Genomic DNA, 54,973 nt, shown 5'->3' with positions numbered 1-54,973 from the left:
CCGTCGCGGGCCGGGGTCGCGGCCTGCTGCCCGTTCGTGCCGTCGGCGGCGTAGCCGGGCTCGGTCACGGTTCCCTCCTCGTTCACGTTCGCGTCCTCCTGCGACCGTATCGGTAGTCAACCTCAAGCCCGGTGTGAGGGCTGTGAGCTGCCCCCGTGCCTGCCGAGATCCTCGGGGGTGTCGATGTCCTCGCTCTCCCCCGGTTCCGCCGCGACCGTCGTGTAGCGCAGGGCACGGAACACTTGGCGCAGCGGGAAATTCGCTGTCAGCTCCGGCATCGCGGCGCGCAGTGGCGCGACCTGCCAGACACCGATCAGCCACTGTTCGCGCCCGTCCGGATCGACCAGCAGCGCCCCGTCGGCGCCTTCGGCCGCGGCGGCGAGGCGGTCCACTGTGGAGGGGCCTACCGCGGCAAGATCCCCCGCCAGGACGGCCACCTTCGCCGCACCCGGTGGCAGGGCGGCGAGCCCCGCGGCGAGTGCCGCCACGGGGCCGCCACCCGGCGGATCCTCACGGGCCCACCGCACCTGCGTGATCGCGGGCCGCCGCGGACCGACGACGATCACCGGCTCGGCGGCGGCGAGGGCGTCGATCACCGTGCGCAGCAACGGTTTCCCACCGATCTCGAGCATCGGTTTGTCCACTCCGGACAACCGGCGGGCGGCGCCGCCGGCCAGCACGATCCCGGCGAGTTCGGTCATCGGCCCAGGCTAGCGGCTCCGCCGCCGCGACCGGCGGCTACAGGTACGGCCGGGTGATCATCTCCAGCCCATGCCCTGCCGGGTCGAGGAAGTAGACCCCGCGCCCGCCGTGCTCCGTATTCGTCTCACCGGCTCGTCTGCGCTGCGGGTCGGCCCAGTGCTCGGCCCCGCCGGCGCACAGCCGCGCGTACGCGCGGTCGAACAGCTCGTCGTCGACCAGGAAGGCGTAGTGCTGCATCTGGATCTCCACCGGTGGTTCGGCGAACTGCAGCAGCACGCCGTCGGCGAGCTGGATGTTGACGAACGGGCCCCACGAAGGCGCTTCCGGCAGCTCGAACAGCTCGCGGTAGAACTTCGCGGACGCGTGCTTGTCCTTGGCGGCGATGATGGTGTGGTCGAACGTGACTGACATGAAAAGGGACTCCTCGGCTGATGTCGGTGGACCGGGCTGGTGTGCGCACACCGCCGTGGGGGCCCACGAGGCCGGGGCGTCAGTCGTGCACCGGGTCGCCTTTCCGTGCAAGGCTCGGCGCCGTCCCGGTGATCATGGCCCCGACCCTAGGCCACGGATCACAACGGCCGCAACGCATTTACCGGGGCCGCAGAATCCGCGCGGTCGCCGTCGCCGTGGCCAGTGCGACCCCGGCCTGATCGGTCAGCTCGCCCGCGAGGAGACCGATGGAACCGGTGCGGTGCACCACGCGGCGCAGGTAGTTCACCTTCAGTTCCAGTGTCGGCGCGGACTCCTCCGGCCCGAGCGTGGCCACCAGCGCCGGGCCGAGCGTGTCGTCGAGCATCGCGGCGAGGAACCCGCCCTGCACGTTTCCCCACGGGTTGAGGAAATCCTCGCCAGCGGTGAAACGCACCTTGATCCGCCCCGCGCCGGGATCGACCGAGACCAGCTCCCAGCCCAGAGTGCGCGCGGCGGGCGGCGCCGCGCTCCGGCCCGCGACGAAATCCCAGAAGGGGCCGGACCGGCCTGGAAAGTCCTGCCGCACACCCGGGACCTTAAGGCGCCCCACCGACAATTCGGCGCGGTGCGGTCAGCGGCAGCAGCACCTCGTCGACGATCTCGGCCACGTCGTGTTCGCTCGCGGCGCCTTTCTCCAGCGACTCGGCGATGATCAAGCGCGGCCCCACCGAAGCGACGCGGGGGGTCACGCAATCCGGCGTGGCCTCACCGCGTTCCGCCGCGGCACGCAGGATGCCCAGCAGGATCCGCTGGTGTGGCAGGACAACCAGGCGCCGGACCTCGTCGAAGAGCGCGGGATGGCGGGCGCGCTGGGTGACCAGTGGACGCAGCGCCTGGCCGCGTGGTTCGTCCAGCACCCTGGCGAAAGCGCCGAGAATCGTGAGCAGGTCACCGCGCAGCGAACCCGTGGCCGGCGCCAGCGGCGCGCCGAAGCCCGTCGACGGGTCGGTCAGCGCGGCCAGCACCAGCTCCTCCGGGGTGGCCCAGCGCCGGTAGAGCGCCGATTTGCCGGTACCCGCCAGCGGTGCGAGTTTGTCGAACGTGAGTTCCTCGAAGCTCGTGCGGGCCAGTTCCTCCAGCGTGGCCTGGTAGATGGCACGCGTCAGCGTTTCGCCGCGGCGCCGGGTCGCGCGCGGCGCGGAATCGGGCGAGCGCACGGTCCCTCCTCGAAGAGAGTACGGTCGAGTTAGTGGACAGATCTGTACCTTATCGGAGGTCCGACGTGACGACCAGAACCACCCTCACCGGTGTCCGGGTGTTCGACGGAGAGCAGCTCACCCCGCCCCGCACGGTCGTCATCGACGGTGACGTGATCGGCACCGACGCCACCGGCGCGCGGGAGATCGACGCCTCCGGTGCCGTGCTGCTGCCCGGCCTGATCGACGCGCACGTCCATCTGCACGGCCCGGAAACCTTGCGGGACTTGGCTTCCTGGGGAGTCACCACCGGGCTCGACATGGCCTGCTGGCCCCGGGAACGGGTCGCCTCGCTGCGCGGCGAGGTCACCGGCGCAGCCGACTTCCGCACGCCGGGCATGCCCGCGATCGGGCCGGGTGGCAGGCACGCGGACATGCCCGGGATGCCGGCCGAAGCCATCGTCACGACACCGGCCGAAGCCCGTGCGCACGTCGAGGCGCGGGCCGCCGAGGGGGACGACTACATCAAGGGCGTCGCCGAAGCCCCCGGCGATGGCGGGCCCTCCGCGGAAACCTTGCAGGCCCTGGTCGTCGCCGCCCGGGAACACGGGCTCAAGACCGTCATCCACGCCGCCACCGCCGGCGCCTACGTCCTGGCCGTGGACACCGGCGCGGAGTTCATCACCCACATCCCGGTCAACGGGCCGCTCCCGGCGGAGACCATCGACAAGATGCGGGCAGCGGGCCAGATCGCGGTGCCCACGCTGACGATGATGGAAAGCGTGCTCGCCGGGCGCGCGCCGGTCACCGGCCCGCTGAACAACGTCACCGCCCTGCATCGCGCCGGCATCGAGATCCTGGCCGGCACCGACGCCAACGCCCAGCCCGGTGCGCCGGGCCTTGTGCCCCACGGGGAAAGCCTCCACCGCGAGTTCGAGTTGCTGGCGCGCGCCGGGCTCAGCCCGGTGGAGATCCTGCGCGCGGCGACAGTGCTGCCCGCACGGGCTTTCGGCCTCCCCGACCGGGGCGCGGTCGAGCCAGGCCTGCGTGCCGACCTCGTCCTCGTCGACGGTGACCCCACCGCCGACCTCACCGCCACCCGCGCGATCAGGGCGATCTGGTGCGCGGGCCACTCGGTGACTCCCGTGCCACACAGGGAGGACGCATGAGCGACGCTTGCGAGCGAATCAAGGACATCATGCTTGCCGACGTGATGTCGCTGCCGCGGCCTGCCGCGTCCGTTGAGGAGGACGCATGAGCGAGACCACCGAAATCACCCAGCTCGTGCTGCGCGAGCGGCAGGGCCGCGATCGCGGCTGGTGGGATCAGATGCGGTCGAGCTTCGCCGAAGACTCCACCGTGCGGCTGAGCTGGTTCCGTGGCAGCGGCCCGGGTTTCGTTGCGGCGTCGGAGAAAATGGCCGCGGGCGGAGATGCCGCGCTCCACCGGCTCGCGCCGCCCGTGGTGCATCGCCGGGGCGAGCGGGCTCTGGTGGAACTGCCGGCGGTGATCGAGATGCGCACCTCCCTCGACGGCGTCGAGGTGGATCTCGCGTCGGCGGCGCGGCTGAACTACCGCGTCGAACGGCGCGGCGGGCGCTGGCTGGTGGTCGCGCTCGACCCGGTGTACGAACGGGACACCCTGGCCGCCGCGCATCCCGGTGTCGCACTCGCCATCGGCCCGGCCGATGTCGCCGGGTACCGGCCTTCCTACCGCTTCCTGTCCTATGTGCTCTCCCGCCGCGGCTACCCCATCGGCGAAGACCTCTACGGAGACGACCGCCCGGACGAAGCCGCCCGCTTCTACGAAGAAGCCCGCACCTGGCTCGGGATCTGAACACGCTTGCCTCTCCCCCGAGGGGAGATGCCAGGGTGACCGCATGGACGGCGAACACCTGTACTCGATCGGTGAACTGGCCCGGCGGACCGGGCTGACGGTCAAGGCCGTCCGCTTCTACTCCGACCGCGGCATCGTGACCCCGTCCGGCCGCACCGCCGCCGGCCACCGCCGCTACGGGACCGGCGCGCTCGCGCGCCTCGACCTCGTCCGCACCCTGCGCGAACTGGGCATCGACCTGGCCACGATCCGGCGCGTGATCGACAGCGACGCCGCCCTCGCCGACGTCGCGACCGCGCATGCCCAGGCGCTGGAAGTGCACATCCGCGTACTCCGGCTGCGTCAAGCGGTGCTCACCGCGGTCGCCGGACGCCGCTCCACTCCCGAGGAGATGACCGCCTTGCACAAACTGGCCCAGCTGACCGAGGACGAACGCCGCCGCCTGATCGACGACTTCCTCACGACCACCTTCGGCGGGCTCGAACACCCTGGATTCCCCGGGATCGCCCGCTCGCTGACTCCGGAACTGCCCGCGCGACCCGGGCCCGGACAGGTCGAAGCCTGGGTGGAGCTGGCCGAACTGTCCCAGGATCCCGGTTTCCGCGGGCTCATGCGGCGCATCGCCGAACAGCACGACCGCACCACCGGCCTGCGCCGCGACCTGACCGCCGACATCCGCGACGCCGTCGCCCCGGCGCTGGACTCGGGCGTCGCCCCGGACTCACCCGAGGCCGCCCGGATCGTCACGGCTTTCACGTCCCGGCACAGCACGGACCAGCTGCAGGCCTGGCGGGACACCGTCGGAGATGCCCGCCGGGAACGGTATTTCGAGCTGCTCGCCGTGATCAACGGCTGGGCCGCCCCGGAAAGTCTCGCCCCGGCGGCACAGTGGTTTTCCCGGGCGCTGCAAGCAGCCGGCTAACCGACCAGGCGCGTGGCGTACGGCAGGATGTCGCCGTATCGGACCGCGGTGACCCGCACGACCATGCCCGATTCCGGGGCCTCGATCATCATCCCGTTGCCGAGGTACATCGTCACGTGGTGGATCCCGGCGCGGCCGTAGAACAGCAGATCCCCCCGCCGCATCTGGGAAAGCGGCACCTGGCGCCCGGCGGTGTACTGGTAGCCGCTGTAGTGCGGCAGCGACACCGCGCCGCCGTAGGCGTAGACCATGAGGCCCGAGCAGTCGAACCCGATCTTGCGGTAGTCGCCGTACGCGTCGGCCACACCACCGTCGCGGATACCGCGTGTCGGCCCGCTCGCGTTGCCGCCGCCCCAGGCGTACGGCATGCCCAGCTGTGCCATCGCCCGCGCGATGGCCCGTTCGATGATCGACCCGGAGGAGCCCGTCGCCGGCTTGACCGTGCCGCCGCCGCTACCGCCGCTACTGCTGCCCTTGCTCGCGGCGAGCGCGGCCTGCTGGGCGCGCGCGTCGTCTTCGCGCTGCTTCTGCGCGAGCCAGTCCTGGTAACGCTGACGCTGCCCCTGCAGCCCCGAAACCCGTTGCTGCGCCTCGTAAAGCGCCTGCTCGACGCTGTTCTTGTTCGCTTCCAGCTCGGCGGTGCGGGCGGCCTGGCCCTGTTGCGCCTGCTCCGCGGCCGCCTGCGCCGAGTCCGCGTCGAGCTTGGCCTGTTCGGCCGCCGCTTGCTTCTGCTGCGCGAGTTCGAGCGCGGCCCTGGCGGCGGCGTCCTTGTTGGACTTGTCCGTCTGGGCCTGCTGCATCATCTCCAGCGCGTTGAGCTGGCTGCCGCTGACCGAGGACAGCAGCTGCGCGCGGGCGAGCATGTCCTTGGGACTGGTCGAGCTGATGTAGGCCGAGATCGAGCCCATCGTGCTGCCCTGCTGGAAGCTGCCCGCGATGAACGCGTCGAGCTGCTGCTGGGCGACCTCGATCTGGTTGGCCGCGGCGTCGGACTCCTTGCGCGCGGCGTCGGCGTCCGCCTGGGCCTGGGTGGCGGCGTCCTGCGCGGTCTGCTGGTCGACGAGGGCCTTGTTGGCCTGCTCCATTTTCAGCTCGACGTCGCTCTGCAGGTCCGACAGCCGGGACTCGGCCTCGGCGAGCTGGTTGGTGAGCTGGCCGACCTGGCCCGCCTTGGCGTTGGCGTCGGCCTGGCTCGAGCTGATCTCGCCGTCACTGGGGTTGGGCGGCGGGGGCGGGACCGCGTTCGCCGTGCCGGCGGTGCCGAGCACAGCGGCGATGGCCAGCGCGGTGGTGGCCACCCATCTCGACGTGCGGTCTCGCCTGGTCAAGAACTCGCCTTCCCCTTCATCACGGGCAACGCCCGAGACACTCCAGTCACAGATGTACCAGACGCACCACGCGACACTTGCATATCGCCTGCAACAATTCCCCGATCGGGGGACCCTTTCCGCCGGTCCCGGCGTCACACGATGGAGATCCACCGACCCGAGGAGCTCTGCCATGCACGCCGGCCGACTGTTCAGCCTGCTGGCCGCCACGACCGGCCTGATCGTGCTCGTCGCGGGCACGTTCCTGCCCTGGTTCCACTCCGGGAACGTGCAGCGCAACAGCTATCAGACCGCCGGGGTCGCCGACCGGCTTTCCTTGCTGCACAACGAGTTCGCCGCGGCCCTGCTACACGGCTGGATCGCGGTGCCGCTGCTGAGCGCGGTGTTCGCCGGGCTGGTGGTGCTGGGCCTGCGGAAGACGGGTGCAACGCTGACCATGCTGCTCGCGATATCAGTGGGAACCATCGCGGCGATGGCGCTCGTCCAAGGCGGTGGCGGACTGATCGGGATCACCCCGGCCGGGCCCGTCACGACACTGGCCGGCGCGATCGTCGCGCTGGCGGGGGCGCTCGGCGGGCTCTTCACCGGCACCGGGCGCCGCCGGCGGATCGCATCGAGAACAGGGGGACGGCCATGACAACTCCTGGCCCGCAGGACCAGTGGCCGCAGCAGTGGCAGCAGCCGCAACAGCAGCCACAGCCGCAGTGGCAGCAGCCTCCTCAGCAGCAGTGGCAGCAGCCACAACAGGCCTGGCCGCAGCAGCAGCCGTACTACCCGCAGCCCGGCTACCCGGCCCCGCGGCCTCCCAGCCGCAGCCGTCGCGGGCTGATCATCGGGCTCGTCGTGGCGCTGGTCGTCCTCGCCGGTGGCGGCGCCACGTGGATCGCGCTGTCCCAGAGCGACAACGGTTCGGCCACGCCCACCGAAGCCGCGCTGAAGCTGGCCAGCTCGCTGGGCAACGCCGACGTGGTCGGGGTGCTGGGCAGCCTCGCCCCGGCCGAGGCCTCGATGTTCACCGATCCCGTGCAGGCGGTGACCGACGAGCTCAAGCGGCTCAACGTGCTGGACGCCTCGGCGGACCCGGAGAAGCTGAGCGGGGTGCAGATCAGCACCGCGAACCTCACCTTCGACGAGGCGGGCGCCGAGCAGGTCAACGACCACGTGACCATCACCAAGCTCACCGGCGGCACGATCACCGTCACCGGGGACGCGAGCCGGCTGCCGCTGGCCAAGGACTTCCTCGACGCCGTGCCGGGCGGCGTGGACCGCTCCGGCCCGCGGACCGAGACGATCGACATCGGCAAGCAGGTACGCCAGAACGGCGAGCCGATCCGGATCGCCACCGTGCAGGTAGACGGCGAGTGGTACCCGAGCCTGCTCTACACGATCGCCGACTACGCGCTGCGGGACGCGGGCGAGAAGTGGCCGTCGACGTCCATCCCGGCCAACGGCGCCGGCTCGGCCAACGACGCGGTGAAGGAAACCGTGCAGGCGGTGCTGGACGCGGACGTGCGCCGGGTGATCGAGCTGATGCCGCCCGAGGAGATGGCGGTGCTGCACGACGCCGGCCCCGCGATCGTCGACGCGCTCGGCCCGGACGCGGAACCCAGCGGCGCCAAGGTGATCGACCTGCAGACGCAGAGCACCGATGTGGACGGCGGCACCCGCGCCACCCTCACTTCGCTCGTGGTGCAGGGCCCGGACGGAGAGACGTACGCGTTCAAGAAGAACGGCGCCTGCTACGACGCCACGATCGAGGGCGACACCCGGTCGATGTGCGCGGACGACCTCGCCGGGCAGATCGAGGACGAGACCGGCTCGCTGCTGCCGGGCGCGGTCACGCAGGTGCTCCAGCACCTCAGCACCGGTGTGCTGGCCCAGGGCCTCGGGGTGATCGTCACCGAGTCCGGCGGGAAGTACTACGTCAGCCCGCTGCGCACCCTCGTCGAGCAGGGCGTGACCCTGCTGCGGGCGCTGCAGCCCGGCGACATCACCGCCCTGCTCCACGCCGCCGGGTAGGTCACAGCGCTCCGCGGGTGTGTCGAGCTTGCCCCCAAAAAAGGACAAGCGTACTGTTTGGCAGCGAGGGAGCCTGCGCCGTCCCCGCGTCTGCGGACCGTTCGTGCGTGCGCCAGACTCGCCTTACACACCCGAAACTGACGACCGGGACTCCGCGGCGAGTACACCGCGCGGCGGCGTCCACGCCCTGGAGATTGACGTGACCGCACCAGCCAGCAAGGACAGCTTCGGCGCCCGCGACACCCTCAAGGTGGGTGACGCCTCGTACGAGGTGTTCCGCCTCAACAAGGTCGAAGGCGCGGCGCGGCTGCCCTACAGCCTGAAGATCCTGCTCGAGAACCTGCTGCGCACCGAAGACGGCGCGAACATCACCGCCGAGCACATCCGTGCCCTCGGCGGCTGGGATCCCAGCGCCGAGCCGTCGATCGAGATCCAGTTCACGCCCGCCCGCGTGATCATGCAGGACTTCACCGGCGTGCCCTGTGTCGTGGACCTGGCGACCATGCGTGAGGCCGTCACCGAGCTCGGCGGCGACCCGGACAAGGTCAACCCGCTGGCGCCGGCCGAGCTGGTGATCGACCACTCGGTGATCATCGACGTGTTCGGCCGCGCCGACGCCTTCGAGCGCAACGTCGAGATCGAATACGAGCGCAACCGCGAGCGCTACCAGTTCCTGCGCTGGGGCCAGGGCGCCTTCGACGAGTTCAAGGTCGTCCCGCCGGGCACCGGCATCGTGCACCAGGTCAACATCGAGCACCTCGCGCGCACCGTGATGGCCCGGAACGGGCAGGCCTACCCCGACTCCTGCGTCGGCACCGACTCGCACACCACCATGGTCAACGGCCTCGGTGTGCTGGGCTGGGGCGTCGGCGGCATCGAGGCCGAGGCGGCCATGCTGGGCCAGCCCGTGTCGATGCTCATCCCCCGTGTGGTCGGCTTCAAGCTGACCGGCGAGATCCCGACCGGGGTCACCGCGACCGACGTCGTGCTCACCATCACCGAGATGCTGCGCAAGCACGGGGTGGTCTCCAAGTTCGTCGAGTTCTACGGCGAAGGCGTCGCCCAGGTGCCGCTGGCCAACCGCGCCACCATCGGCAACATGAGCCCGGAGTTCGGCTCCACCGCGGCGATCTTCCCGATCGACGAGGAGACCGTGCGCTACCTCAAGCTGACCGGCCGCTCGGCCGAGCAGGTCGCGCTGGTCGAGACCTACGCCAAGGAGCAGGGCCTCTGGCACGACGCGTCGCACGAGCCGCAGTACTCCGAGTACATCGAGCTGGACCTTTCGACGGTCGTCCCGTCGATCGCCGGCCCGAAGCGCCCGCAGGACCGCATCGAGCTGACCGACGCGAAGTCCTCGTTCCGCAAGTCGGTGCACGACTACGTGGGCGGCGAGCAGGTCCCGCACACCAAGGTCGACGAGGCCGTCGAGGAGACCTTCCCGGCCAGTGACCCGGCTTCGCTGTCGTTCAAGGACGAGGACGCGGTCGAGATCCAGTCGGCGGCGAACGGCTCGCAGGGCCGCCCGACCAACCCGGTCACGGTGAAGACCGCCGACCGCGGTGACTTCGTGCTCGACCACGGCGCCGTGGTGATCGCTTCGATCACCTCCTGCACCAACACCTCGAACCCGTCGGTGATGCTGGGTGCCGCGCTGCTGGCGCGCAACGCCGTCGACAAGGGCCTCGCGGTGAAGCCGTGGGTCAAGACCTCGATGGCCCCGGGCTCGCAGGTCGTCACCGACTACTACGACAAGGCCGGTCTCTGGCCGTACCTGGAGAAGCTGGGCTACCACCTGGTCGGCTACGGCTGCACCACCTGCATCGGCAACTCGGGCCCGCTCTCGGACGAGATCTCCGCGGCGATCCAGGAGAACGACCTCACGGCGGTCTCGGTGCTCTCGGGCAACCGCAACTTCGAGGGCCGGATCAACCCGGACGTCAAGATGAACTACCTGGCGTCGCCGCCGCTGGTCATCGCCTACGCGCTGGCCGGCACGATGGACTTCGACTTCGAGCACCAGCCCCTCGGCCAGGACCCTGAGGGCAACGACGTGTTCCTCAAGGACATCTGGCCGACGCCGCAGGAGATCCAGGAGACCATCGACTCCTCGATCACGCAGGAGATGTTCACCAAGGACTACGCGGACGTGTTCGACGGCGGCGAGCGCTGGAAGGCGCTGCCCACCCCGCAGGGCAAGACGTTCGAGTGGGACCCGGACTCCACCTACGTGCGCAAGCCCCCGTACTTCGAGGGTATGCAGGCCGAGCCGTCGCCGGTGCAGGACATCACCGGGGCGCGGGTGCTGGCCAAGCTGGGCGACTCGGTGACCACCGACCACATCTCGCCCGCGGGCGCGATCAAGGCGGACACCCCGGCCGGGCAGTACCTGACCCAGCACGGCATCGACCGCAAGGACTTCAACTCCTACGGTTCCCGGCGCGGGAACCACGAGGTGATGATCCGCGGCACCTTCGCCAACATCCGGCTGCGCAACCAGCTGCTGGACGACGTGCAGGGCGGCTACACCCGGGACTTCACCCAGGAGGGCGCCCCGCAGGCGTTCATCTACGACGCCGCGCAGAACTACGCCGCGCAGGGCACTCCGCTGGTCGTGCTGGGTGGCAAGGAGTACGGCTCGGGCTCCTCGCGTGACTGGGCGGCGAAGGGCACTTCGCTGCTGGGCGTGCGCGCGGTGATCACCGAGTCGTTCGAGCGCATCCACCGGTCGAACCTGATCGGCATGGGCGTGATCCCGCTGCAGTTCCCGGAGGGCGAGTCGGCCGCGTCGCTGAAGCTGGACGGCACCGAGACCTTCGACATCTCGGGTATCACCAAGCTCAACGACGGGGAGACCCCGCGGACGGTGCACGTCACCGCCACGAAGCAGGACGGCTCGAAGGTGGAGTTCGACGCGGTGGTCCGCATCGACACCCCCGGTGAGGCCGACTACTACCGCAACGGCGGCATCCTGCAGTACGTGCTGCGCAAGATGACGAACGCCTGACAGCAAACGGAAAGCGCCGCGGACTCCGTCGGGGGTCCGCGGCGCTTTCCGTTGTGGACGGTCAGTGTCCGTGCCCGGCGAACTGCGCCACGAGCGCGTCCATCGCGTTTTCGCCGAACATCAGCCGCATGTTCTCCGCCGACCCGGCGGCGGATTCCTCGCTGCGCGGGAACAACTCCTGCTCATAAGCGGCCAGCGCGACCTCGGTGTCGTCGGGGTGCGCCGCGAGCAGTCGGCCTAGTTCGGCTCCGTCGAACATCGCGAGGTTCGCGCCCTCCCCGGCGAACGGGGACATCAGGTGCGCGGCGTCGCCGACGAGCGTGACACCCGGGGTGCGCTGCCAGCTGTGCCCGACGGGCAGGGCGTGGATGCGGCGCGGGATGACTTCGCCGTCCGCGTCGGCGAGGAGCGCGCGCAGCGTCTCGTGCCAGCCCTCGAATTCCGCCAGCACGGCTTTTTTCGCCGTGTCGGCGTCGGTGAAGTCGATGGTGTCGAGCCAGTCTTCGGCGGCCCGGAGTCCACTGTAGACATGAATGCCGCCGTCGGATTCCCGGTGCGCAAGGAAACCCTTCTGATCGTCCAGGCTGATGAAGAAGCCGGGGCCGACCAGCCCGGCGGCGGCCGGATGCCGGGCTTCGGGGTCGAGCAGATCCGTTTCCACGAAGGAGATCCCGGTGTAGGCCGGCTGCGCGGCCGAGACCAGGGGGCGGATCTTCGACCAGGCGCCGTCCGCCCCGATGAGCAGGTCGGTGGTGATCACCGTGCCGTCGGCGAAGCGCACCTCGTGGGTTCCGTCGACGAGTGCACGGGCACTCGTGGCTTTCTTGTTCCAGTGCAGGGTTCCGGGGTCGATCGACTCGAGCAGCAACTGCCGCAACTGGCCGCGGTCGACCTCGGGACGGTCTCCGTCACCCCCGTCGTCCTCCGCGAGGCGGACGACCCCGGCGGAATCGACCAGCCGCAAGGCTTGCCCGCCGACATGGATGAGCTTGCGGAATTCGGCGTACAGCCCGGCGGCGCGCAGCGCGACCTGGCCGGTGTCGCCGTGGATGTCGAGCATGCCGCCCTGGGTGCGCGCCTCGGCGGAGGGTTCGAGCTCGAACAGGGCCGCCTCGATGCCGTTGACCCGCAGGACACGGGCGAGCGTGAGGCCGCCGAGGCCGCCTCCGACGATCGCGATCGGATAGTGCGTCATCATGAACTCCTCGGGTCGCTGGGGGTGCGCAGGATGCCGGTGACCAGGACGCCGAAGAACCAGTCGAAACGCGCCTGCGGGGAACCGGACAGCAGTTCGCCGGCCAGCGCGTGCAGATTCGGGTAGGTCTCCCCCGGCGCTTCGCGCACGGTGTGGGTGAGCGCGTCCCATTCGGCTTCGGAACTGCCCGACTGGAGACGCGTGGAGTGCTCGGCGGCCGACGCGGTGGCGAGCTGCAGCAGCAGATCCACTCCCCAGGCCGCTTGCACGCGGCTCGCGCCGCCTTCGAGGAGCAGGGCGAGGATCCGCTCCACCAGGTGCAGGTAGTTCTCTCCGGCCGGGCGCACCGAAATCGCGGCGCGGGCCAGCGCCGGATGCTGCAAGAGCACGTCCGTATAGGACGCGAGCACCCCGGCCAGCCGGTCACGCCAGGTCTCGCCGGAGGGTTCCAGCTCGACCTCGCCAAGCAGCTGGTCCAGCACCGCGGCGTGCAGCTCGGCCATGTTGGCCACGTACACGTACAGCGACGCGGCGCCGGTGTCCAGCTCCTGCGCCAGGCGCCGCATCGTCACCTTTTCCAGGCCTTCGGCGCGCATGACGGCGACCGCGGTGGCGACGATGCCTTCGCGGCTCAGCGCGGGCTTCGCGGGACGCTCACGCCTGCTCACCGGACCCCTGGGATTTGTGCTCATGCCTCCACCGTAACGAACATGTTCGTTACGAACAAGTTCGTCCGGCGTGACCTGCGGCAACGGCGCTGACAGCACAACGCCCCGGACCGCGAGCGCGATCCGGGGCGTTGCGGGGTGGGTCAGTTGCGGCCGGTGACGGCACCGGTCTTCGGGTCAAGCGTGACCGCCGGGGCGGGCCTGCCCCGGAAGTCGAGCATGTTCCACAGCCCGCCCGCACGGGTGTCGTACGACGCGTCGCCGATGCGGCCGGTGCGCCAGTTGTCCTCGATGAACTGCAGGACCGAGGTCTGGTCGGTACGGGTGTGGTCGACGAAGTTCGTCTTGGCGTACGGGGAAATCACCAGCAGCGGCAGCCGCGGGCCGTAGCCGCAACGGTCGTCGTAGCCGCCCGTTTCCGACTTGGTGTTCGTGCACACCGCCGCGTCATGCGCCGCGTCCTTCGAGCCGTTGACGATCTGCGGGCTCGCGTGGTCGTACCAGCCGTCGGAGTCGTCATAGGCCAGCACGATCGCGGTCGAGGCCCAGTCCTTGGAGTGCTGGATCTTGTTGATCTCGCTCACCACGAACTGCTGCTCGTCGAGCGGGTCCGAGTAGCCGGCGTGCCCGTCCTGGTATTCCGGCGCCTTCAGGAAGCTGACCGCGGGCATGGTGCCGGCCTGCAGCGCGGTGTCGAAGTCGGTCATGTCGTACTGGTGGTTGGCCTGGTCGGTCTGCCCGATCGCGGAGACCGAGCTCGGCGGCAGATGCTTCTCGTTCGCCGTGGACTTGTAGTACTGGAAGGGTTCGTGGTGCGGGCTGTAGTCCACAGAGGACTGTCCGCCGACGTTGGCGTGGGCGGCGCCGCAGACCGCGTAACCGTTCGCGCTGCTCGTCGGGCGGAAGCCGCCCTGGAACCAGCCCCAGGTGACGTTGCGGTCGTTGAGCAGGTCCCCGATGTTGCGGCCCTGCATGGCCATCAGGTTGTCGTCGGCGGTGTGGTTCTTGTCCGAACAGTCGTCGTACGCCGGGTCGGGGTCGTTGATGACCGTGCCGATGCCGTTCTTGTCCGGCGACACCACCGCGTAGGAGTCCGAGGTGGGCTCGTGCGTAGTCGACGTGACCGCCTGCGCGCCGTGCGTCTGGCCGGAGATCAGGTTCAGCGCGCCCGGGGTGGAGGGGCCGAACACCGTGTCGTAGGAGTTGTCGCTCAGCGCGTAGTTCTGCGCGTAGTTCCACAGGCCGGTGACGGTGTTGCCGTCGTAGTAGTCCATCACCAGGCCCGGTTCACCGAACAGCACCGGCTGGCCGGTGCATTTGTCGGTCTCGGTGTTCTCGACGAACTTGTCCATCTTGCCGCCGTCGACGGCCTTCTGCTCCGGACCGTAGCTGTGGTTCTGGTCGCAGGTCAGGGCCTGGCTCGGGCTCAGCCGTTTCGGGTCGTAGGCGTTCGGGTTGTTCGTCAGCAGCTGCGGGGTCAACCCGTTGACCGAGGGGGTGTTCCGCGCGGCGGTGAACTTCGTGCCGTCGGTGTTGGCCGCGTTCGGGTAGGTGCCGAAGTAGTGGTCGAACGAGATGTTCTCGCCGAAGATGACCACGACGTGCTTGATCGGAGTGGACGTCGGCAGCCCGTCGGCGTGCCGCGCCGGCAACGGCTGCGCGTCGGCCCCGCCGACCGCGGTGGTGACCGCGATGGCGACACCGGCGGCGGTCGCCAGCGCGCCCGCACCGATCAGCGCCCGCTTACGGCTCAGCCGGCCGAAAGCTCTTTTCACTGTTTCCTCCTGCGTGGTGGGAGCGGTTTCCCTCCGGTCAGGCCAGCAGGGCCCTGCCGAAGTGGTCGTCGGGCCCGGAAACCCCGGGCAGCGCGAAGAAATAGCCGCCGCCGAACGGCGAGATGTAGTCCACGAGCGGCTCGTCGATCAGCCTGGTCTGGGTCGCCTCGAACTGGCGCGCGATGTCCTGCTGGTAGCAGGTGAAGATCAGGCCCATGTCGAGGTTCCCGTTGCTGTCCACGCCGCGGTCGTAGTTGCACGATCGGCGCAGGATCCGGCTGGAGCCGGTTTCGGCGGTGCGCGGGTTGGCCATCCGGATGTGACTGGTGAGCGGGATGACGGTGCCGATCGGGTCCTGCGCGTACTGCGGGACGTCGGTCTCGTGCGCGCCGTCGAGCGGGGCGCCGCTGTCCCGGCGGCGGCCGAACATGTTCTCCTGTTCGGAAAGCGAGACCCGGTCCCAGAACTCGACGAGCATCCGGATGAGCCGGATCACCTGGTAGCTGCCGCCGGCCGCCCAGGCTGGCTCACCACCGGACACCCACACCAGGCGGTCCAGCTCCGCGGGCTCCGGGTTGGCGATGCCGTCCTTGAAGCCCATCAGGTTGCGCGGCGTGCCCTCCGGGCGCGGCGGCGAGCTGAACCCGTTGATACGCCAGCGAAGCTGCATCCCGCCACGGGTCGCGCGGGCGATGTCGCGCAGCGCGTGCACCACGGTGTCGGTGTCCGTCGCGGCGAGGGTGAGGCTCAGGTCGCCGTGACACTGGGCGTCGTCGAGCGCGTCGTTGGGGAACATCCGCATCTCGGTCAGCTTCGCGGGCTTACGGTCGGCGAGGCCGTACCGGTCGTCGAACAGGGAGGCACCCACGCCGACGGTCACGGTGAGATCGCCCGCGGCCACGGCGGGCCCGAGCACACCGGAGTCCGCGGGCGGCGCGGTGATCCCGACCGCCGTCGGGGTGCCGCCGGTGGTCAGGAACCGGGCCCGGTCGGTGATCTCCTGGAGCAGCTGGGCCAGTTCCGCACGGTTCTCCGCGATCACGTCGAACGAGGCCACAATGGACTGTGCCGGTGGCTGCCGCAGGATCCCCGCCTGATGAACTCCATGGAACGGAAGGGTTTCCGCCGCCGCGCTCTGTCCACTGGAGACGGCTGTGGCCACACCGATCCCCGCCCCCGCTCCGGCCGCGGTGACCCCGGCCCCGATCACCGCGCCACGCAGGAAGGACCGGCGGCCGACGTTTCCGCTCACGAGACCCGCCTCGGCGCGGTGATGGCCGCGATCGGCGCGAGCCGTTCGGTCAGCCCGCTCACCGCGCCGTCGATCTTCTCGTGCTGCTCCCGGCTCAACTGACCGACCGGAGTCCACCCGCCGTCACCGCGCTGCCCCGACCGCAGCGCGGTTTCCGTGCGGTTGAGCCATTCTTCCACGTCGGGCAGGTCGATCCGGGTGGCCAGCACGGGCCGCAGAGCGTCGAGCACCGCGCGCGTACCGTCCACATTGGCCAGTGCGGTCGCCAGACCGGTGCCGCTGCCGTAGTCGGTGCGCCCGGTGAGTTCGAACTGCAGGGTGTTCTCCATGATCTCGTGGGCGCGCAGGCCCAGGTCGTTCGGATCGATCTGCAGGTCGGCGAAGGAGCCGCCGAGACTGTGCACGTCACCGTCGAGCCGATCGGCCACCGCGGCCAGCGCGGCCATGTTCTCGTTGTGCCACAGCCCGTTCTCCAGCGGGTGGAAGCCGGTGAAGTCCGGGTCGGCTGTGCCGCCGGCCAGTCCGTCGGCGGTGCCGTTGATCGCTCCGTCCGTGTCGCCGAAGGCGTCGTAGGCGGCGCCGAGCCGCTCGTAGGACAGATGCGCCTTGAGCCACGCGCCTTCGCTCGCCGCGCGGTCGCCGGAGTGGACGGCCGCCTGCAGCGCGTCGGTGTCGCCGCTGAGCGTCACCAGCCCGCTGCCGACGTAGTTCTTGTAGTCCTGCAACGGCTGCAGCAAGTCGTTGCGGGTGACCGGCACGACCGCGGGCCCGGACCGCTCGTCACCGCCGGTGATCCGCACACTGGGCCCGAGGATCGGGTCGGTTTCCTCCGGCGCGCAACGGAAGGCATAGGTCCCGTTGCCCAGGGTCACTTCGAGGGTCCGCGTGGTGCCCGCCCCGATGCCCTCGACCTCGCCGAAGACCGTGCCGGTCGAGGGGTCCACCAGATCAGCCTCGGCGGTGACCGCGCCACTGTTGCGCAGCTGGAAGGTCTGTGTGCCAGGCTTCGGGTCGGTCCAGCCCTGCCCGCAGGAGGACCGCGAGACCGTGATGACCGGTTCACCGCCGGAGGCGTCGGCGGAGCTGCGCCACACCACGACGGCTGCGACGCCCAGTAGCACGACCGCGCCCACCACGCCGCCTGTGACCCAGCGCCTCACTATGCCCCTATCGCTCGAACGGCTGACGATCGCGAGCGGAGCGTAAGCGGCGAAGGTGAATTCCGAGCCACCTCAAGGAGTTCACGGGAAGCGTTCAGGAACTGTTCACGCCCAGTTCCCCCCATTCCGGACAGAAGCGGATAGATGGGGAGTTGCCGGGATGGCGATGGAGATGTTGATCACGGGCGGGGAGGCGGGCACTCGATGACGCTCGCAACCGGCCCACGATCACAACCGCCGCCCGGCAACGTAAGCCGAGTCACGCCACACCCCTCCCTCGCCCCGATCCCCCAGCCGCACTTGCGGTTCCGGGGCCGGGTCAAGGCATCTTTCCCGCCTTGACGCGGCGCTGGGACCGCGAACACTCAAGGATCGGGGCAAGGGTGGGGTGCACAGGGCGCGCTCTGCGCGCGTCCGTTGCTGCCGCAGCCCAACCCATGCAGCGCAAGGAAAAGAGCAAAGAACTCCTCGCCGGAGGGGCTGGCTCCAGGATGCACAGGGGCCCGTGGCTCGGCCGCCGGTCCCAGCGTGGCTGGGAGGCCCCTGCGCCGACGCGCACGAGCCCCCCGCCACTCAGCCCCGGGTCAGCACGAAGATCGGCAGCTCACGTCCGGCGGCGTCGCGTTCCATCTCGTAGCCCGGCCAGAAGCGCAGCAGCCGTTGCCACATCTGGTCGTAGTCCTCCCCCTTCAGCGCCTGCGCGTGCACCGCGAACTCCCGCCCGCGCACGACGACGCTGGCCTCCGGGTTGGCGTGCAGGTTGAACGTCCAGCCCGGATCGCGCTCGCGGCCCCAGTTGGAGCCGACCAGCACGATCCGGTCGCCGTCCGGGAAGTACAGCAGGTTCGTCGACCTGGCCAGACCACTCTTGCGGCCCACGGTGGTCAGCCGCAGCGACGGCAGGCCCGCTATCCCCACGAGGGTGACTCGCCCGCCGAACATCCGGTGCAGCCGCTTGTCCAGCCAGATGATCCCCTTCGCGAGTCTCATCAGCCAGGGTTTCGTACCGAGTGCGCGGGCAAGTCGAGGTAACGGGTTCACCGCCCTATTTGACCATTACGCCCCCACGTTCCGAGCCCTGGCCAGGGAGACCCCGAACCTGGCCGCCGAATCGGTCCACCACCGCTCGAGCTCGAACCCGGCTTCGGCCAGTTCCGAGGACACCCCGGCGGGACGGAACTTGGCGGAGACCTCGGTGCGGATGTGCTCGCCGGCGGTGAAGCGCACCGCCAGATTCGCCGCCGGGATCCGCACGGTCATGTCCTCCAGCGCCCGCAGCCGCATCTCGATCCACTCGTTGCCGGCATCCCAGTAGGACTCGTGGACGAACTTCGTCAGGTCGAAGTCCGCGCCGAGCCGCTCGTTGATGACGCGCAGCACGTTGCGGTTGAACGCGGCCGTGACGCCCGCCGCGTCGTCGTACGCGCGCTCCAGCACCACCGGGTCCTTGACCAGGTCGGTGCCCAGCAGCAGCCACTCCCCTTCGGCGAGCACGTCGCGCACCGAGCGCAGGAACTTCGCGCGCTCGGCGGGCAGGAAGTTGCCGATGGTGCCGCCGAGGAACACCACCAGCCGCGGCGGCTCCCCGGGCAGCAGGCCGAGGTGTTCGGTGAAATCGCCCACCACGCCCCGCACCTCGAGCCCGGGGTAGTCCGCGCGGATCGCCTCCACGGCCTCGGCGAGCGCCGTCTCCGACACGTCCAGCGGGACGAACTCGCGCAGCGTGCCGTGGCCACGCAGCCCGTCGAGCAGGAGCCGGGTCTTCTCGCTGGAACCCGAGCCGAGCTCGACCAGCGTGCGCGCGCCGGTGACGCGGGCGATCTCGGCCGACTCCCGCTGGAGCACCTCACGCTCGGCGCGCGTCGGGTAGTACTCCGGCAACGCCGTGATCTCCTCGAACAGCTCACTGCCCCGCGCGTCGTAGAACCACTTGGGCGGCAACCACTTCTGGGCGGCGGTCAGCCCAGACCGGACGTCCATCACCAAGGCCTCGGTGATGCCGTCCGGATCGCGGTGCACGTCCAGGTCGAACTCGGTCATGGCTCGGGACTCCGATCGGGATCGATGGGGAACAGGCGCACGGAGCCGCGGCGCGCGACGATGCCGTGCCCTTCCGGGACCGGGATCCAGCCCGGCCCCGGTTCGGGTGGTTCGGAGGCGACGACGACGGCGTCACCGGTTTCGCGATAGGACAGCGCGTGCGTCCAGGCCGTGGCGACCAGGACCTCGCCGTCGGTGAGCAGGAGGTTGAGCCGCGAGCCGGGCGCCGCCCGCTCCACGGACGGGAGCAGGTCGGTGACCACACCCAGCGGGTCCTCCCCCGCGCGCAACCGCTCCCGCACCAGCGCCCACAACAGCGCGCTGTCGGTGGGCGCCTCCAGCGTGAGCAGTTCGGTGACCGGGAGCTTCCCGGCGAGCGCGGCCATCGAATGCGGCCAGCCGGCGACCATGCCGTTGTGGCTGAACGACCACGGACCGTCGGTGAACGGGGCACACGCCGCCTCCAGCACGGGCATGCCGACGGTGCCGTTGCGCACCGCCGCGACGAACGCGGTGGTGCGCAAGGAACGCGCCAGCACCGGCACGTCCGCATCCGTCCACAGTGGACTCGCTCGCCGCAGGCGGACCGGTGCGCCGTCGACGTACCAGGACAGGCCGAACCCGTCGGCGTTGACCGTGCCGCCGCCACGCATGTCCGCCGGGGCATAAGACTGGTGCTCCAGCGAATGCGGCGCGTCGAACAGCAGCCCGGCCGGCGAGCACGGCGGCCCGAGGTAAGCCAGGTGCCTACACAACGGGCAGATCCCTGGCACAGCGGAACCCGGAGAAGATCTGCCGCCGGATCGGGTAGTCCCAGTTGCGGAAGGTGCTGCGGATGGCGGCCGCGTCGGTGCCGAACGAGCCGCCGCGCAGGATCTTGTACTCCGGCCCGAAGAACACCTCCGAGTACTCGCGATACGGGAACGCGGCGAAGCCCGGGTAGCCGTGGAAGTCCGTGCTCGTCCACTCCCACACGTCACCGATCAGCTGATGCACGCCCAGCGCGGACGCGCCCGCCGGGTACGCGCCTGCCTCGGCCGGGCTCAGGTGCGCCTGGCCGAGGTTGGCGTGCTCCGGGGTGGGCTCCTCGTTGCCCCACGGATACCGCCGCGACTGGCCGGTGGCCGGGTCGAACCTGGCGGCCTTCTCCCATTCGCGCTCGGTGGGCAGCCGTTTGCCCGCCCAGGCGGCGTACGCCTCGGCCTCGTAGAACGACACGTGCACCACGGGCTGCCCGGCCGGGACCGGCTCGCGCACGCCGAACCGGGCGCGCCACCAGCCGTCCGGCTCGCGCCACCAGAACTGGGGGGCGGTGATGTCGTGCGCGGTGCGGTACTGCCAGCCCGCCTCGCTCCACCACCGCCGCTGCTCGTAGCCGCCGTCTTCGAGGAACTCGACATACGCGGCGTTGGTGACCGGGGTGGTGTCGATGCGGAAGCCGTCCACCCAGACCTCGTGCGCCGGGCGTTCGTTGTCCAGCGCCCACGGCTCGACGCTGGTGCCCATCAGGAACGCGCCCGCGGGCACCTCGACCTCGGCGGGCAGCGGCCCGCTGCGGTCGCCCGGCGCGGGCGGGGCGTGCAGCACCGGCTCGCCCTCGCGCAGCTGGTGGGTGGCCAGCATCGTCTCGTCGTGCTGCTGCTCGTGCTGGGTGATCATGCCGAAGGCGAACGCGGCCTCGGTGAGCCTGCGCCCTTCCATGGGCGCCTTTTCCAGCACCTCGAACGCCTTCGCGCGCACCTGTCCGACATAGGCGCGGGCCTCGGCGGGCCCGAGCAGCGGCAGCGCCGGCCGGTCGGCCCGCGGATGCTGGAACGCGTCGTAGAGGTCGTCGATGTCCGGGCGCAGCGGCTCCCGGCCGCCGACGTCGCGGACCAGCCACAGTTCTTCCTGGCTGCCGATGTGGGCGAGGTCCCAGACGAGCGGGGACATCAGTTTCGAGTGCTGGCGCACCAGGTCGTCGTCGTCCACCGCGTCGGTCAGCACCGTGCTGCGCCGGCGGGCGCGGGTGAGCGTGCCGGCCGCGTGCTCGCGCAGCCTGTCCGCGCTCAGCTCACGCAGCAGGCTGGGCGCTTCGGTCAGTTTCTCGGTCACAGCTTTTCCCCTCCGGCGCGCACAAGCCCCTGCACGCCTTCGCTGATCTCGTTGATCGTCTTGCCGGGCAGCCCGGTCTGGCTCAGCTCCGCGCAGCCCAGGTCCACCACTTTCCTTGCCACGGCGGCGATCTTGCCGTCGGCGAGGCCGAGCCGCGCGGCCCGCTCCCATTCCCCGGCCACCGGCTCGCACAGCTCCCGCACACGGTCCACTGTGGAGGGACGGGCGAGCAGGGCGGTGAACAGCGCCACCGGATGCAGCCAACGCTGCCCCGGCTGGGCATCCAGGTAGCGCACCTCCAGGTAGCCGTGCGGCCGCACCGGCGTGAACATCGTGGTGAGGTGGTAGGCCAGATCCTCGGCCGTCGGCGGGCTGAGCAGGCCCGCCGCGCCCTGGCGGCTCACCCAGTCGCCGAAGGTCACGCCGTCCGGTGCGTCCCACGGCCCGTGCTCGCGGCGGACCAGCATCAACGGCGTGTCCATGATCCGCCGCGCCCAGTCCGACGGCGGATCCTCGCCCGGCGGCGCGGCGAAGGTGCGTGCCCGCTCCGTGCCGATGACCGCGAGCCAGCGCGCCGAAGCCGAACCCGTGTCGGCACCGGCGTGCCGGCGCGAGTTGGCGAAGGTGGCCAGCAACGGCGGGCCCAGCGCGTGCACCGCCGCCCACCGGCCGGGCAGCTGCTCGCGTTCCCCGCTGTCCACGCAGATCTGCAGCCCCGCGGTGCTGCACATCATGGTGATCCCGCCGGGGCCCAGCGGGGCGAACCGGCGCTCCATCGTGGCGTAGCGCTCGGTGGTCAGCAGGCGGGTGGGAGGGCGGTAGGGATCGATGCCCGTTTCGCCGAGAGAGAACCCGGCGCGGGCGAGGATTTCGGTCAATGCGGCCAGATCCGCGGAAACGACGTCCGCGAGAGCGGTCAGGCTCGGCTGCGGCAGAGCCGAGATCTCGACCTGCCCGCCCGGCTCCAGAGTCACGGGTGAGCCGGCGGGAAGTGGTTCGGCGGGGCTGTCGGGATCGAGGGTGCGTGGGGCGTGCGGGCCCAGCGCACGGGCCAGGTCGTTTCGGTCGAGAGGTCTTTCCGGGTCTTCCATGTAGTGCACGGTGTACTCGAGTTCCACGCCGAGCAGGCGTGGTGGCCCGTGTTTGAAGCACACCGACGCTACGTAGGCTTCCCCGGCTGCACGGTCGGAGATGATCTTCGCCGAGCGTTCGGCGACTCCGCACGCGCAGCCGGTACACCCGGGTACGTGGCGAACGGCTGTCATGTCACACCTGTCCAATCGGTGAGAGCACTTGGATTTGGACGCTACACGCGCGGTACGACAATTTCAGGGTTCCGGGCGCGACACAGTACGTACGTACGGATTGCGTAAGGACTACCGCGAGTGACAGGATCAGGGGATGCCACGGGTCAGTCAGGATCATCTCGACGCGCGACGTCGCCAGATTCTCGACGGCTCACGCGTGTGCTTCGCCCGCTATGGATACGAGGGTGCCACGGTCCGGCGCCTGGAGGAAGCCACCGGGCTCTCGCGCGGCGCGATCTTCCACCATTTCCGCGACAAGGAGTCCCTGTTCCTCGCCCTCGCGGAGGAGGACGCCGCGCGGATGGCGGATGTGGTGGCCGTGCAAGGGCTCGTGCAGGTGATGCGCGACCTGCTCACGGCGGGCAGCGAGCATCCGGCGGACTGGCTCGGGACCCGGCTGGAGGTGTCGCGGCGGCTGCGCACCGACCCGGAATTCCGTGGCCGCTGGGCGGAACGCTCGCAGCAGCTCACCGCCGCCACCCGTGCCCGGCTGCTGCGCCAGCGCGAGGCCGGGAACCTGCGTGACGACGTGGACGTCGACGTGCTGACGTCGTATCTGGAGCTGGTGCTGGAAGGTCTCGTGTCGCATCTGGCGATGGGGCTGCCGGCCGACGACATGGACCCGGTGCTGGATCTGGTCGAGGAAAGCGTGCGGCGGCACCGGGTTCGGGCATCATTGGAGTCGTGAACCTGCTCGACGCGCACGCCGAAACGCTCCGCGAGTTCGACGAAGCCGTGCACCGCATCGGCGCCGGGCAGTGGGACGCGCCCACGCCCTGCAGCGGCTGGACGGTCCGGGATCTGCTCAACCACCTGGTTTCCGAGCAGCTGTGGGTGCCGCACCTGCTGGCCGGGCAGTCGCTGGCCGAGGTGGGCACCCGCTACGACGGGGACGTGCTGGGCGAGGATCCGGTGGCAGCGTGGGAAAGCGCGGCCGCCGCGGCGCGCGAAGCGTGGACCGGGCCCGGCGCCACGGAGCGCGAGGTGGAGCTGTCGTTCGGGCGCAGCCCGGCCACGGACTACGGCTGGCAGATGACGCTCGATCTCGCCGTCCACGCCTGGGATCTGTGCACCGCGATCGGGGCGGGCCAGCCGATCTCCGAGGAGATCGCGGACCAGCTGCTCACCGAGCTGGGGCAGCAGATCCAAGACTGGCAGGGACTGGGCATCTTCGACCCGCCGGTGCCGCTGCCCGTGGACGCGCCCGCCGCCGCGGAGCTGATCGCGCTGACCGGGCGCAAGCCGGGCTGAAAGCCTTGCCCGGTCAGGGTTTCGCGTTCAGCTGCGCGATCAGCAGGTCCAGCCGCTCGCGCTGGAGACCGGGGCGCAGGCGGCCGTCGCGGTTCAGCGTGACCAGGCCGTGCAGCGCGCTCCACGCCATCTCGGTGCGCAGCTCGCCATCTTCCCTGCCCGCCGCGAACACCGCCGCGAGCTCACCGAAAGCCAGGCGTAGCGGCTCGGGCGCTTCGGGCCTGCCGAAGGGCAGCTTCGTCGCGCGCGCGAATATCGCGTCGTAGACCACGGGGTTGGCTTCGGCGAAGTCCGCGTACGCGTGTGCGACGGACGCGAGCGCGGCGCTGTCGTCCGCCGCGCCTTCGCGTGCCTTGCGTAGTACGGCCGCCAGCTCCGAGACGCCGTCGATCGCGACCGCCTCGACGATCGCGTCCTTGCCCTTGAAGTGGCTGTAGAGCACGGGCTGGCTGTACTCGATCTCGTCGGCGAGGCGCCGGGTGGTCACGGCGTCCCAGCCCTCGGCCTCGGCCAGCCGGCGGGCGGTGTCGATGATCAGCCGGTGCCGCTGGGCTCGTTCGCGCTCTCGGCGTTCCTGGACTGGCATACCCGGATACTAGCAACGCTAGAGCGGCGAGCACCTCTTGGCCGGGAACACCGGGCCGGACCGGCGCGTTCGTCGTACTGATCACCGGGGTACCGGACTCGCGGGCGACGTGGCCGCAGGTCAGCACCGTTGCCGGTACCATGGACCGCACTTGACAAGCCCTTCCGAGGAGTGACCCCGCACCGTGCGCGCCGCGCAGTCACCTGGTGACAGTACTGAGCCGGGTGGCGAACCCGGCTCACCCGACCATCATCCGGCCGAGCGACCGGCAGGTGGTGCCTGATGGATGTGCTCTGGAGCGTCCTGGGAGTGCTCGCCTTCTTCCTGCTGACGCTCGGCACCGGGCTCGCCGTCGCGGCCGAGTTCTCGCTGACCGCGCTCGAACGCAGCACGATCGAGGCCAACGTCCGCGAGGTCGGCGACAGCCGCTCGAAGACCGTCCGCAAGGCGCACGCCACGCTGTCCTACCAGCTTTCCGGCGCGCAGGTCGCGATCACGCTGACCACGCTGGTCACCGGTTATCTCGCCGAGCCGCTGATCGGCAGGCTGATCCGGCCGCTGCTGACCGGGCTCGGCCTGTCCGGGCCGGTCGCCGACGGCACGTCGCTCGTCGTGGCGCTGCTGCTGGCGACCGCCATGTCGATGATCCTCGGCGAGATGGTGCCGAAGAACCTCGCTGTCGCGCGCCCGCTGCGCACGGCACGCGCCGTGATGGGCTACCACTCGCGCTTCTCCGCGCTGTTCCGCTGGCTGATCACGCTGATGAACAACAGCGCGAACTGGGTGGTCCGCAAGTTCGGCGTCGAGCCTCAGGAGGAGCTGCGCTCGGCCCGTTCCCCGCAGGAGCTGGGCTCGATCGTGCGCACCAGCGCGGAAAGCGGCACCCTCGACACGTCCACGGCGGAGCTGCTGGACAGGTCGCTGCGTTTCGGTGACCGCACCGCCGAAGAGCTGATGACCCCGCGCGTGCGGGTCGAATCGCTGCACACCGAGGACACGATCGACGATCTGATCGCGATCTCGCGGAGCACCGGGTTCTCCCGCTTCCCGGTGTACCGCGAGGATCTCGACGACGTGCAGGGCGCCGTGCACGTGAAGCAGGCGTTCGCGGCGGCGGCGGACGAACGCGCGACGGTCAGGATCGGCTCGGTGATGCGCCCGGTGCCCACCGTGCCGGAGTCGCTGCCCGGCGACGCGCTGCTGTCCCGGCTGCGTGACTCCCGCTTCCAGATCGCGATCGTGGTCGACGAATACGGCGGCACGGCCGGACTGGTGACGCTCGAGGACGTGGTCGAGGAGATCATCGGCGACGTCCGCGACGAGCACGACGAGGGCGAGGAGCCCGCGGCGCGACGGCTCGACCAGGACACGTGGCTGGTCTCGGGCCAGCTTCGGGCCGACGAGATCCGCGACGTCAGCGGGTTCCGGATGCCCGAGGGTGACTACGAAACCATCGCCGGGCTGCTGCTCGAACGGCTCGGCAGGATCCCGGCCGGTGGCGAGAGCATCGACGTCGACGGCTGGCGGCTGACGGTGCGCACCATGGACCGGCACCGCATCGCCGAGGTCGGCGTGCACCGGCTGGAGCAGGCGACCGCCGAAGAGGAGCCCGCCCGATGAACGACTGGCTCGCCGTATTCCTCGTCGTGGTCCTGTTGCTGACCAATGCCTTCTTCGTCGGCGCGGAGTTCACCCTGATCTCCTCGCGCCGCGACCGGCTGGAAGCCCTGCTGGAGCAAGGAAAAACCCGCGCGAAGATCGTGATCAACGCGAGCAGGCACGTTTCGCTGATGCTCGCCGGCGCGCAGCTGGGCATCACGATCTGCTCGCTGCTGCTGGGCCGTCTCGGCGAACCGGCGGTGGCGCACCGGCTCGGCGCCTTCTTCGCGCTGCTGCACATCCCGGACGTGCTGGTGCACCCGATCTCGTTCGCGATCGCGCTGACGTTCATCACCATCCTGCACGTGCTGATCGGCGAGATGGTGCCGAAGAACCTCGCGATCGCCGACCCGGAACGGCTCGCGCTGTGGCTGGTGCCGGTGCACGTGGCGTGGGTGAAGGTGGCCAACCCGTTCATCTGGCTGCTGAACTTCGTGTCGAACTCCTTGCTGCGCCTGGTGAAGGTGGAGCCGAAGGACGAGCTGGAGACCGCGTACACCTCGACGGAGCTGGCCGAGCTGCTCAGCGAGTCCCGCCGCGAGGGGCTGCTCGAACAGTCCGAGCACGAGCGGCTGAGCCAGACGCTGTCCTCGGTGCGCAAGACGGTCCGCGATGTCCTTGTCCCGACGGACAAACTGACCACGCTGCCGTCGGCGCCCACGGTCGGCGACGTGGAGCGGGCGGTGTCCTCGACCGGCTTCTCGCGGTACCCGCTGTGCTCGGATTCCGGACAGCTACTGGGTTATCTGCATGTGAAGGACGTGCTGGACCAGATCGGCGACCCGCCGGAAACCCGGATCCCCGCGGACAAGATCCGCGCGCTGACGAAGCTGTCCACGCACGAAAGGCTGGACGAGGCGTTGTCGGCGATGCGCAAGGACGGCGCGCACCTGGCCCGCGCACTGGACTCGGACGGCCGCCCGGTCGGCGTGGTCGCGCTGGAGGACCTGGTCGAGGAGTACGTCGGCACGGTCCGCGACGGCACGCACGTGGCGGCCTGACGCGGCTCAGCGTGCACAGGCATCATGGGCGTGTGCTGGTTCTGGAACAAGAGGAATGGCGTGCGCGCGAGGAGGCGCACGCCGCGCGGATGCGTCCGTGGACGAGGCCGTACCAGCAGCGGCGGTCGAGGGGCGAAAAGCATCCGGTGCATGACTTCCTGTTCCAGTACTACTCTTTACGCCCGGCACACCTGGAGCGCTGGCAGCCGGGCCCCGGCGTCGCGCTCGCCGGGAATGAAGCGAAGCGTTTCCTCGAACGGCCCGAGTACCGCCAAACCGACGAAGGCATCGCGCTCGACGAAGCGGCCTTTTCGGCGAAGCGGGCCGACACCACCCGCTACCTGCTGACAATCCTGGAATCCACGGCCTCCCGCGCGCCGCGGCTGAACTGCTTCGGCTTGCACGAGTGGGCCATGGTGTACCGACAGACGCCCGAAGGTGTGCGGCACAACCAGCTCTCGCTCCGCCTCGGCTCCGTGGGCACCGACGAGGTGGTCGAAGGGCTCGAAATCCGTTGCGGGCACTACGACGCGTTCCGCTTCTTCACCGAACCGGCCCGGCCGCGGAACACGCTGCAGCCCACCCGCGCCACACAACCCACGCTGGAGCAGCCCGGGTGCCTGCACGCGAATATGGATCTCTACAAGATCAGTTACAAACTGAGTCCCTTTGTCCCGGCCGAACTGATCGCCGACTGCTTCGAACTGGCGGCGGACATCCGCGAACTGGACATGCGGGCCAGCCCTTACGATTTGACAACCCTCGGCTACTCTCCGGTGCCGATCGAAACCCCGGCCGGACGGGCCGAATACGCCCGCGCGCAAGGAGAGTTCGCGCGACGCGCCGCGCCCCTGCGCGACTGCTTGATCTCGTTCTGCCACAATTCGCTGTCGACGCACACAGCTTTTCTAGATCTTTTTCGGTCGTGACCCTCGGTTTTCCGATTTTCCGCGACCATCACGTTTTCCTAACGCTGTACCCCTGTTAGGGTGAACGCGTTTGGCCGACGCACACGTAGAGTTTGGAAGGACCATCAATGGGGCGTCACTACCGGGACGAAGAGCCCGCCCCGCGCCGCCCTGAAAGACCACAGGACCCTCGCCGGCCCTCACTCGGGCCGAACGGTCCCCGGCCGCGCGACCCCGGCCCCCGGCCGGTCCAGCCCAACCGCCCGCAGGCCCCCCGTCCCCCGATGGGCCGCTCCCCGCTCCCCGCCCCGCCCCGGCAGGTCCCGCCCACTCCCCCCGAGCAGTACGGGCCCGGCGACCGCCACCCCAGCACCGGCGGCCACGGTGTCATCCCCCCGCCGAACCGCCCCCGCCCCGACGGCTTCCAGGCCTTCGGCCGCCCCGGCGGCACCGGCGGTCAGCCCCGGACCCCGGCCGAACCCCGCACCTCGACCGGCGGGTACGCCCCGGTCGAGCAGCGCCCGGTCTACGTTCCGGTCGAACACCCGGCGGACCGGCGCACAGGCACCGGCCCACACAAACCGGTCGAACGGCGCATGTCGACCGGCACGCACAAACCGGTCGAACGGCCCGGTGCCGGCCAGGCCACGAGCACCGAAAAAAATCCCTCCGCGGGCACCGGCTCACATCGCGCGATCAAGCCCGTCGAGGGCCGCAGCAGCGCGACCGGCACGCACCGCGCACTCACCGCGGTCGCCGGCCGCCGGAAGATCGCGAAGTGGCCGATCTTCACCGGTGTGGCCGTGGTGCTGATCGTGGTCGGCCTGCTCGGCTGGGGCTGGGCGAACAACGTGCTCAACAGCCGCGCCGAAGCACAGGCCAACGCGTGCACCGACGGCACCTCGACGCTGAAGGTGGTGGTCACCCCCACCATCGAGAAGCCGGTCACCACCGCAGCCACCCGCTGGAACCAGGCGAACACCGTGGTGCACGCGCACTGCGTGCACATCGACGTGCGCTCCGTGCCTTCGCAGCAGGTGCTCGACGCGCTGACCGGCAAGACCGGAACCGACGCGATCGGCGGCTTCCCCGCGGCGTGGATTCCCGAAAACAGCTTCTGGATCAGCAAGCTGCAGACCGCGAACGCCGGGCTGATCGGCTCGCCCTCGGAGTCCGTGGCGTCGCAGGCTTCGGCCGACTATCCCTTCGTCGGGCTGGGCGGCGCGAACGTGGACGACATCCAGGCCCGCGCCGCGCAGGTTTTCCGGGACTTCCTCAAGGAACCGGCCCAGCAGGCGGACTTCACCAGCGCCGGGCTGACGCCGGCCTGATCCGCCGGCCGGTCAGCCGACGTTGAAGGTGTCCGGGTCTGGTCCAGTCCGGGTACCCTTGTCCATCTCGCCGATGGCGAGGACGTCGTCGGCGTCGAGCTCGAAGTCGAACAGCTCGAAGTTCTCCGCGATCCGCGACGTGGTGACCGACTTCGGGATCACGACGTTGCCGATCTGCAGGTGCCAGCGCAGCACGATCTGTGCCGGGGATTTGCCGTACTTCGAAGCCAGCGCGGTGATCGTCTCCTCGGCCAGTAGCGCGCCCTGCGCGAGCGGGCTCCATGCCTCGGTGGCGATGCCGTGCTCGGCGTGGAAGGTCCGCAGCTCGGGCTGCTGCAGGTGCGGGTGCAGCTCGATCTGGTTGACCGCGGGCACGACGTCGGTCTCGTCGAACAGCCGGCGCAGGTGCGGAATCTGGAAGTTGGACACGCCGATCGCCCGGACGCGCCCGTCCGCCTGCAGTTTCTCGAACGCGCGCCACGTGTCCACGTAGGTGTCGCGGGCCGGCAGCGGCCAGTGGATCAGGTACAGGTCCAGGTAGTCCAGCCCGAGCTTGCCCATGCTCGTGTCGAAGGCGCGCAGAGTCGAGTCGTAGCCCTGGTCGGAATTCCACAACTTCGTGGTGATGAACAGTTCGTCCCGCGGCAGCCCGGCGGCGCGCAGTGCCTCGCCGACGCCGGCCTCGTTCCGGTAGGCGGCCGCGGTGTCGATGCTGCGGTAGCCGGTTTCGAGCGCGGTCCGGACCACTTTCGCGGTGTCCTCGGCGGGTACCTGGAACACGCCGAAACCCAGTTGCGGGATCGCGACTCCGTTGTTGAGGGCGAGATGGGGAACGGTGGTCATCCGGTTGGCGTTCCTTTACGTCGTGGCGGTCTCGGTCTGTCCGGTCCCGATACTGCCACCCGCGGCCGCCTGCTGTCGCAGGTAGGCCCCGGTGGCCTCGTCGGCGGGGTAGAACGATTCGATGGCCAGCTCCGACAGCGTCACGTCGAGCGGGGTGCCGAACGTCGCGATCGTGGAGAAGAACGACAGCTCGGCTTCGCCATGCCGGATCCGCAGCGGCACGAAAATGTCGCCCCGGCCGGGAATCTCGACGTCGGGCACCTCCTCGGCGCACGGGTAGGCGCGCATCTCCGCCAGCAGCCCGGCCAGCTCCGCGTCGGCGGTGGACTCGACCTGCCGCCGCAGCCGGGCCAGCAGATCGGCCCGCCACTCCCCCGGATTCAGCACCCGCGGGGAAATCCCGTCCGGATGCAACGCCAGCCGCAGCACGTTCGCCGGCGGCGCGAGAAGTTCCGGCGCCGCGCCCTCGGTCAGCACCGCGATACTGTTGTTGGCGTCCACCAGGTTCCAGCCACGGTCGACCACCACCGCCGGATACGGCTCGTGCCCGGCGAGCACCTGCCGCACGGCGGCGCGCACCGCGCCCAGCCCCGGATCACCGAGCTTCCGTTCCTGGTAGGCGGGCGCGTATCCGGCCGCGAGCAGCAGCTGATTCCGTTCGCGCAGCGGGACATCCAGCTGTTCACCCAGGCGCAGCACCATTTCCCGGCTCGGATTGGCGCGCCCGGTCTCGACGAAACTCAGGTGCCGGGTGGAGATCTCGGCGGAAAGGGCAAGGTCGAGCTGGCTCAGCCGCCGCCGCTCGCGCCACTGCCGCAGCAGCTCGCCCACCGGACGCTGGATCGTCGTCATACCCGAACGCTACGGGCCCGGCGTGCACCGCCACCATTACCTGTCACGTAATCGACACGCCTGCCCGGCACGGGTCATTGTTGCCGCACCACAACGGAAACCGAATAAGGAGCGCAGCAATGACCGACTTCACCGCCGTCGCGAACCGGTACCTCGAAGCCTGGAACGAGGCCGACCCGGCCAAGCGGCGCGAAATCGTCGAAGGGGTCTTCACCGCCGGCGCCACCTACACCGACCCACTCGGCGCGGTGCGCGGGCACGACGGGATCGACGGGTTCATCGCCGGTGCGCAGCAGCAGTTCGCCGGATTGCGGTTCAGCCTCGGCAGCGCGGTGGACGGGCATCACGACATCGCCCGCTTCCAGTGGCACCTCGGCCCCGAGGGCGCGGCCGAACCGCTGGCCGTCGGTTTCGACGTGATCACCGTCGAGGACGGCAAAATCAGTCAGGTGCAAGGGTTTCTGGACAAGATGCCCGGCTGAGCCACGGGCCCGGACACCGCATCGGTGTCCGGGTCCTCCCCACTCTGTCCATGCCCGGGAAGGCGCCTGAGAGGTTCACCCGGTTGTCGTTCGGGCTTGCACCGTCGGCGGGGTCCAGGGTCGTGGCCTGGACCCACTTTCCAGAGGCGTCTCGTCCGCGCGGTCCGGGTGCCTGAGAGGTTCCGGGGAGGACTTGCTCCTTCGGCGCCGGACCCGGGTTGGGGTCCGGACTCTCCCGCGCGGCTTCGGCGACTGCGATGATCAGCCTACCCGCAGGTAATTTCAGCCCGTACGGCGGGCGTTGCGACGCTGGGTCAGCTCGTCCGGCACGATCGTCTCGATCTCGCCGCCGTCCGCGCGCTCGGCCGGGAACTCGTGGATGGTGCCGGTGATCTCGGCCATCGGCACCTTCACCGCGATGCCGAACACACCCTGCCCGCCCTGGAGCAGATCCACGATCTCCTCCGGCGAGGTGCACTCGTAGACCGTGGTGCCGTCGGAGACCAGGGTGACCTTCGCCAGGTCGTCCATCCCGCGGGCGCGCAGGTAGTCGACCGCGACCCGGATGTTCTGCAGCGAGACGCCCGTGTCGAGTAAGCGCTTCACGATCTTGAGCGCCAGGATGTCCTTGAAGGAGTACAGCCGTTGCGAACCGGAGCCGTGCGCGGTGCGGATGCTCGGCGCGACGAGCTTGGTACGGGCCCAGTAGTCGAGCTGGCGGTAGGTGATCCCGGCGATCTGACAGGCCGCGGGGCCCCGGTACCCGACCAGTTCGTCAGGCAGTGACGCGTCGGGGAACAGGGCACCCTGCTCTCCGTCGACCGCCTTGACCGGCCTCTCGTCGACCACGCAAGCCTCCCCTCGCCCGGCCGGATGGCCGGCCGGTCGGAACAAGCACCAGACTCCGGAGCGGAGCCCGCTGGGTGGCAATCGCGCAGGTCGTGCACCGGATGGCCGAATCACACCGCAGCGATTTACCGCCTTTGACGGTAAGCGCGGGCGCCCGGCTGGTCAACGCGACGCGCGGCGTACCTCAAGCACTTCTTGAGGCTTCCGCCGCAAGAGGGGCCGAAGGTCAAACCTCATGCCGCCGGAAACGGCACGAACGGGCGAGGCTCAGGTGTCCGCGCCGCGGAAGTCCTCGGGTGAGACCGAGTCGAGGAACTCGCGGAACTTCTCGACCTCGTCCTCCTGCTCGTCCGGGATGATCAGCCCGGCCTCCTCGAGCACGGAGTCCACCGCGTGGATCGGCACGCCGACCCGCAGCGCCAGCGCCACTGAGTCGCTCGGCCGCGCCGAAACCCGGATGTCGCCGTCGAAAACCAGTTCCGCGAAGAAGGTGCCCTCGCGCAGATCGGTGATCACGACCTGTTCCAGCTCGCGGCCCAGCGCACCGATGACCTCTTTGAGCAGGTCGTGGGTGAGCGGGCGGGCCGGGCGCACCCCCTGCTGCTCGAGTGCGATCGCGGTGGCCTCCACGGAGCCGATCCAGATCGGGAGGTAGCGTTCGCCCTCCGTCTCCCGCAGCAACAAGATCGGCTGATTCGCGGGCAGCTCGACCCGCACGCCGACGACGCGCATTTCGCTCATCGGTCTTCGCCTCCCTCTCCTGTGCGCGGGCTGCAGCGCTGCTTCGAGGATCCCGCATCGATACCACCGACGCTACCCGTCATCTGTGCGCTGTGCTCGCTTCTTCCGCGTGCCCGGCGGGCACATCCGGTTGTCGGCAAACCCATGAACAACGGTACGGCATCCAGGGCCGCAGGCAGAGTCATGAAACTGTGTCATTACCGACCACCCCCCGGTTTCAGGCGCCCGTGACGCCCCGGATACCCGCCTTGACCAGCAACGTGTGCAGGGTGACCGAAAGCGCGGCCAGTTCCCGCACCATCTCGTCCCCGCGGCCCTTCGCGTCGGCGTCGCGCTGGCGGTACACCGGGGTGACGATCTGTTCCAGCAGCCCGACCTCGCGATCCGCCGAGGCACGGAAGGCGCGCAGGTGGCGGGGTTCGATGCCGAACTCGGTCATCGCGCGCACCGTCCTGGCGACCAGCACCGCGTCCGGGTCGTAAAACCCGGCCGGGCCGGGGCGGACGAGCCCGTACTGCTCCAGCTCGCCGAGAGTCCGGACGTCGATTCCCGCCTGTTCCAGAAGTTCCTCCTGGGTCAGGCGGATTTCCCTGCCGGAGACGAAATCCCGGGCGGCGGGCAGGCCGTCGCCGTCCGGGGAGGACAGCGAAACCAGCTTGCGGGGCAGCCGGGCCGCGGGGGCCTCCTGCCCGTCCGCGGCGTCCAGCTGCTCCTTGATGACCTTGAGTGGCAGGTAGTGGTCCCGCTGGGCGGCCAGCACGAAGCGCAGGCGCTCCACGTCCGCCGGGGCGAACTGCCGGTAGCCCGACGGGGTCCGGCCGGGCTGCACCAGTCCCTCGGACTCGAGGAACCTGATCTTGGAGATGGTGACGTCGGGAAAATCCGCGCGCAGCTGCGCCAGCACGGCCCCGATGCTCAACCCATCCCGCTGTGGCCGCCCGGCAGCCGTCACTGTGCCCCCTGGCCCCCGTGCCCCTGGCCGGTCAGGAAGACCAGGCGGAACTTGCCGATCTGGACCTCGTCGCCACCGGCGAGCACGGCCTGGTCGACCGGTTCGCGGTTGACGTAGGTGCCGTTCAGGCTGCCGACGTCGATCACCACGAACTCGCCGCCCTCACGGCGGAACTCCGCGTGCCGCCGGGAAACCGTGACGTCGTCGAGGAAGATGTCACTGTCGGGGTGCCGGCCCGCGCTGGTCGTGTCGCGGTCGAGCAGGAAGCGGGACCCCGCGTTGGGGCCGCGCTTGACCACCAGCAGTGCCGAGCCGCTGGGCAGCGCGTCGACGCCCGCGACCGAGGGCTCCGGCGCGGCCGGCTCCTGAGGCTCGGCATCCGCCAGGAAGTCGGCCCGGAAGACCGAGGTCCGCTCCGGAGACTGCTCCGGGGGAACGCCGGGCCCGTCGTTCGTGCTCACCTGAGCTCTCCTCACCACTGAAGTATTCGCTAACCGGGAAGATGTTGCTGCCCAACGTACCGTGCCAGGCCAAGACAAAGCGCCCGGGCTCCCCGAACGGCGCGAGGTCAGCCCGCGATGAGGGCCTGGTACGCCTCGGCGTCGAGCAGGCCCTCGGCCACGGCCGGATCCTCGGCCCTGATCTCGATCAGCCAGCCTTCGCCGTACGGGTCGCTGTTGATCAGTTCCGGGGACTCCGCGACCGCGCTGTTGACCGCCGCGACCTCACCGTCCACCGGGGCGAACAGCTCCGAAACGCTCTTGGTCGACTCGACCTCGCCGAACACCTCACCGGCGGTGACCTGCTTGCCCACCTCGGGCAGTTCGACGAAGACCACGTCGCCGAGCTGGTCCTGGGCGTACTCGGTGATCCCCACCCGGAAAGAGCCTCCGGCGGCGGTGGCCACCCACTCGTGCTCCTCGGTGTAGCGCAACTCTTCTGGAGCTGACAACGGTCGGTCCCCTTTCGGTACTCGGATGCCGGCGAAAGTCTTACATCCGCGCGCCGCCCCCGGCACCCCGGACCGCCCGGACGGTCTGGATGACATAGAGCGCGCCGGACCACAGGTAGAGCACGCAGCCCCAGGTGAGGAAGGAGTACGCGACCGGGCGGGCGACCCCGGCGAAGACCGAGCCGCCCTGGGTGAGCAGCAGCAGCGGGAAGGCGTACATCAGCACGAAGGTGGCGGCCTTGCCGATATAGGTGACCTCGGGCGGGGCGAAACCGTTGCGCCGCAACACGAGCAGGCACCCACCGACGACGATCTCGCGCAGCAGCAGCGCGGCCACGATCCACCACGGGATGATGCCGCGGACGAGGAAGGCCACGAGGGTGGCGACGATGTAGAGCCGGTCGGCCGCCGGGTCGAGCAGCTGGCCGAGCCTGCTCATCTGGTCGAGCCAGCGCGCGAGCTTGCCGTCCAGCCAGTCGGTCAGCGCGCTGAACACCAGCACGGCCAGGGCCCAGCCGTCGGCCCGCGGCCCCAGCAGGAGCCAGAGGAAGACGGGGACCCCGGCCAGCCGGAGCAGGGAAAGGATGTTGGGGGCGTTGAGCGCCTGCCCCAGCAGGGACGGCTGCGGACCACCCGGGCCGGCTTCGCCCGCCGGGACGGAATCGGTTCTTTCCGGGCTGTACTCGCTCACCCGGCCAACCCTAGCTGGCGCGGCGGCCGCCTCGTTCATTACCGATCCGGCGGGCGGCCACGGGTGCCGGCGAGCAAGCAGGCCCGAGACCCGTGTCCGCCTACTTTCCGTCGGCCCGGTAACTCCAGCCACGACGGCGCAGGTCGGCCCCGGTCAGGGCGAGCGGGCGGCCACGGCGGTCGGTGCCCACCCAGCGGGACCTGCCCGCGGTGGGCTCCAGGACGTAGGGCCGCCCCTGGCTCCACACCACGGTGCAGGGCGCGGTGGGCGGCTCGGTGGTATCGCAGGGCTGGGACTCGCGCTCGGTGTCGGTACTCATCGCTCTCAAACTCGACGGGGGTTCCGGGACCGCGGCCGCGGTGGCGACCGCACACCGGGACTGTCGTCTCCGGCGGCCGCGATGTTAGCCACCGCCGCGACATTCACCCGGCCAGTGAAGGGTTACCACCCTCGGTGACTGTCCACAATAGACGTACGGCGTGTCGGTGAGCAGGAGCGGGACACCGCGGGTAACCTTCCGCTGCCACACCGGACAGGGGAGGTTTTCCGCGATGCGTTCGATCTCCGGACGGCTCGGCCTGGTGGCCGCCGTGGGCGCGCTCGCGCTGGCGGGCGGCTGTTCCCAGGGCGGCGACAGCCCGGCCGCCGCGGGCACCGCGAGCGCGCCTCCGTTGCCCGCGCCGTCGTCGCAGCCTGCGGTTTCCTCTTCCACAGCCACTCCCCCGGTCACCACGACCACGGCGGAGCCCACACCTCAGCCGGCCACGACGGCGGCGCCCGGCGGGGACGGCTGCGGCACCGTGCACGCGGCCAGCGGGCTGACCCTGCGCGTGCAGGACGGTTCGTCGGCCGGGATGACCTGCGCGCAGGCGACGGACCTGGTCGCCCGGTTCCAGCGGCAGATCACCGGAAAGCAGCCTTCCGGTTCCAACGATCCGGTGAGCGCGACGGTGGACGGCTGGCTCTGCGTATCCGGCCCGCCCTCGGCGCAGGGTGGCACCACATGCAGCAAACAGGATCTGACCGTCTTCGCCGGTGCCGTCACCGGCGAGTGATTCCCTCTCCCCGCAAGGAAAATCCCACAGTGAACAAGATCAGCGCCCTGCTCGTGCCCGCCGCCTGCGCACTCACGCTCGGCGCGTGCGCTTCCCAGAGCCCCGCACCCGCGCCCGTCGCGCCGCAGCAGGCCGCGGCCTTGATGGCGGAGCCGCCCGCGCGGGCGGTCGAATGCGGCACGGTCACCGGCCCGGGGAACGTGCAGGTGAAGGTGTCGGTACAGCAGGGCGACGTCGACTGCGCGAGCGCCACCACGTTGATGACCAGGTACTTCGCCCGGCTGACCGCCGCCGACCTGGCCAGGACCGACGGCGCCGGCCCGGTCGCGCTCGATCCGTGGACCTGCGGCAGCGACCCCGGTCAGCCACTGTCGGCGACCTGCTCCACCGAGGACAGCCTCGAGGTCACCACCCGGCCCGCCTGAGTTCGGGCGGGCCGGCGGCGGGTCAGGATTTCAGGCCCGGGAAGTCCTCCTCACGGAACTCGGCGGCCGGCTTGGCGCCGGACTCCTCCTTCGCGCGCAGCTCCACCCGGCGGATCTTCCCGGAGATCGTCTTGGGCAGTTCGGTGAACTCCAGCCGCCGGATCCGCTTGTACGGGGCCAGATGCTCGCGGCAGAAGGCCAGGATGCTCTCCGCGGTACCCGCTTCCGCGGCGAAACCGGCGGCCAGCACCACGTAGGCCTTGGGCACCGCGAGCCGGATCGGGTCCGGGGCCGGGACCACCGCGGCCTCGGCGACGGCCTCGTGCTCCAGCAGCACGCTCTCCAGCTCGAACGGCGAGATCCGGTAGTCCGACGCCTTGAACACGTCGTCGGTGCGCCCGACGTAGGTGATGTAGCCGTCCTCGTCGACCGAGCCGACGTCGCCGGTGTGGTAGTAGCCGCCCGCGAAGGCCTGGTCGGTGCGCTCGTCGTCGTCGGCGTAGCCGGTCATCAGGCCGATCGGGCGGTGCGCGAGGTCCAGGCAGATCTCGCCCTCATCGGCCCGCTCGCCGGTGACCGGGTCGACCAGCGCCACCGCGAACCCGGGCAGCGGCCTGCCCATCGAGCCGGGCTTCACCGGCTGCCCCGGCGTGTTCGCGATCTGCACGCTGGTTTCGGTCTGCCCGAAACCGTCCCGGATGGTCACGCCCCAGGCCTTGCGCACCTGGTCGATCACCTCGGGGTTGAGCGGCTCCCCGGCGCCGACCACCTTGCGCGGCGGGGTTTTCAGCGCGGTCAGGTCGGCCTGGATGAGCATCCGCCACACCGTCGGCGGGGCACAGAAGCTGGTGACCCCGCAGCGGTCCATCTGCGCCATCAGCGCGCCGGCGTCGAACCGGTTGTAGTTGTAGAGGAACACCGTCGCCTCGGCGTTCCACGGCGCGAACACGTTGCTCCACGCGTGTTTCGCCCAGCCCGGCGAGGAGATGTTGAGGTGCACGTCGCCCGGTTCGAGCCCGATCCAGTACATTGTGGACAGATGGCCGACCGGGTACGAGACCTGCGTGTGCTGCACCAGTTTCGGCTTCGCGGTGGTGCCGGAGGTGAAGTACAGCAACAGCGGGTCGGCCGCCGCGGTGATGCCGTCGGGCGCGAAGTCCGCGTCGGCGGCGTACGCGTCGGCGAAGGAATGCCAGCCCGCGGCCGGCTCGCCGACCGCGATGCGGGTGTACTCCCCCGCCACGCCCGCGAACTTCGCGGTGTCGGCCGAGCGGACCACGACGTGCCGCGCCGCGCCCCTGTCCACCCGGTCGCGCAGGTCCTCGGGGCCGAGCAAAGTGGACGCCGGGATGATCACGGCGCCGAGCTTGATCGACGCGAGGATGGTCTCCCACAGCTCCACCTGGTTGCCCAGCATCAGGATCAGCCGGTCGCCGCGGCGCACGCCGAGCCCGCGCAGCCAGTTCGCCACGCGGTCGGAGCGCTGCGCGAGCTCGGGGAAGGTCCAGCGGCCCTCGCTGCCGTCCTCCTCCACGATCCACAGCGCGTAGCGCTCGCGGTTGGCCGGATCGCGCGCGATCTCGTCGAACCAGTCCAGCGCCCAGTTGAACTCGCCCGGCTTCGGCCAGCGGAAGTCCCGGTAGGCGGTGTCGTAGTCCTCTCGGTGGGCCAGGAGGTAGTCCCTGGCTTCCCGGAAAGCATCGCTCACGTCATTCTCCCTTGAATTCCGGCTTCCGGCGCTCCATGAAGGCCTGCACCGCCTCGGTCAGGTCCTTGCTCGGCAGGAACGCCGAGTTCCACACCGACACGTACCGTAACCCGTCCGCGATGCGCTGCTCGGTGTTGAGCGCGAGCACGTCCTTGACGCCCCGGAGCACCAGCGGCGGGTTCGCCGCCATCTCGCCCGCCAGCGTGCGGGCGGCTTCGAGCACCGCGTCCTGATCGGCGTAGACGTCGTTGACCAGGCCGATCTTCTCCGCACGCGCGGCGTCGATGTCCTTGCCGGTGAGGGCCAGCTCGCGCAGGTGCCCTTCGCCGATGATCCCGGCCAGGCGCTGGAGGCTGCCGAGGTCGGCGACGATCGCGACCTTGGCCTCGCGGACGCTGAACTTGGCGTCGGCGCTGGCGAGCCGGACGTCGGCGGCGGCGATGACGTCCACGCCGCCGCCGATGCACCAGCCCGCGACGGCGGCGACGACCGGCGTGCGGCAGCGGGCGACGGCGTTGACGCTGTCCTGCAGCCGGCGGACCTCTTCGAGGAACTTCGTGCGCGGCCCGGCCAGCGAGTCCTGGCTCAGCAGCGGCGCCCAGCCACCCATCATCGCGGGCAGGTCCAGGCCGTAGGAGAAGTGCCTGCCGCTGCCGGTCAGCACGATGGCGCGGACTTCGGGGTCGGCGTCGAGGGCACCGAACACCAGCGGCAGCTCGCGCCAGAAGTCGGGGCCCATCGCGTTGCCCTTGGACGGGCCGAGCAGGGTCACCTCCGCCACTGGTCCGGTGCGGTCGACTTTCAGTGCGACGAGGTCGGCGATGTCAGTCATGGCTGTCATCTTGCCTGCCCGGCGTGGTTTGCTGGGAACATGGCCCCGCGACTTTTCGAGCTGGCCGGTTCGTTCACCTTCGAGGGCCACCGGCTGGCGTACACCGAGTACGGCGCGGGTGAGCAGGTCGTGGTGCTGACCCACGGCATCATGTTCACCCGCCGGATGCACGCGCCACTGGCGCGCGAGCTGGCCGGGGCCGGGTTCCGGGTGATCACCCTGGACCTGCTCGGGCATGGCGAGTCCGACCGGCCCACCGAGTCCTGGCGCTACTCCATCCCGGCGTTCGGGGTGCAGGTGCTGGCGCTGCTGGACCACCTCGGCATCGAGCGGGCGGTGCTCGGCGGGACCTCGCTGGGCGCCAACGTTTCGCTGGAGATCGCCGTCGCCGCGCCCGAGCGGGCGCTGGGCATGATCGTGGAAATGCCGGTGCTGGACAACGCGATCGTCGCCGGGCTGCTCACCTTCGCGCCGCTGCTGTTCGCCGCGAGGTTCCTGCCGTTCACAGTGGACAGTGTCGCGCTGGCGGCGAGGCTGGTGCCGCACGGCAACCAGTGGGTCGACGTGATCACCGACACGCTGGAACAGCGGCCGGCGGCGATGGCGGCGCTGCTGCACGGGGTCTTCTTCGGCCGGATCGCGCCGCCCAAGGCGGTGCGGCGGCAGATTTCGGTGCCGGCGCTGGTGATCGGGCACGAGGGCGACCCGATCCACCCCTTCGGCGACGCCGACACCCTCGCCGAGGACCTGCCGGACGCGGAGTTCGTCCAGGCTCGCAGCCCCGTCGAACTGCGCACGGACCCCGAGCGGCTGACAGCGGCGATCCTGGAGTTCACGCAGCGGTGCCACGAGCCCGCGCCGGCCCGCCGGTCGGGCTGAAAGCGGTTACCCGCGGTAGAGCCCGGCCACCGGGCCGATGACGGTGACCGCGGGCGGGCGCACCCCGGCGGCCTTCGCGGCCGCCGCGACGGAGTCCAAAGTGGACCGGGTGACGCGCTGGGTTGGCATGGTGCCGTCCTCGATGATCGCCACCGGGGTGTCGGCGGGACGGCCGGCGGACAGCAGCGCGCCGGCGAACAGGCCCAGCCGCTCCACGCCCATCATGAGCACGATGGTGCCGCTCATGCGGCCTAGCGCGGACCAGTCGACCAGCGAGGACTCGTGGTCCGGCGGCACGTGCCCGGACACGACCACGACCTCGTGCGCGACCCCGCGGTGCGTGACGGGGACATCGGCGAGCGCGGGCACGGCGAAGGCGCTGGTGATGCCGGGGACCATGGTCACCGGCACGCCGGCCTCGGCGCAGGCGAGCACCTCCTCGAACCCGCGGCCGAACAGGTACGGGTCCCCGCCTTTGAGGCGCACCACGAACTTCCCGGCCTTCGCGCGCTCGACGAGGGTCGAGTTGATGACCTCCTGGCTGGCGGCCCGCCCGTACGGGATCTTCGCGGCGTCCACGATCTCCACGTCCGGGCGCAGCTCGTCAAGCAGTTCGCGCGGGCCGAGGCGGTCGGTCACCACGACGTCCGCCCGGGCCAGCAGCCGCCGGCCCTTCACCGTGATCAGCTCCGGGTCGCCGGGCCCGCCGCCGACCAGCGCGACGCCGGGCAGCTCGCCGATCTCCGGGGCGGCGGCGTCGGAGATCAGCCCGGTGTGCAGGGCCTCCACGAGGTTGTCGCGCACCGCGGCCGAGCGCAGCGGCTCGCCACCGGAGAGCACGCCGACGACCAGGCCCTCGTGCCTGCCCGTGGCCGCGGTGACCGCGCTGCCCTCGGTGCCCGCGTCGGCCCGGACGCAGAACACGTGGCGCCGTTCGGCCTCCGCGCAGATGGCGGCGTTGACCTCGGCGTCGTTCGTGCAGGCCAGCGCGTACCAGGCGCCGTCGAGGTCGCCGTCGGTGTATCTGCGCTGGTGCCAGACCACTTCGCCGGCGTCGGCCATCGCGCTCACCGCGGGGGTGGTGTGCGGTGAGATGAGTTCGACGGCGGCGCCGGCGCCGATCAGCCTGGGCAGCCGCCGCTGGGCGACGCTGCCTCCGCCGACCAGGACGACCCGGCGGCCGGTGAGGTCGAGGCCGACGAGGTAGTGGTCTTCGGACATGCCGTAAGCATGACGGCTGACCGGCGGGGATGCCTCGTCAGGGTCGCGGGAGTGTGAGCAATTCCGTATTGCCGAACGGCTCCGCGACCTGCACGGCCGCCCGCGGGATCGGCGCCGCCGGACAGCCGCGCCTCGCACACCGGTCCGGCCGGCGGGCTCTGCCCGCAATGCCCGTTCTAGCGCCTGTCCCCGTAGGGCGGCAGCGCCATTTCACGGGCGTTCTTGTGACCCGGCGGGAGCGGATCTTGCCCCGGTCGGAGACGAACCCACGCAGCAGCCCGACATCCTTCCAGTCCACTTCAGACACTCCGGCCGGGGTCGGCAGGTTCTTGCGGCGCTTGGGGTTTCGGTGCTGCGGCATGGCTCACCAACTCGACTTCGGCACGCCGGGCAGCTCGCCGCGATGCGCCATCTCCCGCAGCCCCACCCTGGACAGCCCGAACTTGCGGAAGTAGCCGTGTGGCCGCCCGTCGGCGGTGTCCCGGTTACGCAGCCACACGGGGCCGGCGTCGCGCGGGACGCGCTCCAGGGTGGAGGCTGCCGAGGCACGCTCCTGCGGAGTGGATCGCGGCGACCGGACGGTTGCCTTCAGTTCGGCGCGCCGCTGCGCGTACCGGGCGACCACCACGCGGCGCTGGGCGTCCTTGGCGATCTTGGACTTCTCGCCCTCAGCGCTCCTCGCGGAACTCGACGTGCCGCCGCGCGACCGGGTCGTACTTGCGCAGGGTGACCCGGTCCGGGTCGTTGCGCCGGTTCTTGCGGGTCACGTAGGTGTAGCCGGTACCGGCGGTGGACCGCAGCTTGATGACGGGGCGTACTTCGTTGCGTGCCATTACAGTTTCACTCCCTTGCCGCGCAGCTCGGCGACTATCGCCTCGATGCCGCGCTTGCCGATCGTCCTGATGCCCTTCGCCGAAACCCGCACCCGGACCCAGCGGCGTTCGCCGGGCAGCCAGTACCTGCCGGTCTGCGGGTTCGGCTCCCAGCGCCGCGAGGTGCGGCGGTGCGGGTGCGAGACCTGTTTGCCGTATCCCGGTTCGCGCCCGGTGACCTGGCACACCGCTGACACGTGGCTCCTAGTTGGTATTGGTTTTCATTACCGTCTAACGTATCTTGGCGTGGAAACCTTCCCGGCAGGCACCCCTCGACTGGCCGGACGGCCGCGCCGCCCGGGCACCGACGTCGTGCACCCCGGCCTGCGGGAGATCACCTCGGGCGTGGTCCGCAGGCGGCTGCGCCTCGACGACGGCGACGAGACGGTCGCGCTCGAACTGGCCCACGGCTGTGTCTCCTGCACCCGGCGTGAGGACCTGCTTCCCTTGCTGCGCACGCTCACCCGGCTGCCACAGGTGAAGCGGATTGCGCGCGCCGCCCGTTCCACCCGGCACGGCTGGACAATGCGATCGACGTGCTGCTCGACGGCGTCGTGCGCACCCACGGCCGGGCCTGGGTGGCCGAGCGGGGCACGCTGGCGCCCGCTGCGCCGGGATCCGGTCTTCGGCGACCGGGCGCGGGAGATGGTGGTCGTCACCGATCAAACCCTGCGCGGCGTGCTGCGGACCGATCAGGAACTCGCCGCGGGTAAACGCGTCTGGACCGGTAACCGCCGGATCATGGACACCGCGGGCCAGGTCGAGAAGTTCCGCCGCCGCTACGGCCAGCGGGGAGGAGGCAAGTAGCCGCCGCGCTCAGGCGCACGATCCGCAGCGCTCACGTGGGCGCTGGGGTCGTGTCCGGCCGGGGATGTCGGGCACGACCACTGAGCCTGCCCTGGGCCTGGTCGAACGCGACGGCGAGCAGGATCAGCACGCCGATCGCGATCTGCAGGTAGAAGGAGTTGATGCCGAGCAGGTTGCCGCCGTTGTTGAGGGTGGAGGTGATCAGCGCGCCGGCCGCGGCGCCGATCGCGCTGCCCTTCGCTCCGAACAGGCTGGCCCCGCCGATCACGCAGGCGGCGATGGCGTCCAGCTCGTAGGACTCCCCCGCCGTCGGCACCCCGGCGTCGAGCCGGGACGCGAGCAGCACCCCGCCGAGGCCGGCGAGCAGGCCCGACATCGCGTACACGGTCACGAGCACGCGCGGCACCGGCACGCCGGACAGCCGCGCGGACTCGGCGTTGGACCCCGCCGCGTACACGTAACGGCCGAAAACGGTGCGGCGCAACAGGAATCCGGCCAGGATGATCACCACGACGGTGATCAGCAGCAGGTTCGGCACGCCGCCGACGGTGTCGTTGGCGATCGCGGAGAACGAATCGGGCAGCGGCTGGATGGTGTTGGCGTTGGTGATCACGAGGGTGAGCCCGCGGGCGGCGCCCATCATCCCGAGCGTGACGATGAACGGCGGCAGTTTCGCGTAGGCGACGAGCGCACCGTTCACCACGCCCACGGCGGCCCCGGCGAGTACGGCGCACAGCAGGGCCAGCGGCACCGGGAACCCGGCGACCAGCAGCTGCGCGACGACCGCACCGGTCAGCCCGACGACCGAGCCGACGGACAGGTCGATGCCCTTGGTGAGGATCACCAGCAGCTCACCGATCGCGATGATCGCGAACACCGCCCACTGCCGCGACAGGTTCGCCATGTTGCCGCTGGTCAGGAAGCTGTCGGTGGCGAGCGCCAGCGCGCCGAAGAGGATCACCAGCACGACCAGCCCGCCACCCTCGCGGCCGACGGCCTCCCGCCAGCCGACGACGCGCGCGGGCGAGCGCAGCTCGGTTTCGCGGACGATGAGATTACGCAGCGCCATTGACCCTCCCCGTGCTCGCGAGCGTGAGCAGGCCTTCTTCGGTCGCCCCGGCCGCGGGCAGCTCGCCGACGATCGCCCCGCGCCGCAGCACGACGATCCGGTCCACCAGGCCGAGCAGCTCGGGCAGGTACGAAGACACCACGACGATGCCGAACCCGCGCGCGGCGAGATCGCCGATCAGCGTGTACAGCTCGGCCTTGGCGCCGACGTCCACCCCCTTGGTCGGCTCGTCGAACAACAGCACCCGGACATCGGTGACCAGCCAGCGCGCCAGCAGCACCTTCTGCTGGTTACCACCGGACAAAGTGGACACCGGCTCGTCGTAGGAACCGGCGCGCAGGCGCAGGCTGTCCAGCACGCTGTCGACCCGCCCGGCCTCGCGTCGCCGGGAAAGCAGGCCACGCCTGCCTATTCCGGTGAGGCTGGCGACCGAGACGTTCTCGCGGATCGACAGCTCCGGCAGCAGGCCCAGCTCCTTGCGATCCTCCGACAGCAGTCCGATCCCGGCGCGCACGGCATCGCGCGGACGACCGGTGGGCACGGATTTCCCTTGCACCTCAACGGTTCCCGAGGCCGGTTTGTCGGCGCCGAAGATCGCGCGGAGCAGTTCGCTGCGGCCGGCGCCGAGCAGCCCGGCGATGCCGACGATTTCGCCGGCGCGTACGTCGAGATCCGCCGCGTTCTCGCCGCCGGGCGGACGCAGGCCGCGGACCTTGAGCAGCGGGGCGGTGACTTCGGACCGGTCCGTCGCGGCCGGATACAGCTCTTCGACGTCGCGGCCGACCATCGCGGAGATCAGGGAGTCCTCGGTGAACTCGGACAAGGCCCCGGTGCGCGTCACCGCTCCGTCCCGCAGCACGGTGACCCGGTCGCCGATCTCGAACATCTCCTCCAGGCGGTGGCTGACGTAGAGCACCGCGACGCCCTCGTCGCGCAGTGCGGTTATCCGGCGCAGCAAGGCTTCCGCCTCCGCGCCGGACAGCGCCGTGGTGGGTTCGTCGAACACGAGCACGCGCGGATCGTCACCAAGCACCTTGGCGATCTCGATCAGTTGCCTTGTCGCGGCCGGGAATTCGTCCGCACGGGCCGACGGGTCGAGGTCTTCGAGGCCGACGCGGGCGAGTTTCGCACTGGCCGCGTCACGCAGTGAGCGGCGGTCGACGACCCCGGCGCGGGCGGGCAGCCGGCCCATGAGCAGGTTCTCCGCCACCGACAGATCCGGCAGCAGGCTCAGTTCCTGATACACCGCACCGATTCCGGCGGCGCGGGCGGCGGCGGGATGGAGCGCGGGCGGCATCGGTTCGCCGTCCACCAGGTATTCGCCCGCGTCACGTCTGAGCGCCCCGGTGAGAATGCGGATCAGGGTGGACTTGCCCGCGCCGTTCTCCCCCGCCAGGCAGTGCACCTCGCCCGCGCGCAGCCGCAGCGACACCCCGTCGAGCGCCACCACCCCGCGAAATGCCTTGCGCAGCCCGGAAAGCTCGACCAGCGCGGTCATTGGCTCGCCTGCGCCGTCGGCGGGTTCAGCAGGTCCTTCACCGAGGGGTCGTTCATGTTCGACTGGTCGGCGAGCACAGCTCCGGGGTCGAGGTTCACCGGCACCTTCGCCCCGGTGCTCGCCGCGATCGCCTCGGCCACACCCTGGTAGCCGAAGAAGTACGGGTTCTGCACGACGAGGGCGTCGATGGAACCGTCGGCGAGCGCGGCGTTCTCCTGCGGATCGGAGTCGAACGCGACCACCGGCAGCGTCGCGGCGCGGCCGGTGTCCTTGATCGCGCGGGCGGCGCCGTTGCCCGACATGTTGTTCGCGGCGAAGATCCCGGCCAGGTCCGGCACCGCGCCCAGCGCGTCGTTGACCTGGTTGGCCGCGGTGTTGATGTCGTTGTTGTCGAAGCGTTCCTGCCAGACGGTGAGCTGCGGGCAACTCGCGGCGAGCCCTTGGCGGAACCCCATGGCGCGGTCGCCGAGCGCCTGCACCCCGGCGACCGCGTTCTCCAGCAGCACCTGGCCGCTCGTCTTGCCCTGCGCGGTGACCAGCTGACACAGCCGTTGCCCGGCCTGCTCGCCGGCACGCAGGTTGTTCGTGCCGATGAACGCCTCGTTCCGCGTGGTGACCGTGCCGTCGACGGTGACCACCTTGATCCCGGCCTGCCGCGCCCGGTCGATCACCTTGTCCAGCGCGCTTTCCGAGTTCGCGGCGAGCACGATCGCGTTGACACCACGGGAAATCGAGTTCTCCACGAGCTGCACCTGGTCGTTGACGTCGGTCTCCGAGGTGGGCCCGAAGCGGCCGACCTCGACGCCGAAGTCCTCGCCCGCTTTCCGCGCCCCGGCGAACATGCTCTGCCAGAACGACGAGTCGGTGGCCTTCACGATCACGTCCACCCGCAGGCCCGAAGCCTTACCGGGCCCGGCGTTCCCGCCCGGGCCGCCACCCGAGACCGCCTTGCCGACGACCAGGCCGACCACCAGTGCCAGGACCACCCCGGCGACCAGCAGCGGGGTCGAGAACAGCACCCGGTTCCGCGCCATCGTTGCCGCCTCTCAGCTCTGAGCGGACTGTGGCGGGAACGTAGCACCGCGACGCGGGAGGGATCAAGTAAACGATTTCCCGCGCTCGTGCGTGAACTGACCGGGCGTGTAGTCACCGCCCTGCTGGCGGGTGAGCACGTTCATCCGGTTGAAGGCGTTGATCAGCGCGATCTGCGCCACCAGCGCCATCAGCTGCTCGTCGTCGTAGTGCTTGGCCGCGTTCGCCCACACCTCGTCGCCGACCCCGCCGCTGTCGGCGAGCCGGGTGCCGTGCTCGGTGAGTTCGAGCGCCGCCTTTTCCGCTTCGGTGAACACATTCACGTCCCGCCACGCCGCGACCAGGTTCACCCGGACCGCCGTTTCCCCGGCGTGCAGGGCTTCCTTGGTGTGCATGTCGAGGCAGCCGCCGCAGCCGTTGATCTGGCTGGCGCGGATGTTCACCAGCTCCAGCGTCGCCGCGGGCAGGGGCGAAGCGGCGACGGCCTTGTGCGCCGAAAGGATGTGCTTGACCAGCTTCGGGCCGACCTCGGTGGTGAGCGGGTTGAGCCTGGTTTCCATCGGAATCCCCTTCGTCGTAAGGTTTTCACTACCACGACGAAGGGGAATTCCCGGAGGTAACAACTATTCGGCGGTCGCCGGGGCACCCATCTTCGCGAGGCGCTCCGGGTCGGTGACCGAGTGGATCTCCACGATGCGGCCGTCGACCACGGTGCACGCCATCACGCCCATCAGCTTGCCGCTCGGGCCCCACGTGGCGAACCCGGGTTCGCCGTTGACCACCGCGGCACGCACTGTCACCGCGGCACGGGCGCCGTGCTGCGCGCGTTCGGCCACTTCGGCCGCCCCCTGCCGGGTCACGACGCCACGCGCGTACTGGGAATGCCAGGTGACATCCGGGTCGAGCACCCGCAACAGTCCTTCGAAGTCCCCCTCCCGCGCGGCCGCGAGAAAGGCGTCGACGACCGCCCGCTTCTGTTGCTCGCCGGCCGGGCGGCGACCGTCCTGGACCTTGCGCCGGGCGCGGCTGGCGAGCATCTTGGCCGCGTCCGCGGACTTCCCGATGATCTCGCCGATCTCCACGAACGGCACCGCGAACATGTCGTGCAGCACGAACGCGAGCCGCTCGGTGGGACGAAGGGTGTCGAGCACGACCAGCAGGGCCAGCCCGACCGACTCGGCGAGCACCACGTCGTCCTCGGGCGCTCCACCGTGGTCCTCGATCACCAGCAGCTCGGGCAGTTCGTCTTCGTACGACGCCTCGGGCCGGGCCTTGCGCGAGCGGAGGACGTCGATGCAGACGCGGCCGACCACGGTGGTCAGCCAGCCACTGAGGTTGTCGATCTCGGTGGCGTCCTGGCGGGCCAGCCGCAGCCACGCCTCCTGCACCGCGTCCTCGGCGTCCGCCCGCGAGCCGAGCATCCGGTGGGCCACCGCGGTCAGGCGGCCGCGCTGTTCCTCGAACGCCGTCACCAGTGCTTCCGTCATGGTGTTACCAGTCCGACCGGAAGTAGGCGGACACCAACCGCAGCGGACTTGCTCGCAGAAACCCGTTCCGCCATGGCTGTAGTCGGACTGGTAATCATCGGCACAGTACCTTCCTCGCGCGAACCCCGTCCTGAGTGTGACGGGCCCGGACGGGCCGAGGTAACCGGCTCAGGGCTGGTAAAGCCCACCGAGGAACTCCAGCAGCAGGCGCTCGCGCAGCGCGGGCCGGGCCGACGCGAGCAGGGAGTTGATCTCGGCCATCCGCACCGGCAGCGCGCCGCCACCGGTCAGCCCCGCCGCCCGCAGCAGGCTCGCGAACTGTTCACCGGTCAGGGTTTCCGGGTCGAGCGCCGCCACGAACGCCGCGACGCCGGGGTCCACCACGACCGGGCCGGCCGCGCGGGCGGCGGCCACCGACGAGCCCAGATCGGCGAGGAATTCCGCTTCACTGCCCCGGTTCGCCGCCGTGACGGTCAGGTGCAGGTTCACCGGCGAGGATTCGAACGCGAACTGCGGCTGCACGTACCAGCCGCGCTCGCGCATCTCGTCGGCGACGGTGAACAGGTCGAACTCGTCCGTCGTCGCGGCCAGCGCGATGAGCGTGGAGTCGGGCTCGGCGAGCACGCGCAGGCCGTCGATCTCCTCGATCCCGGCGCGGATCCCTTGCACGGCGGCCAAAGTGTCCTCCGCCAGCCGGAGGTAACCCTCGTCGCCGACGTGGCGCACCACGGCCCACGCGGCGGCGAGCGGGCCGCCCGAGCGCGTGGACTGGATGGTGGTGTTCAGCATCGTGTACCCCGGCCAGCGCGCGCTCGCGAAGTAGTGCCCGCGGCGCAGCCCGGCGTTCGCGTGCAGCAGTACCGAGACACCCTTCGGGGAGTAGGCGTATTTGTGCAGGTCCACGGAAATACTGGTGACACCTTCGACGCCGAACCCGAACGCCGGCACCGCACGCCCGAGCCGTCGCAGATACGGCAGCACCCAGCCGCCGATGCAGGCATCCACGTGCATCCGCACCCCGCGGCTCGCGGCCGCCGCGGCGATGGGTTCGACCGGATCGAGCACGCCGTGCCCGTACGACGGAGCACTCGCCACGACCAGCACCGTGGAGTCGTCGATCGCCGCCGCCATCGCGTCCGGGTCGGCCCGGAACGTCTCCGGATCGACCGGGACTACGACCGCGCGCACCCGGAACAGATGCGCCGCCTTGTGGAAGGCGGCGTGTGCGGTGGAGGGCAGTACGATGTTCGGCTCCGCCACGTCCGGCCGTCCTTCGCGGGCGGCGAGCACCGCGAGCAGGCAGGACTCAGTGCCGCCGGAGGTCACCGAGCCCACGCCGCCACCGAGCAGCCGGGCCGCGGCGGCGACGAGGTCGTTCTCCATCTTCAGCAGGCTCGGGAACGCCGTCGGGTCCAGGCCGTTGGCCGGGGAAGCCAGCGCGTGCGCGGCCGCGGCGAGCTCGTCCAGCCCTTCGAGACCGCTGTCGTAGACGTAGGCCAGCGTGCGGCCGCCGTGCGTCGGCAGGTCACCGGCGCGCAGGGCACGCAGCTCGTCGAGGATCTCGTTCACGCCAGCACCGATTTCCGCAGCAGCGGAATCCCCAGCAGCACGAAGACACCCGGGATGATCGAGAAGCCGATCACGATGGCGGTCACCGCCGAACCCGGCTGCGGGACCGAGAAGTCCTTGCTGGACACGTAACCACCGATCGTCAGCAGCAGACCGAAAAGCCCGGGCCCCAGCGCCAGCCCGAGCGTTTCCCCGGCCGTCCACACCCCGGCGGTCACGCCTGCGCGGGTCTCGCCGGTGCGGGCCTCCTCGGCGGTGATCAGGTCGGGCAGGATCGCCAGCGGGAACACCTGGATCCCGGCGTAGCCGACACCGGCGAGCGCGACGAACACGAACGCCACGCCCAGCGGCAGCACCTGGGTGGCGCACAGGCCCGCGCACGCGACACCGAAACACAGGCTGGCGAACCGGAATCCCCACAGCTTGCCCCAGCGCGCGCCCAGCCGGGGCCACAACGGCATGGTCAGCAACGCCGGACCCACGAACCCGACGAACAGATACGTCTGCAGGCCGGCGTCCCCGAACACGTACCGTGCCGCGTAGTTGACCCCGGCCAGCAGGACGGCCACGCCCAGCGACTGGACGAAGTAGACACTCAGCAACCAGCGGAACGGCCGCCAGCCCTTCATCGTCGCGAGCAGCTCACGCCACCCCGGGCTGTTGGGCCGCCGGTCGCCCACCGGCGCGCCGCGCGTGCCCAGCAGGACACCGATCGTGCCGACGAGGATCACCACGCCGATCACCACGCCCATCACGCGGTAGCCGGTGACCCCGCCGATGCCCTCGGTGATCAACGGTGCGACGCCGCCGGAGATCAGGATCGCGATCGCCAGCAGCCCGATCCGCCAGCTGGTGATGCGCGTGCGTTCGTCGTAGGAGTCGGTCAGCTCCGCGGGCAGCGCGTTGAACGGCACCTGGAAGATGCCGTACGCGGTGGCACACAGGATGAACAGCACCACCACATACGTCGCGTCCGCCCACGTCGAGCCGAACCCGGGATGCGCGAACAGCAGGGCGAACAGGATCGCCACCCCGGTGCCGCCGATGGCCAGGAACCGCCGTCTGCTGCCGCTGCGCGCGAGGTCGGTGTCGGACAGCCGCCCGGCGAACGGGTTGAACACCACGTCCCATGCCTTGGGCACCAGCACGATCACGCCGGCGACCGCGCCGGGCACCGCCATCGTGTCGGTCAGGTACGGCAGCAGCAGCAGGCCGGGCACCGTACCGAAGGCACCGGTGGTGAAGGACCCGAGGGAGTAACCGAACCTCGTCGAAGCCGGGAGCGCGGCCATGATCCTCCTCGTGGTGCACCCGCGATGATCGGGAGGAATCGTGTCATCGCGCCTCCGGAACCCGGTGACCGGGGCCACTGAACCCCCGGGCGAGCGCATCCTCGACGGGCGCGTGGCAGACGTGGCCGTCCGGGCGGATCAGCAGCTCGCCGCCGGGCAGCAGACCCCGGCCCGCGCGCAGGCGTTCGTACACCGCCCCGCCGTCGGCCAGGTCGCGGTCCGGCATGCGCGGCCCGAGCAGCGGATGCTCCCCCGGCATCGGGTACCGGATGTCGAGGCCGCTCATCATCCCCGCGAGCCACCGCGCGGCGGCGGGCAGCCCGAACACCTCGGCCGGCGAGGCGCGCAGTGGCGCGAGATCCGGGTTCCCGGTGCCCGCCCAGTCGCCGGCCAGCCCCTGCACCTGGGTGTCGAGCAGGACCCCCGCGGCGACCCGATGGCGTTCGCCGTGATAGCTGTCCAGCAGGCCGGGCGCGGCCGTTCCGCCGACCGCCGCGGCGAGTTTCCTGCCCAGTTCGACCGCGTCGCCGTAGACGGCGGACAGCCCGGCCCGGACCTCTTCCCCGGTGACCGGATCGGCCCGGTCCTTGGAGCCACCGCCGAGCACGAGCCGCCGCGACCCTTCCCCGAGCGGGGTCTGCCGGGCCCAGCGCGCGGGTGTGCCCCCACCGTTCGGCGCTCAGCCGCGCGTGGGTGATCACCGCCGTGGAAGTTCCCGCCCTGCCGGGAAAATTCACGTTCAGCAGCTTGCGGATGGTGCTGTGCGCGCCATCCGCGGCCACCGCGAACTTCGATCCGGGCCTGCGGGATGTAGTAGCCGGGGTACCGCCCGGCCGGGAACGGTACGGGCAGCCCGCCGAAATCCCGGTGGTGACAACGGAGTAGTCACCGGTGGCCAGCAGCGGCTCGACCAGCCCGCCGTGGACGAAGATTCCCGTGGTGCGCGGCTGGATTCCGCCCGCGCGGGACAGCCGGTGGGGTTCGGTCCGCTTGTCCAGGACGACCGGCCGGGCACCGGCGAGGCTCAGTTCCGCCGCCGTCATCAGCCCGGTGGGCCCGGCGCCGGCCACGATCACGTCGAAGTTCTCACGGGCCGCGACCGTGCCGGGCGAACCTGTTCGATTCCGCTCAACGCGATGATTCCGGTCGATTTCGACGCGCTTCAGGTTGAGGTGGCGAAATTCGATGACCTCGATCGCCGGCTGGTGCATGCGCTGCAACTCGACGCCCGGGCACCGTTCAACCGCGTCGCCGCTGTGCTCGGGGCTCCGGCCAGACGGTCGCGCGGCGCTACACCCGGCTTCGCCCGGGCGGCGCGCCGCGCGTGCTGGGGCTGCCCAATCCGTAGCCCGGCGGCACGGAGGTGGTCTGCGCGCCGCACGGTCAGCCGGACGGATCCCCTGTGCTGGAACGGCTTCCGCGTACGCCGAGGCTGGAGGGCGTGACGGCGCATTGCGTGCTCACCATCTTCTACGGCGGCGCGCTCGGCTCACCCACGAAGCACGGCGGCCTCACCGAAGAGCAGGCCGCCGCGCTTCGTCCAGCAGGGGCCGTGCGGCCGTCACCGGTGCCCGGCGACGGTGACCAGCGGTTCCTGAAAGCGCTTTCTCGGGACGGGCGCGCGTTTCGCGGTGCTCGCCGAGGCCACCGGTTGGTCGCCGTCCACGGTGCGCCGCCGGCTGACCGAGCTGTGCGAAGGCGGGGTCCTGTACTTCGACGTCGACTTCGATCAGCGCTCTTCCCGGAACTGTCGGTGTGGACGATGCTGTGGCTCTCCGCCGACCCGGCGTCGCTGGACGCGGCCGGCCCGGGCGCGGCCGTTCCGCCGACCACCGCGGCGGCCACCGGCCCGGCCGGCGTCGCCTACCCGCCGTCTACCACCGGACGGGTCGCCGCCCTGCCCGGTCCGGGCGGTCGAGACGGCGCTGGTGGTCCGCGAGGTCAAACGGGCGGTCAGGACAGCACCGGCGCCACCTTCCGCAAGGTCGCCGCGTCGCCGCGCAGCAGCAAGGTCGTGACCACGGTGTCCTCCCAGGCGGCCAGCTCCTCGCGGATCTTCTCCGCCGGCCCGATCAGCGACGTGTCCTCCACCAGCGAGGTCGGGATCGCCGCGACCGCCTCTTCCTTGCGCCCGGCCAGGTACAGCTCCTGCACCTTGTCCGCCACGTCCTCGTAGCCCATGCGCGCGAACACGTCGTGGTGGAAGTTCACGCTTTTCGCGCCCATGCCGCCGATGTAGAGCGCCAGCGAGGGCTTGATGAACCCGGCCGCCTCCTCGACGTCGTCGTGCACGATCACCGGCACCGACGCGGCCACCTCGAACTCGGCCGCGGTGTGGCGGGCGCCCGGGCGCGCGAAGCCCTCCTCCAGCGCGGCACGGTAGAAGCCGTCGCTCTTGGGCGAGAAGAACAACGGCAGCCAGCCGTCGCAGATTTCGGCCGACAGAGCGACGTTCTTCGGACCTTCCGCCGCGAGGTAGATCGGGATCTCCGCACGCAGCGGGTGCACGGTCGCCTTGAGCGGTTTGCCCAGCCCTGTCCCGCTCCGCAGCGGCAGCTGGAAGAATTCGCCGTCCGCGGTCACGGGTTCCTTGCGTGCCACCACTTTCCGCACGATGTCGACGTACTCGCGGGTGCGCGCCAGCGGCCGCGGATAGGGCTGGCCGTACCAGCCCTCGACCACCTGCGGGCCCGACGCGCCCAGCCCGAGCACGAACCGGCCGCCGGAGAGATGGTCGAGGGTGAGCGCGCTCATCCCGACCGCGGTCGGCGTGCGCGCCGACATCTGCACGATGTTGGTGCCCAGCTTGATCCGCTCGGTCGCCGCACCCCACCACGCCAGCGGGGTGAACGCGTCGGAGCCATACCCCTCGGCGGTCCACACCGAGTCGAAGCCCAGCTCCTCGGCCGTGGTGATCGCGTCGAGTGCGCCCGCCGGCGGGCCTGAGGACCAGTAACCGATGTGGTACCCGAGCTTCACGTCGCCTCCAGTGGTGAGTAGTGCTTCGGATCGTTCCGCGCGGAGACCGGCGGAAGGTTGCGGGCCGGCGTCTCCACCGGCGGGACGTGCTCGCCGCGGGCCCGGCGCCAGCCTGCCCTGGCCCGGGGATGGTAGCGCCGGTCGTGCGGCACGAACCGGAACGCGAGCCCGATCAGCCGGCCGAGCAGGCGGTGCAGCCGTTCCTCACGACCCGACCAGGTATAGCCGAGCCGGGCGC

General features: G+C 70.5%; 60 protein-coding genes, 4 pseudogenes and 1 riboswitch (2 of these 65 cut by a window edge). Of the genes and pseudogenes, 20 read left to right on the top strand and 44 right to left on the bottom strand.

What is annotated here, in order from left to right:
• The 5 genes from VHD82_RS15420 to VHD82_RS15400 all read right to left on the bottom strand — a co-directional run.
• Positions 1–68 carry the beginning of a MoxR family ATPase gene (locus VHD82_RS15420; RefSeq protein WP_325703349.1) on the bottom strand. Its footprint begins 1,003 nt before the window's first position, so the window shows 68 of its 1,071 coding nt (coding positions 1–68); it begins with the start codon at positions 66–68; its stop codon lies beyond the left edge, outside the window.
• A 54-nt stretch (positions 69–122) separates the two neighbouring features.
• Complete coding sequence (gene mobA / locus VHD82_RS15415) at positions 123–701, bottom strand: molybdenum cofactor guanylyltransferase (protein WP_325703205.1); 579 nt, start codon at positions 699–701, stop codon at positions 123–125.
• 37 nt (positions 702–738) lie between these two features.
• The gene (locus VHD82_RS15410; RefSeq protein ID WP_325703202.1) at positions 739–1,113 is read right to left on the bottom strand and encodes a VOC family protein; all 375 of its coding nucleotides are present in this window, start codon (positions 1,111–1,113) and stop codon (positions 739–741) included.
• Between the two features lie 178 nt (positions 1,114–1,291).
• Entirely contained in the window at positions 1,292–1,699 is a 408-nt protein-coding gene (locus VHD82_RS15405; protein WP_325703199.1) for a PaaI family thioesterase, read from the bottom strand.
• A 10-nt stretch (positions 1,700–1,709) separates the two neighbouring features.
• Positions 1,710–2,330, bottom strand: coding sequence for a TetR/AcrR family transcriptional regulator (locus VHD82_RS15400; protein WP_325703196.1), 621 nt, complete (start codon positions 2,328–2,330; stop codon positions 1,710–1,712).
• Positions 2,331–2,395: 65 nt separating this feature from the next.
• Between VHD82_RS15400 and VHD82_RS15395 the strand changes: the two genes are divergently transcribed.
• From VHD82_RS15395 to VHD82_RS15385, 3 genes are all read left to right on the top strand, one after another.
• Complete coding sequence (locus VHD82_RS15395; RefSeq protein ID WP_325703193.1) at positions 2,396–3,478, top strand: amidohydrolase family protein; 1,083 nt, start codon at positions 2,396–2,398, stop codon at positions 3,476–3,478.
• A gap of 85 nt (positions 3,479–3,563) precedes the next feature.
• Positions 3,564–4,145, top strand: a complete 582-nt coding sequence (locus VHD82_RS15390) for a nuclear transport factor 2 family protein (RefSeq protein ID WP_325703190.1) — start codon at positions 3,564–3,566, stop codon at positions 4,143–4,145.
• Between the two features lie 43 nt (positions 4,146–4,188).
• Positions 4,189–5,067: a MerR family transcriptional regulator gene (locus VHD82_RS15385; protein WP_325703187.1), complete on the top strand. Its 879-nt coding sequence runs from the start codon at positions 4,189–4,191 to the stop codon at positions 5,065–5,067.
• On the opposite strand, the gene VHD82_RS15380 is transcribed toward VHD82_RS15385, so the two are convergent.
• Positions 5,064–6,395, bottom strand: a complete 1,332-nt coding sequence (locus tag VHD82_RS15380) for an NlpC/P60 family protein (protein ID WP_414637517.1) — start codon at positions 6,393–6,395, stop codon at positions 5,064–5,066. The two genes, VHD82_RS15385 and VHD82_RS15380, sit on opposite strands and share 4 nt — an antisense overlap.
• A 172-nt stretch (positions 6,396–6,567) precedes the next feature.
• Between VHD82_RS15380 and VHD82_RS15375 the strand changes: the two genes are divergently transcribed.
• The 3 genes from VHD82_RS15375 to VHD82_RS15365 all read left to right on the top strand — a co-directional run bounded on the left by VHD82_RS15375 (position 6,568) and on the right by VHD82_RS15365 (position 11,421).
• The gene (locus VHD82_RS15375) at positions 6,568–7,032 is read left to right on the top strand and encodes a hypothetical protein (RefSeq protein ID WP_325703184.1); all 465 of its coding nucleotides are present in this window, start codon (positions 6,568–6,570) and stop codon (positions 7,030–7,032) included.
• The gene (locus VHD82_RS15370; protein WP_325703181.1) at positions 7,029–8,414 is read left to right on the top strand and encodes a flagellar basal body protein FliL; all 1,386 of its coding nucleotides are present in this window, start codon (positions 7,029–7,031) and stop codon (positions 8,412–8,414) included. Before VHD82_RS15375 ends, VHD82_RS15370 begins: the two co-directional genes overlap by 4 nt.
• A 199-nt stretch (positions 8,415–8,613) precedes the next feature.
• Positions 8,614–11,421 (top strand): aconitate hydratase, encoded by a 2,808-nt coding sequence (locus tag VHD82_RS15365; protein ID WP_325703178.1) that lies wholly within the window; start codon positions 8,614–8,616, stop codon positions 11,419–11,421.
• Between the two features lie 61 nt (positions 11,422–11,482).
• Here the strand turns inward: VHD82_RS15365 and VHD82_RS15360 are convergent, their stop codons facing one another.
• From VHD82_RS15360 to VHD82_RS15315, 10 genes are all read right to left on the bottom strand, one after another.
• Positions 11,483–12,619, bottom strand: coding sequence for an NAD(P)/FAD-dependent oxidoreductase (locus VHD82_RS15360; RefSeq protein ID WP_325703176.1), 1,137 nt, complete (start codon positions 12,617–12,619; stop codon positions 11,483–11,485).
• Positions 12,616–13,308, bottom strand: a complete 693-nt coding sequence (locus VHD82_RS15355) for a TetR/AcrR family transcriptional regulator (protein WP_325703173.1) — start codon at positions 13,306–13,308, stop codon at positions 12,616–12,618. Before VHD82_RS15355 ends, VHD82_RS15360 begins: the two co-directional genes overlap by 4 nt.
• A gap of 119 nt (positions 13,309–13,427) precedes the next feature.
• Positions 13,428–15,059: an alkaline phosphatase family protein gene (locus VHD82_RS15350; RefSeq protein WP_325703170.1), complete on the bottom strand. Its 1,632-nt coding sequence runs from the start codon at positions 15,057–15,059 to the stop codon at positions 13,428–13,430.
• A 37-nt stretch (positions 15,060–15,096) separates the two neighbouring features.
• Positions 15,097–16,311, bottom strand: a complete 1,215-nt coding sequence (gene efeB, locus VHD82_RS15345; protein ID WP_325703167.1) for an iron uptake transporter deferrochelatase/peroxidase subunit — start codon at positions 16,309–16,311, stop codon at positions 15,097–15,099.
• Positions 16,308–17,471 (bottom strand): EfeM/EfeO family lipoprotein, encoded by a 1,164-nt coding sequence (locus VHD82_RS15340; protein WP_325703164.1) that lies wholly within the window; start codon positions 17,469–17,471, stop codon positions 16,308–16,310. Before VHD82_RS15340 ends, efeB begins: the two co-directional genes overlap by 4 nt.
• A gap of 573 nt (positions 17,472–18,044) precedes the next feature.
• Positions 18,045–18,461, bottom strand: a complete 417-nt coding sequence (locus tag VHD82_RS15335) for a nitroreductase family deazaflavin-dependent oxidoreductase (protein WP_325703161.1) — start codon at positions 18,459–18,461, stop codon at positions 18,045–18,047.
• A 66-nt stretch (positions 18,462–18,527) separates the two neighbouring features.
• A complete protein-coding gene (egtD, locus tag VHD82_RS15330) occupies positions 18,528–19,511 on the bottom strand; it encodes an L-histidine N(alpha)-methyltransferase (RefSeq protein ID WP_325703158.1) in 984 nt (327 codons plus the stop codon).
• On the bottom strand, positions 19,508–20,266 hold the full coding sequence (gene egtC / locus VHD82_RS15325; RefSeq protein ID WP_325703156.1) for an ergothioneine biosynthesis protein EgtC: 759 nt from the start codon (positions 20,264–20,266) through the stop codon (positions 19,508–19,510). The genes egtD and egtC overlap by 4 nt, the downstream gene beginning before the upstream one ends.
• The gene (egtB, locus tag VHD82_RS15320; protein ID WP_325703153.1) at positions 20,259–21,605 is read right to left on the bottom strand and encodes an ergothioneine biosynthesis protein EgtB; all 1,347 of its coding nucleotides are present in this window, start codon (positions 21,603–21,605) and stop codon (positions 20,259–20,261) included. Before egtB ends, egtC begins: the two co-directional genes overlap by 8 nt.
• On the bottom strand, positions 21,602–22,870 hold the full coding sequence (locus tag VHD82_RS15315; protein WP_325703150.1) for a glutamate-cysteine ligase family protein: 1,269 nt from the start codon (positions 22,868–22,870) through the stop codon (positions 21,602–21,604). The genes egtB and VHD82_RS15315 overlap by 4 nt, the downstream gene beginning before the upstream one ends.
• Before the next feature lie 136 nt (positions 22,871–23,006).
• Between VHD82_RS15315 and VHD82_RS15310 the strand changes: the two genes are divergently transcribed.
• On the top strand, positions 23,007–23,600 hold the full coding sequence (locus VHD82_RS15310) for a helix-turn-helix domain-containing protein (protein WP_325703147.1): 594 nt from the start codon (positions 23,007–23,009) through the stop codon (positions 23,598–23,600).
• Complete coding sequence (locus VHD82_RS15305) at positions 23,597–24,163, top strand: TIGR03086 family metal-binding protein (RefSeq protein ID WP_325703144.1); 567 nt, start codon at positions 23,597–23,599, stop codon at positions 24,161–24,163. The genes VHD82_RS15310 and VHD82_RS15305 overlap by 4 nt, the downstream gene beginning before the upstream one ends.
• Before the next feature lie 13 nt (positions 24,164–24,176).
• Here the strand turns inward: VHD82_RS15305 and VHD82_RS15300 are convergent, their stop codons facing one another.
• Entirely contained in the window at positions 24,177–24,749 is a 573-nt protein-coding gene (locus tag VHD82_RS15300; protein WP_325703142.1) for a TetR/AcrR family transcriptional regulator, read from the bottom strand.
• A gap of 282 nt (positions 24,750–25,031) precedes the next feature.
• Here VHD82_RS15300 and VHD82_RS15295 point away from each other — a divergent pair, with 282 nt between their 5' ends.
• The 4 genes from VHD82_RS15295 (at position 25,032) to VHD82_RS15280 (ending at position 29,648) form a co-directional block, all read left to right on the top strand.
• Positions 25,032–26,369, top strand: coding sequence for a hemolysin family protein (locus VHD82_RS15295; protein WP_414637516.1), 1,338 nt, complete (start codon positions 25,032–25,034; stop codon positions 26,367–26,369).
• Positions 26,366–27,409, top strand: a complete 1,044-nt coding sequence (locus VHD82_RS15290) for a hemolysin family protein (protein ID WP_325703138.1) — start codon at positions 26,366–26,368, stop codon at positions 27,407–27,409. Before VHD82_RS15295 ends, VHD82_RS15290 begins: the two co-directional genes overlap by 4 nt.
• Positions 27,410–27,498: 89 nt before the next feature.
• Positions 27,499–28,338: a 3-methyladenine DNA glycosylase gene (locus VHD82_RS15285; RefSeq protein ID WP_325703340.1), complete on the top strand. Its 840-nt coding sequence runs from the start codon at positions 27,499–27,501 to the stop codon at positions 28,336–28,338.
• 263 nt (positions 28,339–28,601) lie between these two features.
• Positions 28,602–29,648: a hypothetical protein gene (locus VHD82_RS15280; protein WP_325703136.1), complete on the top strand. Its 1,047-nt coding sequence runs from the start codon at positions 28,602–28,604 to the stop codon at positions 29,646–29,648.
• Positions 29,649–29,660: 12 nt separating this feature from the next.
• On the opposite strand, the gene VHD82_RS15275 is transcribed toward VHD82_RS15280, so the two are convergent.
• Complete coding sequence (locus VHD82_RS15275) at positions 29,661–30,491, bottom strand: aldo/keto reductase (RefSeq protein WP_325703133.1); 831 nt, start codon at positions 30,489–30,491, stop codon at positions 29,661–29,663.
• Between the two features lie 15 nt (positions 30,492–30,506).
• Positions 30,507–31,343: a helix-turn-helix transcriptional regulator gene (locus VHD82_RS15270; protein ID WP_325703130.1), complete on the bottom strand. Its 837-nt coding sequence runs from the start codon at positions 31,341–31,343 to the stop codon at positions 30,507–30,509.
• Between the two features lie 119 nt (positions 31,344–31,462).
• Between VHD82_RS15270 and VHD82_RS15265 the strand changes: the two genes are divergently transcribed.
• The gene (locus VHD82_RS15265) at positions 31,463–31,825 is read left to right on the top strand and encodes a nuclear transport factor 2 family protein (RefSeq protein WP_325703127.1); all 363 of its coding nucleotides are present in this window, start codon (positions 31,463–31,465) and stop codon (positions 31,823–31,825) included.
• 150 nt (positions 31,826–31,975) lie between these two features.
• Positions 31,976–32,073, bottom strand: a riboswitch (glycine riboswitch).
• Between the two features lie 34 nt (positions 32,074–32,107).
• On the opposite strand, the gene VHD82_RS15260 is transcribed toward VHD82_RS15265, so the two are convergent.
• From VHD82_RS15260 to VHD82_RS15230, 7 genes are all read right to left on the bottom strand, one after another.
• Complete coding sequence (locus tag VHD82_RS15260) at positions 32,108–32,674, bottom strand: MerR family transcriptional regulator (protein WP_325703124.1); 567 nt, start codon at positions 32,672–32,674, stop codon at positions 32,108–32,110.
• A gap of 267 nt (positions 32,675–32,941) precedes the next feature.
• Positions 32,942–33,415: a bifunctional nuclease family protein gene (locus tag VHD82_RS15255; protein ID WP_139097318.1), complete on the bottom strand. Its 474-nt coding sequence runs from the start codon at positions 33,413–33,415 to the stop codon at positions 32,942–32,944.
• Positions 33,416–33,632: 217 nt separating this feature from the next.
• Positions 33,633–34,367 carry a MerR family transcriptional regulator gene (locus VHD82_RS15250; RefSeq protein ID WP_325703117.1) on the bottom strand — a complete coding sequence of 245 codons (735 nt, stop codon included), beginning with the start codon at positions 34,365–34,367 and terminating at the stop codon, positions 33,633–33,635.
• Positions 34,364–34,828 carry a glycogen accumulation regulator GarA gene (garA, locus tag VHD82_RS15245; protein WP_325703114.1) on the bottom strand — a complete coding sequence of 155 codons (465 nt, stop codon included), beginning with the start codon at positions 34,826–34,828 and terminating at the stop codon, positions 34,364–34,366. The genes VHD82_RS15250 and garA overlap by 4 nt, the downstream gene beginning before the upstream one ends.
• A 107-nt stretch (positions 34,829–34,935) precedes the next feature.
• Positions 34,936–35,319, bottom strand: coding sequence for a glycine cleavage system protein GcvH (gene gcvH / locus VHD82_RS15240; RefSeq protein WP_325703111.1), 384 nt, complete (start codon positions 35,317–35,319; stop codon positions 34,936–34,938).
• Between the two features lie 40 nt (positions 35,320–35,359).
• Positions 35,360–36,010: a CDP-alcohol phosphatidyltransferase family protein gene (locus tag VHD82_RS15235; protein WP_414637515.1), complete on the bottom strand. Its 651-nt coding sequence runs from the start codon at positions 36,008–36,010 to the stop codon at positions 35,360–35,362.
• A gap of 100 nt (positions 36,011–36,110) precedes the next feature.
• Entirely contained in the window at positions 36,111–36,329 is a 219-nt protein-coding gene (locus VHD82_RS15230; protein WP_325703108.1) for a hypothetical protein, read from the bottom strand.
• 232 nt (positions 36,330–36,561) lie between these two features.
• Here VHD82_RS15230 and VHD82_RS15225 point away from each other — a divergent pair, with 232 nt between their 5' ends.
• Together VHD82_RS15225 and VHD82_RS15220 are read left to right on the top strand one after the other, a co-directional pair.
• Positions 36,562–37,065 (top strand): hypothetical protein, encoded by a 504-nt coding sequence (locus VHD82_RS15225; RefSeq protein WP_325703106.1) that lies wholly within the window; start codon positions 36,562–36,564, stop codon positions 37,063–37,065.
• Between the two features lie 29 nt (positions 37,066–37,094).
• Positions 37,095–37,490: a hypothetical protein gene (locus tag VHD82_RS15220; RefSeq protein WP_325703103.1), complete on the top strand. Its 396-nt coding sequence runs from the start codon at positions 37,095–37,097 to the stop codon at positions 37,488–37,490.
• 22 nt (positions 37,491–37,512) lie between these two features.
• Here the strand turns inward: VHD82_RS15220 and VHD82_RS15215 are convergent, their stop codons facing one another.
• Positions 37,513–39,198: an AMP-binding protein gene (locus VHD82_RS15215; RefSeq protein WP_325703101.1), complete on the bottom strand. Its 1,686-nt coding sequence runs from the start codon at positions 39,196–39,198 to the stop codon at positions 37,513–37,515.
• Between the two features lies 1 nt (position 39,199).
• Positions 39,200–40,039, bottom strand: a complete 840-nt coding sequence (locus VHD82_RS15210) for a crotonase/enoyl-CoA hydratase family protein (protein WP_325703099.1) — start codon at positions 40,037–40,039, stop codon at positions 39,200–39,202.
• Positions 40,040–40,069: 30 nt separating this feature from the next.
• On the opposite strand from VHD82_RS15210, the gene VHD82_RS15205 reads away from it, so the two are divergent.
• A complete protein-coding gene (locus tag VHD82_RS15205; RefSeq protein WP_325703097.1) occupies positions 40,070–40,909 on the top strand; it encodes an alpha/beta fold hydrolase in 840 nt (279 codons plus the stop codon).
• Between the two features lie 6 nt (positions 40,910–40,915).
• Here the strand turns inward: VHD82_RS15205 and cobA are convergent, their stop codons facing one another.
• The 5 genes and pseudogenes from cobA to rpmB all read right to left on the bottom strand — a co-directional run bounded on the left by cobA (position 40,916) and on the right by rpmB (position 43,199).
• Positions 40,916–42,130 carry a uroporphyrinogen-III C-methyltransferase gene (gene cobA / locus VHD82_RS15200; RefSeq protein WP_325703094.1) on the bottom strand — a complete coding sequence of 405 codons (1,215 nt, stop codon included), beginning with the start codon at positions 42,128–42,130 and terminating at the stop codon, positions 40,916–40,918.
• 223 nt (positions 42,131–42,353) lie between these two features.
• A pseudogene (locus VHD82_RS15195) lies at positions 42,354–42,491 on the bottom strand (30S ribosomal protein S18); the annotation flags it as partial.
• A gap of 3 nt (positions 42,492–42,494) precedes the next feature.
• Positions 42,495–42,782, bottom strand: a complete 288-nt coding sequence (gene rpsN / locus VHD82_RS15190; protein WP_325703335.1) for a 30S ribosomal protein S14 — start codon at positions 42,780–42,782, stop codon at positions 42,495–42,497.
• A gap of 16 nt (positions 42,783–42,798) precedes the next feature.
• Positions 42,799–42,963, bottom strand: coding sequence for a 50S ribosomal protein L33 (gene rpmG / locus VHD82_RS15185; protein ID WP_325703091.1), 165 nt, complete (start codon positions 42,961–42,963; stop codon positions 42,799–42,801).
• Entirely contained in the window at positions 42,963–43,199 is a 237-nt protein-coding gene (gene rpmB, locus VHD82_RS15180) for a 50S ribosomal protein L28 (protein ID WP_325703088.1), read from the bottom strand. The genes rpmG and rpmB overlap by 1 nt, the downstream gene beginning before the upstream one ends.
• A gap of 523 nt (positions 43,200–43,722) precedes the next feature.
• On the opposite strand from rpmB, the pseudogene VHD82_RS15170 reads away from it, so the two are divergent.
• Positions 43,723–43,809 (top strand): annotated as a pseudogene (locus tag VHD82_RS15170) (50S ribosomal protein L31); the annotation flags it as partial.
• A gap of 31 nt (positions 43,810–43,840) precedes the next feature.
• On the opposite strand, the gene VHD82_RS15165 reads toward VHD82_RS15170, so the two are convergent.
• The 8 genes from VHD82_RS15165 to VHD82_RS15130 form a co-directional block, all read right to left on the bottom strand.
• The gene (locus tag VHD82_RS15165) at positions 43,841–44,878 is read right to left on the bottom strand and encodes an ABC transporter permease (protein ID WP_325703085.1); all 1,038 of its coding nucleotides are present in this window, start codon (positions 44,876–44,878) and stop codon (positions 43,841–43,843) included.
• Positions 44,865–46,376, bottom strand: coding sequence for a sugar ABC transporter ATP-binding protein (locus VHD82_RS15160; RefSeq protein WP_325703082.1), 1,512 nt, complete (start codon positions 46,374–46,376; stop codon positions 44,865–44,867). The genes VHD82_RS15165 and VHD82_RS15160 overlap by 14 nt, the downstream gene beginning before the upstream one ends.
• Entirely contained in the window at positions 46,373–47,410 is a 1,038-nt protein-coding gene (locus VHD82_RS15155; RefSeq protein WP_325703080.1) for an ABC transporter substrate-binding protein, read from the bottom strand. The genes VHD82_RS15160 and VHD82_RS15155 overlap by 4 nt, the downstream gene beginning before the upstream one ends.
• A 63-nt stretch (positions 47,411–47,473) precedes the next feature.
• Entirely contained in the window at positions 47,474–47,968 is a 495-nt protein-coding gene (locus VHD82_RS15150; RefSeq protein ID WP_325703077.1) for a carboxymuconolactone decarboxylase family protein, read from the bottom strand.
• A 63-nt stretch (positions 47,969–48,031) separates the two neighbouring features.
• Positions 48,032–48,895 carry a sigma-70 family RNA polymerase sigma factor gene (locus tag VHD82_RS15145; protein WP_325703074.1) on the bottom strand — a complete coding sequence of 288 codons (864 nt, stop codon included), beginning with the start codon at positions 48,893–48,895 and terminating at the stop codon, positions 48,032–48,034.
• A 168-nt stretch (positions 48,896–49,063) separates the two neighbouring features.
• Positions 49,064–50,464, bottom strand: a complete 1,401-nt coding sequence (locus VHD82_RS15140) for a pyridoxal phosphate-dependent decarboxylase family protein (protein WP_325703071.1) — start codon at positions 50,462–50,464, stop codon at positions 49,064–49,066.
• Positions 50,461–51,756, bottom strand: coding sequence for an MFS transporter (locus VHD82_RS15135; protein WP_325703068.1), 1,296 nt, complete (start codon positions 51,754–51,756; stop codon positions 50,461–50,463). Before VHD82_RS15135 ends, VHD82_RS15140 begins: the two co-directional genes overlap by 4 nt.
• Before the next feature lie 43 nt (positions 51,757–51,799).
• Positions 51,800–52,363 (bottom strand): FAD-dependent monooxygenase, encoded by a 564-nt coding sequence (locus VHD82_RS15130; RefSeq protein ID WP_325703065.1) that lies wholly within the window; start codon positions 52,361–52,363, stop codon positions 51,800–51,802.
• Between the two features lie 98 nt (positions 52,364–52,461).
• On the opposite strand from VHD82_RS15130, the gene VHD82_RS15125 reads away from it, so the two are divergent.
• Complete coding sequence (locus tag VHD82_RS15125; protein WP_325703062.1) at positions 52,462–52,641, top strand: hypothetical protein; 180 nt, start codon at positions 52,462–52,464, stop codon at positions 52,639–52,641.
• 44 nt (positions 52,642–52,685) lie between these two features.
• On the opposite strand, the pseudogene VHD82_RS15120 reads toward VHD82_RS15125, so the two are convergent.
• Positions 52,686–52,799 (bottom strand): annotated as a pseudogene (locus VHD82_RS15120) (FAD-dependent monooxygenase); the annotation flags it as partial.
• 93 nt (positions 52,800–52,892) lie between these two features.
• Between VHD82_RS15120 and VHD82_RS15115 the strand changes: the two are divergent.
• On the top strand, positions 52,893–53,201 hold the full coding sequence (locus VHD82_RS15115; RefSeq protein ID WP_325703333.1) for an AsnC family protein: 309 nt from the start codon (positions 52,893–52,895) through the stop codon (positions 53,199–53,201).
• 183 nt (positions 53,202–53,384) lie between these two features.
• Positions 53,385–53,774, top strand: a pseudogene (locus tag VHD82_RS15110) (winged helix-turn-helix domain-containing protein); the annotation flags it as partial.
• On the opposite strand, the gene VHD82_RS15105 reads toward VHD82_RS15110, so the two are convergent.
• Entirely contained in the window at positions 53,710–54,735 is a 1,026-nt protein-coding gene (locus tag VHD82_RS15105; protein WP_325703055.1) for an LLM class F420-dependent oxidoreductase, read from the bottom strand. The pseudogene VHD82_RS15110 and the gene VHD82_RS15105 overlap by 65 nt on opposite strands.
• Positions 54,732–54,973: the final stretch of an oxygenase MpaB family protein gene (locus tag VHD82_RS15100; protein ID WP_325703052.1), read on the bottom strand. Its footprint extends 673 nt past the window's final position; the window shows 242 of its 915 coding nt (coding positions 674–915); its start codon lies off the right edge, out of view; it ends in the stop codon at positions 54,732–54,734. The genes VHD82_RS15105 and VHD82_RS15100 overlap by 4 nt, the downstream gene beginning before the upstream one ends.

This window comes from Amycolatopsis sp. (assembly GCF_035546795.1).
Taxonomy (GTDB): domain Bacteria; phylum Actinomycetota; class Actinomycetes; order Mycobacteriales; family Pseudonocardiaceae; genus Amycolatopsis_E.
Note: the sequence above shows the minus strand (reverse complement) of the source record. Positions and strands in the feature narration are given on the sequence as shown.

What these genes read in the sequence shown, in the direction of transcription:
- mobA (WP_325703205.1), bottom strand. Translation starts at nt 701, where the DNA reads ATGACCGAACTCGCCGGGATCGTGCTGGCCGGCGGCGCCGCCCGCCGG.
- VHD82_RS15410 (WP_325703202.1), bottom strand. Translation starts at nt 1,113, where the DNA reads ATGTCAGTCACGTTCGACCACACCATCATCGCCGCCAAGGACAAGCAC.
- VHD82_RS15390 (WP_325703190.1), top strand. Translation starts at nt 3,564, where the DNA reads ATGAGCGAGACCACCGAAATCACCCAGCTCGTGCTGCGCGAGCGGCAG.
- VHD82_RS15385 (WP_325703187.1), top strand. Translation starts at nt 4,189, where the DNA reads ATGGACGGCGAACACCTGTACTCGATCGGTGAACTGGCCCGGCGGACC.
- VHD82_RS15375 (WP_325703184.1), top strand. Translation starts at nt 6,568, where the DNA reads ATGCACGCCGGCCGACTGTTCAGCCTGCTGGCCGCCACGACCGGCCTG.
- VHD82_RS15370 (WP_325703181.1), top strand. Translation starts at nt 7,029, where the DNA reads ATGACAACTCCTGGCCCGCAGGACCAGTGGCCGCAGCAGTGGCAGCAG.
- VHD82_RS15360 (WP_325703176.1), bottom strand. Translation starts at nt 12,619, where the DNA reads ATGATGACGCACTATCCGATCGCGATCGTCGGAGGCGGCCTCGGCGGC.
- VHD82_RS15355 (WP_325703173.1), bottom strand. Translation starts at nt 13,308, where the DNA reads ATGAGCACAAATCCCAGGGGTCCGGTGAGCAGGCGTGAGCGTCCCGCG.
- VHD82_RS15335 (WP_325703161.1), bottom strand. Translation starts at nt 18,461, where the DNA reads ATGAGACTCGCGAAGGGGATCATCTGGCTGGACAAGCGGCTGCACCGG.
- egtD (WP_325703158.1), bottom strand. Translation starts at nt 19,511, where the DNA reads ATGACCGAGTTCGACCTGGACGTGCACCGCGATCCGGACGGCATCACC.
- VHD82_RS15315 (WP_325703150.1), bottom strand. Translation starts at nt 22,870, where the DNA reads ATGACAGCCGTTCGCCACGTACCCGGGTGTACCGGCTGCGCGTGCGGA.
- VHD82_RS15310 (WP_325703147.1), top strand. Translation starts at nt 23,007, where the DNA reads ATGCCACGGGTCAGTCAGGATCATCTCGACGCGCGACGTCGCCAGATT.
- VHD82_RS15300 (WP_325703142.1), bottom strand. Translation starts at nt 24,749, where the DNA reads ATGCCAGTCCAGGAACGCCGAGAGCGCGAACGAGCCCAGCGGCACCGG.
- VHD82_RS15295 (WP_414637516.1), top strand. Translation starts at nt 25,032, where the DNA reads ATGGATGTGCTCTGGAGCGTCCTGGGAGTGCTCGCCTTCTTCCTGCTG.
- VHD82_RS15290 (WP_325703138.1), top strand. Translation starts at nt 26,366, where the DNA reads ATGAACGACTGGCTCGCCGTATTCCTCGTCGTGGTCCTGTTGCTGACC.
- VHD82_RS15285 (WP_325703340.1), top strand. Translation starts at nt 27,499, where the DNA reads ATGCGTCCGTGGACGAGGCCGTACCAGCAGCGGCGGTCGAGGGGCGAA.
- VHD82_RS15280 (WP_325703136.1), top strand. Translation starts at nt 28,602, where the DNA reads ATGGGCCGCTCCCCGCTCCCCGCCCCGCCCCGGCAGGTCCCGCCCACT.
- VHD82_RS15275 (WP_325703133.1), bottom strand. Translation starts at nt 30,491, where the DNA reads ATGACCACCGTTCCCCATCTCGCCCTCAACAACGGAGTCGCGATCCCG.
- VHD82_RS15270 (WP_325703130.1), bottom strand. Translation starts at nt 31,343, where the DNA reads ATGACGACGATCCAGCGTCCGGTGGGCGAGCTGCTGCGGCAGTGGCGC.
- VHD82_RS15265 (WP_325703127.1), top strand. Translation starts at nt 31,463, where the DNA reads ATGACCGACTTCACCGCCGTCGCGAACCGGTACCTCGAAGCCTGGAAC.
- VHD82_RS15255 (WP_139097318.1), bottom strand. Translation starts at nt 33,415, where the DNA reads ATGAGCGAAATGCGCGTCGTCGGCGTGCGGGTCGAGCTGCCCGCGAAT.
- VHD82_RS15230 (WP_325703108.1), bottom strand. Translation starts at nt 36,329, where the DNA reads ATGAGTACCGACACCGAGCGCGAGTCCCAGCCCTGCGATACCACCGAG.
- VHD82_RS15225 (WP_325703106.1), top strand. Translation starts at nt 36,562, where the DNA reads ATGCGTTCGATCTCCGGACGGCTCGGCCTGGTGGCCGCCGTGGGCGCG.
- VHD82_RS15210 (WP_325703099.1), bottom strand. Translation starts at nt 40,039, where the DNA reads ATGACAGCCATGACTGACATCGCCGACCTCGTCGCACTGAAAGTCGAC.
- VHD82_RS15205 (WP_325703097.1), top strand. Translation starts at nt 40,070, where the DNA reads ATGGCCCCGCGACTTTTCGAGCTGGCCGGTTCGTTCACCTTCGAGGGC.
- cobA (WP_325703094.1), bottom strand. Translation starts at nt 42,130, where the DNA reads ATGTCCGAAGACCACTACCTCGTCGGCCTCGACCTCACCGGCCGCCGG.
- rpmG (WP_325703091.1), bottom strand. Translation starts at nt 42,963, where the DNA reads ATGGCACGCAACGAAGTACGCCCCGTCATCAAGCTGCGGTCCACCGCC.
- VHD82_RS15165 (WP_325703085.1), bottom strand. Translation starts at nt 44,878, where the DNA reads ATGGCGCTGCGTAATCTCATCGTCCGCGAAACCGAGCTGCGCTCGCCC.
- VHD82_RS15160 (WP_325703082.1), bottom strand. Translation starts at nt 46,376, where the DNA reads ATGACCGCGCTGGTCGAGCTTTCCGGGCTGCGCAAGGCATTTCGCGGG.
- VHD82_RS15155 (WP_325703080.1), bottom strand. Translation starts at nt 47,410, where the DNA reads ATGGCGCGGAACCGGGTGCTGTTCTCGACCCCGCTGCTGGTCGCCGGG.
- VHD82_RS15150 (WP_325703077.1), bottom strand. Translation starts at nt 47,968, where the DNA reads ATGGAAACCAGGCTCAACCCGCTCACCACCGAGGTCGGCCCGAAGCTG.
- VHD82_RS15145 (WP_325703074.1), bottom strand. Translation starts at nt 48,895, where the DNA reads ATGACGGAAGCACTGGTGACGGCGTTCGAGGAACAGCGCGGCCGCCTG.
- VHD82_RS15135 (WP_325703068.1), bottom strand. Translation starts at nt 51,756, where the DNA reads ATGGCCGCGCTCCCGGCTTCGACGAGGTTCGGTTACTCCCTCGGGTCC.
- VHD82_RS15115 (WP_325703333.1), top strand. Translation starts at nt 52,893, where the DNA reads ATGATTCCGGTCGATTTCGACGCGCTTCAGGTTGAGGTGGCGAAATTC.